Here is a 54,405-nt window from a genome sequence, read left to right on the forward strand (position 1 = left end):
GGCCGCGCTCGCCGCGCTGGCCGGGGCGCTCGACGCCCCGGTGGTGCAGACCACCAATGCCCGCGGCCTGATGCACGGCGCGCCGCTCGCGGTGCCGGCGAGCCCGAGCCTCGCCGCGGTGCGCGCGCTGATCGACGCCGCCGATGCCGTGCTCGCCATCGGCACCGAGCTCGGGCCGACCGACTACGACATGTATGCGCGCGGCGGGCCGGCGCTGCCGGAGGCGCTGGTGCGGGTCGATATCTGCCCCGACCAGATCGCCCGCCATCCCTGCCGGATCGGCATCGCGGCGGAGGCCGGCGCGGCGCTGGCGGCGCTGGCGGCGGCGCTCCCGGCCGGTGCCGCCCGCAGCCGCGATGGCGCCGCCCGCGCCGGCGCCGCCCGCAGCGCCGCCCGGGCCGAGCTGGAGCCCGAGATGGCGGCCCAGCTCGCCGTGCTCGAGGCGATCCGCGACGCGGTGCCCGGCGCCATCTGCGTCGGCGACAGCACCCAGCCGATCTATGCCGGCAACCTCTTCCACGACCACGACCGCCCCGGCGGCTGGTTCAACGCGGCCACCGGCTTCGGCGCGCTCGGCTACGGCATCCCGGCCGCCATCGGCGCGCAGATCGCCTGCCCCGAGGCGCCGGTGATCTGCATCGCCGGCGATGGCGGCGCGCAGTTCACCCTGCCCGAGCTGATGGCGGCGGTGCAGGAGCGGCTGCCGATCGTCTTCGTGATCTGGAACAACCGCGGCTATCGCGAGATCGAGATGTTCATGCGCGCCGACGGGATCGCGCCGGTCGGCTGCGACCCGCTGCCCCCGGGCTTTGCCGGGATCGCCGGGGCCTGCGGGATCGCGCACCGCGCCTGCGCCGCGACGCCGGCTGCCGTGGCCGCCGCGGTCGGCGCCGCGATGGCCGAGGCACGGGTCGCTGGCGGGCCGCGGATGGTCGAAATCGAGGTGGCCTGAGCGGCGCCTGCCGCGGCAGCCTGCCGCAGGCCCCCGGCGGGCTTGCGCCGGCGTGGGGTTTTGCTCCAAGGCTGGCGCGAGGGGCCGCCGCGCCCGCAGGATGTCCGGAGGTCGAGATGAGCCAGCAGGGTGATGCAGGGGCCGCGGAGGCGCCGGGCCTGTCCTTCGGGCTGTCGCCCGAGCAGACGATGATCGTCGACACCGTGCGGTCCTTCGTCGAGAACGAGATCTACCCCCACGAGGCCGAGGTGGAGCGCACCGGCACGGTGCCGCCGGCGCTGGCCGAGGCGATCCGGCAGAAGACGCTGGAGCTCGGCTTCTATGCCTGCAACTTCCCCGAGGAGGTCGGCGGCGCCGGGCTCGGCCATCTCGATTTCGCGCTGGTCGAGCGCGAGCTCGGCCGCGGCTCGATGGCGCTGACGCATTTCTTCGGCCGGCCGCAGAACATCCTGATGGCCTGCACCGGCGAGCAGCGCGAGCGCTACCTGCTGCCGGCGGTGCGCGGCGAGCGGATGGACGCGCTGGCGATGACCGAGCCCGATGCCGGCTCCGACGTGCGCGGCATGAAGTGCAGCGCGGTGCGCGACGGCGGCGACTGGGTGGTCAACGGCACCAAGCATTTCATCTCCGGCGCCGAGCACGCGGATTTCTTCATCGTCTTCGTCGCCACCGGGGTCGACGAGACGCCGAAGGGACCGAAGAAGCGCATCACCTGCTTCCTGGTGGATCGCGGCCATCCCGGCTTCGCGGTGCGCGAGGGCTACCGCTCGGTCTCGCACCGGGGCTACAAGAACTGCATCCTCAGCTTCGACGACTGCCGCCTGCCCGATGCGCAGGTGCTCGGCGCGGTCGATGGCGGCTTCGCGGTGATGAACGAATGGCTCTATGCCACCCGCATCACCGTGGCGGCGATGGCGGTGGGCCGGGCGCGGCGCTGCTTCGACTATGCGGTCTCCTATGCCGCCGAGCGGCGCCAGTTCGGCCAGCAGATCGCCAGGTTCCAGGGCGTGAGCTTCCAGGTCGCCGACATGATCACCGAGATCGACGCGGCCGACTGGCTGACCCTGGCCGCGGCCTGGCGGCTCGACCAGGGGCTGCCGGCGAACCGCGAGATCGCCTCGGCCAAGGTCTATGCCTCGGAGATGCTCGCCCGCGTCACCGATGCGACGCTGCAGATCCATGGCGGCATGGGGCTGATGGACGATTTCCCGATCGAGCGGTTCTGGCGCGACGCCCGCGTCGAGCGGATCTGGGACGGCACCTCCGAGATCCAGCGGCACATCATCGGGCGCGAGCTGTTCCGCCCGCTCGGCGCCTGAGGCGGGCGATGGCGGGGCCGGTCCTGACCATCGAGTACTGCACCGGGTGCAACTGGCTGCTGCGCGCCGCCTGGCTGGCGCAGGAGGCGCTCTCGACCTTCGGGCGCGATCTCGGCCAGGTCGCGCTGGTGCCGGGGGAGGGCGGGGTCTTCGAGATCCGGCTCGACGGCGAGACGCTGTGGGAGCGCAGGCGCGACGGCGGCTTTCCCGAGGCGAAGGCGCTCAAGCAGCGCATCCGCGACCGGATCGACCCGGCCCGCGATCTCGGCCATGTCGATGCCGGGCGCTGACGCGGGCGCCCCGCGCGCCGGGCTCGACCGGCTGCTGCGGCCGGCCTCGATCGCGGTGATCGGCGGCGGCGGCTGGTGCGCCAACGTGATCCGGGAATGCGCCCGGATCGGCTTTGCCGGCGCGATCTGGCCGGTGCATCCGAGCCGCCGCGAGATCGCCGGGCTCCCGGTCTACGCCTCCGTCGAGGCGCTGCCGGAGGCGCCGGACGCCGCCTTCATCGGCATCAACCGCGAGGCCACGGTGGCGGCGGTGCGGGCGCTCGGCCGGCGCGGCGCCGGCGGCGCGGTGTGCTTCGCCTCGGGCTTCCGCGAGGCGGCGGCGGAGCTTGCCGATGGCGGCGATCTCGAGGCGGCGCTGCTCGAGGCGGCCGGCGGCATGCGCCTGCTCGGGCCCAACTGCTACGGCTTCATCAACGCGCTCGACGGCGCCGCGCTCTGGCCCGACCAGCACGGCGCGGTGCGGGTGGAGCGCGGCGCGGCGCTGATCACCCAGTCCTCCAACATCGCGATCAACCTCACCATGCAGCGCCGCGGGCTGCCGCTGGCCTATGTGGTGACCGCCGGCAACCAGGCCGATACCGACCTCTCGGAGATCGCCCGCGGGCTGCTCGCCGATCCGCGGGTGACGGCACTCGGGCTGCATATCGAGGGGATCCGCGATCTCGCCGGCTTCGAGGCGATGGCGGCGGAGGCGCGGGCGCGCGGCAAGCCGGTGGTGGCGCTGAAGATTGGCCGCTCCGCCGCGGCGCAGGCCGCCACGGTCTCGCACACCGCCTCGCTGGCCGGCAGCGATGCCGGGGCGCGGGCGCTGCTGGCGCGGCTCGGCATCGGCCAGGTGGAGAGCCTTTCGGCGCTGCTCGAGGCGCTGAAGCTGCTGCATCTCGCCGGGCCGCTCGGCTCGGGGCGGATCGCCTCGATGTCGTGCTCCGGCGGCGAGGCCAGCCTGATGGCCGACAGCGCGCTCGGCACCGGGCTCGAGTTCCCGCCGCTCGGCGCGGCGCAGCGGGCCGACCTGCGCGCCGTGCTCGGGCCGAAGGTGGCGCTGGCGAACCCGCTCGACTACCACACCTATATCTGGGGAGACCGTGAAAAACTCGCCGCCTGTTTCACGGCAATGATGGAGCCGGCGCTCGCCATGGGCTGCCTGGTGCTGGATTTCCCGCGCGAGGACCGCTGCGACGCCGCCGACTGGGCGCAGGTGATCGACGCCGTGGCCGAGGCGCGGGCGGCGCGCGGGGTGCCGATGGCGATCCTGGCGAGCCTGCCCGAGACGATGCCGGAGGCGACCGCCGAGGCGATCGCGGCGCGCGGCATCGTGCCGTTCTGCGGCCTCGCCGAGGGGCTCGCGGCGATGGCGGCGGGGGCGCGGATCGGCGCCGCCTGGGCCGCGCCGGAGGCCGCGCCGCTCTGGCTGCCGGGGCCGGCGGCGGCGGCCTCGCGCACGCTCTCGGAGGCCGAGGCGAAGGCGGCGCTCGCGGCGCATGGGCTCGCGGTGCCGCGGGCGCAGCGCGCCGACAGCCCGGCCGCGGCGGCCGCGGCGGCGGCGGAGATCGGCTTTCCGGTGGTGCTCAAGGGCGAGGGGATCGCGCACAAGACCGAGGCCGGCGCGGTGGCGCTGGGCCTTGCCGATGCGGCGGCGGTGGCGGCCGCGGCGGCGCGGATGCCGGCCACCCGCTTCCTGGTGGAGGAGATGGTCGCCGGCACCGCGGCGGAGCTGCTGATCGGCGTGGTGCGCGACCCGGCGCATGGCTTCGTGATGACCCTCGGCGCCGGCGGCGTGCTGACCGAGCTGCTGCGCGACAGCGTCTCGCTGCTGCTGCCGGCGGGCGCGGCGGAGATCCGCGCGGCGCTGTCGGGGCTGCGCATCGCGCCGCTGCTCGCGGGCTATCGCGGCAAGCCGGGGGCGGATCTCGATGCGGTGGTGGCGGCGGCGCTGGCGGTGCAGGCCTATGTCGGGGCCAACCGGGAGCGGCTGCAGGAGGTCGAGGTCAACCCGCTGCTCTGCGGGCCGCGCGGGGCGATGGCGGCGGATGCGCTGGTCCGGCTCGCCGCGGCGGGCTGAGCCGGGCTCAGGCGGACTGGATGAGCTCGGGCAGCGTGTCGATGTAATGCGCCACCGCCGCGGGATCGGCATGGGGGCGGAACACCGTGCAATGCGCGCATGCCCCGGTGCCGATGGCGGCGCAGATCTGGTCCTTGACGCCGCCGAGCACGATCACCCGCGCCCCGGGCTGGCGCCGGGCGGCGGCGCGCGCCACCGCCTCGCCGGTGCCGTCGCTGAGCCGGCTCGCGGTCAGCACCACGTCGAAGCGCACCCGGTCGAGCAGGCTCCGGGCCTCGGCGGCGCTGGCGGCGATCTCGGTCTCGATGTCGCGCTCGGCGCAGGCGGCCCGGCACTTCTCGGCGAGGGCCATGTTGCTCTTGACGATCAGGCACCGCATGATTCGCTCCTTTCGCTGACGCCGGTCCAGCTTGTCCGATTGCGGTGAATGAGTGGCTGATCGGTATCGCTAACGGTTCGTTGCTTTCGTGCCGCCGCGGGCTCAGCCGCCGGCGGGGCGGCGCAGGCGCAGGCGCAGCACCGCGCGCCGCGGCCGCGCCGGACGCGCCGGGCGGGGCGGCCGGGCCGGGCCGGGCTGCGGCCCCGGCGCCGCCGGAAACAGCTTTGCATAGCGGGCGCGGGCGTCGATGCGGGTGTTCTCGAAGGCGATCAGCGCGCGCACCGCCGGGCCGATCTCGCGCTGCGCCAGCACCGCCGCCACCAGCGCGCCGAGGCTCAGCTCGCCCATCGCCGCGAGCAGCCCGCCGGCGCCGATCAGGATCAGCGGCGTCGCGCCGACCATCAGGTTGGCGAGCAGCTTGAGCAGGAACTTGATCCGGCCGTGGCGCAGCCGGAGCCGCTCGAGGGCGGCGCAGTCGCGCAGCACGCCGGCGATCGGCGCGAGGTCGATGAGCTGGCCGTTGAGCTGGCGCACCAGGCCGATCCGCTCGCGGGCGATCTCCGAGGCGCGCTGCTGCAGCGGGCGCAGCGCGACGATGTTGGCCGCCACGATAAGCCCGGAAATCGCCGCCAGCGCGACATGCTCGCGGCCGAGGAACAGCAGCACCACGGCGAGGGTGCCGATCTGCAGCAGCGGCGTCGCCACCAGCTCCGAGGCGAGCCCGCCGATGATCTCGAGCTCCTGGGTGAGCACCGGGCCGAGCTGGCGCCGCGCGCCGCCGCTGCCGGCGCCGCGCAGCACCCGCAGCCGCAGCCGGCGGCGCATCCGCTCGGCGGCCCGGATGCGCAGGATGTTGAGCAGGTATTTCGCCGCTCCGTGCAGCGCCAGCACCGCGAGGCCGAGCGCCACGCCCTGCAGCAGCCGGGTCTGCAGCATGCAGGCCCCGGCCGGGCCGTCGCCCATGCGCAGCAGGTCGATCAGGTGCTTGGGCAGGCTCACCGCGGCATAGGCGATCGGCATGATCCCGAGCGCCAGGGCGCAGATCGCGAGCTGGCCGAAGGCGCCGGCGCGCAGGATCTCGCGCTCCAGCCCGCCGGGGGCGGCGGGGCCGGCGGGGGCGCGCCGCACCCGGCGGGGCGCGGCGATGCGCCGGCGGCTGCGGCGCGGGTCGGCCGGGCGCTGGCCGCGCGGGGTCCGGCTGTCGGAGCTGGTCCAGCCCATCTCGCATCTCCTCTCCGGGGTCCGGGCAGGGGCCCGATGCCGCCTGCCGTCTGGTCCGGACGGCGCCGATCTAGGGAGCGCGGGTTGCAGGCAGGTGTCGCCGGCAGAGGCAACAGGGTTTCGATTGTATCAGGGCGGGCGCCGGCGCCCCCGCTCGGCCACGGGCCGGCCGTGCACCGCCAGTCCGCGCGGGCCGTTCCGCGGCGGCAGCGCATTTCGGGCCGCCCGCCAGTCGGGAAGGCCGGGTGGGCCGGTCGGGGAGGTGCAGGGCCAGGTAGGGAGGGTGTCGGCACGCTTCGTGGCGTCGCCTGGCCGGGAATGCGCCGAGATCCATGCGGCCGGGGTCGGGGATCGGGACCGCCGGATTGCACGCCTCGCCGGAGCCGCGGTGGGTCGGCGCGATCCGGCGGGGCGCTTCGCCGAGGACGGTCGGACCCCTCTCAAGCCAATGGAAGGCATGGGAAGGCGGCGGCGTGTCGGCGGGCAGGCCGGTGCCCGGACCGGCCTCCACAGGCGGCAACGGAGCGAGGGGACGGAACCGCCGGTCCATCCGTCCGGTTCGCGGCTACCTAGGCGCCTCGGCTACACAGGGCGGGCGCTGGTGCGGGCGGCGGGACTCGAACCCGCACGGCCAGGGCCTCCGGATTTTAAGTCCGGTATGTCTACCAGTTCCATCACGCCCGCATGCCGGCTCCGGCTTCTGCGGTCTGCCACGGCGGCGCCGGTCCGGGCAAGCGGGGAGGCGGCCGGGGCGGCGGCCGGGCAGGGGGCTTGCGCGCCCCGGCGGCCATCGGCTCTATGGGCGGGCCGCAACCCGAGGGAGTTTTCCATGGCCGCCGATACCAGCCAGAGCCGGGCGCCGTCGCCCTTCGACCCGGCCGCGGTGGAGCCCGAGACCGCCGCCTTCAACGCCGCGCTCGAGGCGCAGCTCGCCGAGCTGCCGCGGCCGATGGACCTGCCGGTCGCGCTGACCCGGCGGGCGCGCGCCGAGGGGCGCGGGGTGTTCCCGCTGCAGGGCCCGCGCGACACCGCGCACTGGGTCGAGGACGGGCCGGCGGGGCTGCGCCTCACGCCGGGGCCGGGCGCGCCGCGCGGCACCTATCTGCACATCCATGGCGGCGGCTGGACCTTCAACGCCCCCGAGCAGTACGACGCGACCAACCGGATGCTGGCCGAGGCCGCGGGCTGCGACGTCGTCTCGGTGCGCTACCGCCTCGGGCCGGAGCACCGCTGGCCGGCCTGCGCCGAGGACTGCCTGGCCGCGGCGCAATGGGTGCTGGAGACCCGGCCCGGCCCGGTGGTGATCGGCGGCGAGAGCGCCGGCGCGCATCTCGCGCTGGTGACGCTGCTGGCGCTGCGCGATGCCGGGCGGATCGGCCGGGTCGCCGGCGCCGCGCTGTCCTACGGCATGTACGACCTGCGCGGCACGCCCTCGCTGCGCAACTGGGGCGAGCGGTATCTGATCCTCTCGACGCCGGTGGTGGACTGGTTCGTCGGCAACCTGATGGGCGGGCGGGAGCGCGGCGATCCGGCGGCCTCGCCGCTGCTGGCCGATCTCGCGGGCCTGCCGCCGGCGCTGCTCCAGGTCGGCACGGCGGACCCGCTGCTGGACGATTCGCTGTTCCTCGCGGCGCGGCTCGAGGCGGCCGGCGGCGCGGCGGAGCTGCAGGTGGCGCCGGGCGGTGTGCATGCCTTCGACCAGTTCGATCTCGGCATCGCGCGCAAGGCGCTGGCGGCGCGGGCGGGCTTCCTGAAGGCGCGGCTGGCGGCGGGCTGAGCCGGCGCCCGGACCGGTCAGTCGCCGGCGGCCAGCCCCTCGCGGCGCGGGTCGGCGCCGCCCTCGAGCCCGTCGGCGCCGATCCGCAGGATGTGCAGCCCGGAGGTCATCTCGGCGGTCTCGACCCTGTGGCCGAGGGCGCCGAGGGCGGCATCGAGCCGCGGCGGCATGGCGCCGGCCTCGAGCGTGACCGCGCCGCGGTTGCGCTGCGACACGTGGAACAGCGCCGCCGCCTCGGCCGGGTCCATCCCGAGATCCAGCATGCCGATCAGCGCGCCGGCGACATATTCCGGGATGCGGCTGCCGCCGGGGCTGCCGATCAGGATGTGCGGCGCGGTCTCGCCGGCGCGGTAGACGATGCTCGGCGCCATCGAGGAGCGCGGACGCTTGCCGGGCCCCGGGGCGTTGGCCACCGGCCGGCCGTCTTCGGTGAGCGGGCGGAACGAGAAATCCGTGAGCTGGTTGTTGAGCAGCATCCCCGCGGCGATGCGGCCGGAGCCGAAGGCGGTCTCGATCGAGGCGGTGAGGCTGATCGCGAGGCCCTCGGCGTCGATCACCGAGAGATGCGTGGTGCCCGGGCTGGTGCGCCCGTCGCCCGGTGCCGGCAGCGTGGCGCCCGGCGGCATGCCGGCCTCGGCCTCGCCCTCGGCGGCGCGGAACGGGTGGACCAGCCGCGCGCGCCGCGCGATGTAGCCCGGATCGAGCAGGCCGGCCACCGGCACCGGCACCTGGTCGGGATCGGCCAGCCAGGCGGCGCGGTCGGCATAGGCGAGGCGCGAGGCCTCGGCGAAGAGATGCCAGAGATAGGGGCTCTCGCGGTCGAAGTCGGCGGGCTTGCGCCGGCCCATCAGCGCGAGGATCTGCCCGACCGTGGTGGCGCCGGAGGAGGGCGGGCCCATGCCGCAGACCCGGTGCCGCCCGCGATAGCTCATGCAGACCGGCGCGCGCTCCACCACCCGGTAGGCCGCGAGATCGGCGAGGCCGAGCGCGCCGGGGCGCGGGGCGCGGGCGGCGGCGGCCACGATGGCTTCCGCGATCGGGCCGCCATAGATCGCCGCGGCGCCCTCGCGCGCGACCGTCCGCAGGGTCTCGGCCAGCGCCGGCTGCACCAGGCGGCTGCCCTCGGCCAGCGGCGCGCCGCCGTCGAGGAACACCGCGCCGGCCTCGGTGCGCGCGAGCCGGGCCTGGCCGCTCTCGATCATCCCGGCGAGGCGGTGGCTCACCGCGAAGCCCTCCGCCGCGAGCCGGATCGCCGGGGCGAAGAGATCGGCCCAGGGCAGGCGCCCGTGGCGGGCATGCAGCGTCTCGAGCAGCCGCGGCAGCCCCGGCACGCCGATGGCGCGGCCGCTCTCGGAGGCCTCGATCCAGGGCAGCGGCGCGCCGTCTTCCAGGAACCAGTCCGGCCCCGCGGCCATCGGCGCGGTCTCGCGCGCATCGAGGCTCACCAGCCCGTCCGGCCCGTGCACCAGCGCGAAGGCCCCGCCGCCGAGCCCGGAGGACTGCGGCTCCACGACGTTCAGCACCAGCAGCGCGGCGATGCTGGCATCGGCCGCCGAGCCGCCGGCGCGCAGCATCGCGAGGCCGGCATCGGTGGCATGCGGGTTGGCGGTGACGATCATCTGCCGCCCGGCCCGCACCAGCGGCTTCGCGGCAAGCCCGGTGGCGGCCTCCGGATCGGCCCGGCTCGGCAGCGCCTGGGCGCCGGCGAGGACCGGCAGGGCGGCCAGCGCGAGGCCGGCCAGGAGGCGGGTGAGATGCATCATCAGAGGGCTCCGATCACCAGGCCCTGGATCAGGAGCACCCCGAGCCAGTGGCCGCAATCCACGGCGGTGAGCGCCCAGGGCGCGCCCTGGAAGCGGTGGTTGACGATCTGCGTGGTCAGCACGAAGCCGGCCCAGATCATGCCGGCGGAGATCAGCCCCGCCCTGACCGTCGGCCCCTCGGCGCCGGGGCTGACATGATAGACCACGCCGGCCAGCACGAAGGCCATCAGCAGCTGGCAGAGGAAGGCGACCGCAAAGACCTTCGGGTCGGGCCTGGTGTCGGCCTCGGTGAGCCCGGCGGCGCGCATCCAGACCCGGCCGAGCGCGGCATACCAGCCGGCGCCGAAGACGAAGGAGGCCGCCGCCGCCGCCAGCACCGCCAGCAGATCGATCCCGTCGAACATCATCGCGCCGTCCTCCCCGCTTCGCGTCGCGGCGGACTATAGCCCCGGCCTCCGGCGCTGTCTCGCCCGCAGCGGTTCGGGCACGCGCGCGGGATCTGGAAACCCCCGGCGCGGCGGTGCTAGGGTCGCACCATGGAGACGCTTCCGGCGCTGATCGAGGCCCTGCCACGTCTGTTCTCCCGGGGCGACCTCGTGGCGCTCGCGGTCTTCCTGCTGTGCTCGGCGCTGACGACCCAGCTGATCGAGCATCCGCCCCGGCGCCGGCCCAGCGTGAGCAGCCTGATGGGCGACCATCGCCGGCGCTGGATGGAGGAGGTCGGCCGCCGCGAGGTGCGGATCATGGATGCCCAGCTGCTCAGCACCCTGCGCCAGGGGTCGGCCTTCTTCGGCTCGACCAGCCTGATCGCCATCGGCGGCGTCGCGGCGCTGATCGGGCAGACCGACCAGCTGGTCAGCCTCGGGCGGGATTTCGGCGCCGGGCTCGCGCAGAACGCCGAGGTGGTCTGGGAGGCCAAGCTGCTGATCGTGCTGCTGGTGCTGGTCAATGCCTTCCTGAAATTCGTCTGGGCGCACCGGCTGTTCGGCTATGTCGCGGTGCTGCTCGGGGCGCTGCCGCGATCCGACGCGGAGGGCCTGGCCTCCGCGGTGGCGCGCGTCGACGCGATTCACCAGGCCGCCGCGCGCAACTTCAACCGCGGGCTGCGCACGGTGTATTTCGCGATCGCCGCGCTCGGCTGGTTCCTCGGCCCGGCGGTGCTGGCGCTGACCGCGGTGCTGACCACGCTGATGCTGATCCGGCGCGAGTTCTTCTCGCGCTCGTGGCGGGCGCTCGACGAGAGCGGGCGGCGGTGATCCTGCTTGATCGTCGCGCGGTTTCGGTGTGATATCAACAAATGTACAGATTTGCGAATGGTGCGGCCTGGATCGGCGGCGAGCTGGTCCCGGTCGCGGAAGCCCGGATTCCGGTGACCGATTGGGCGCTCACGCATTCCGACGTGGTCTACGACGTCGTGCCGGTCTGGGACGGCGCCTTCTTCCGGCTCGACGACCATCTCGCCCGGTTCCGCGCCTCGATGGAGGCCTGGCGGCTCGCGCCGCCGGAGGGGCCGGAGGTGATCCGCGCGGCGCTGCATGCCGTCGTCGCGGCCTCGGGGCTGCGGGCGGCCTATGTCGCGATGGTGGCGGCGCGCGGCCAGCCGCTGGTGCCGGGGGAGCGCGACCCGCGCCGCTGCGCCAACCACTTCTATGCCTGGTGCGTGCCCTATGTGCATGTCTTCGGCGCCGATGCCGCGGCGCGCGGGGTGCGGCTGCACATCGCCGAGGGGGTGCGCCGGATCCCGCCGGACAGCGTCGATCCGCGCGCCAAGAACTACCACTGGGGCGATTTCACCCGCGGGCTGTTCGAGGCGAAGGATGCCGGCGCCGATTCGGTGGTGCTGCTCGACCATGCCGGCAACCTCACCGAGGGGCCGGGCTTCAACGTCTTCGCGGTGATCGGCGGGCGGCTGGTGACGCCGGCCGAGGGCTGCCTCGAGGGCATCACCCGCGCCACCCTGCTGGAGCTCGCCGCGGCCGAGGGGATCGACACCGAGACCCGCGCGCTGCCGCGCTCCGAGCTCGCCGAAGCGCAGGAAATGCTCGCCTGCACCTCGGGCGGCGGGCCGGTGCCGGTGACGCATCTCGACGGCCATGTCTTCGCCAATGGCGCGGAGGGGCCGGTGACGGCACGGTTGCGCGCGGCCTACTGGGCCCGTATGGCGGAGGCAGACTGGCGCACGCCGGTCGCCTATCCCTCCGCCGCGCCGGCCTCCTGACCGCGCCGGACCGATGCCTTCCGAGCCGTCCCGCGAGCCGCGCCGCGCCATGGAGCCCCGAGCATGAGCGATGCCGAGAGCCAGCGCTTCTACCGAAAGGCTGTGCTGCGCCATGGCGCCACGCCGCGCGGCGTCGGCTGGGCGAGCCGGACCACGCAGTACCGCCGCTTCGAGGTGATGGACCGGATGTTCGACCTGCGCGGCGCGCGGGTGCTCGATGTCGGCTGCGGCGCCGGGGCGCTCTACGGCTTCCTCGCCGGCCGCGACCGCGGGGTGGACTATGTCGGCATCGACCCGGTGCCGGAGATGGTCGAGCAGGCGCGCGGCGAACATCCGGGCGGGGTCTTCCTCGAGACCAGCCTCGAGACCGCCAGCCACAACCGGCGGTTCGCGCCGCATTCCTTCGACTACGTCTTCGCCAGCGGCATCTTCTCGCGGCGCGCGGAATGCGATGTCGGCTTCGTCGCGCATGTCGCCGGGCTGATGTTCGGGCTGAGCCGGCAGGCGGTGCTGTTCAACTCGCTGAGCGCCAGCGTCGACTGGACCGCGACGCGCGGCTGGAGCCTCGACCCGGCCGAGGCGGTGGCGCCGCTGCTGGCGATCTCGCCGCATCTCAGCATGGTGCACATGCCCGAGCTCGGCGATGTCGCCTTCGTGCTGCGCCATGGCGAGCCGCCTGTTGCGGCGCAGCAGTAGCCGCTCGGCGCCGATTGACCGCCGCCGCCGGCCTGCCTATGGTCCGCGCGCGACAGACCCTGCATCCGAGCCTGCGAGCGAACCCATGAGCGCCATCGAGACCGCCGACCGCAAGCCGCGGTCCTTCCAGGAGATCCTGCTCCGTCTCTCCGGCTACTGGGCGGCGCGCGGCTGCGCCGTGCTGCAGCCCTACGACATGGAGGTCGGCGCCGGCACCTTCCACCCGGCGACCACGCTGCGCGCGCTCGGGCCGCGGGCCTGGGCGGCGGCCTATGTGCAGCCCTCGCGCCGGCCGACCGACGGGCGCTATGGCGAGAACCCGAACCGGCTGCAGCACTATTACCAGTATCAGGTGCTCATCAAGCCGAGCCCGCCGGACCTGCAGGAGCTCTATCTCGGCTCGCTGGCGGCGATCGGCCTCGATGCGCGGCTGCACGACATCCGCTTCGTCGAGGACGACTGGGAGAGCCCGACGCTGGGCGCCTGGGGGCTCGGCTGGGAGGTCTGGTGCGACGGCATGGAGGTCAGCCAGTTCACCTATTTCCAGCAGGTCGGCGGGCATGACTGCCACCCGGTCTCGGGCGAGCTGACCTACGGGCTCGAGCGGCTGGCGATGTATGTGCTCGGCGTCGACCATGTGATGGACATGCCGTTCAACGCGCCGGATGCGCCGATCCCGCTGACCTATGGCGACGTGTTCCGCCAGACCGAGGAAGAATACAGCCGGCACAACTTCGATGCCGCGAGCACCGAGATGCTGTTCCGCCATTTCGAGGATGCCGAGGCCGAATGCGCCCGGCTGCTCGACCCGGAGGCCAACCCGGCCGCCGACCCCAAGACCGGCAAGCGCATCGTGATGGCGCACCCGGCCTATGACCAGTGCATCAAGGCCTCGCATCTCTTCAACCTGCTCGATGCCCGCGGGGTGATCTCGCCGACCGAGCGGCAGGCCTATATCGGCCGGGTGCGCGGGCTCGCCAAGCGCTGCGCCGATGCCTTCCTGGAGACCGCTGCCGGCGGGGCGGCCGAGGCGGCATGAGCGCCGCGGCCGGGCCCGGGCCTGCCGAGGCGCCGGCGGTCGCGGCGCTGAAGCGCGGCGCGCTCGGGCTGCTGCGCCACATGCCGGGGCGGGTCGGGCGCGAGGCCGGCTACCGGCTGCACTGGCGCGGCCGCGCGGCGCGGGCGGCGGCGGCAAGGGCGCGCTTCGAGCGCGATCTCGCGGCGCTGGGGCCGGATGCGGTCTGCCTCGATCTCGGCGCCAATATCGGCGAGATGACGGCGCGGATGGCGGCACGGGCCGGCACCGTGCACGCCTTCGAGCCCGACCCCTGGGCCTTCGCGCGGCTCGAGGCGCGCTGCGCCGGCATGGCCAATGTGGTGCTGCACCGGCAGGCCGTCGGCGCCGCGCCCGGCCGGGTGACGCTCCGCCGCGCGCCGGGCTTTGCCGAGGACCCCGCGGCGCGCTCGCTCTGGAGCTCGGTCTGCGCCGAGCTGGCCGAGGCCGAGCAGGGCGAGGCGATCGCGGTGGAGCAGGTCGGCCTGGCGGATCTCCTGCGCGGGCTCGGGCAGCCGGTGGCGCTGGCCAAGATCGACATCGAGGGCGCCGAGGTGGCCCTGCTCGAGGCGCTGCTCGACGCGCCGGAGCGCGCGCGGATCGGCGCGATCTATGTCGAGACCCATGAGTGGCGCTTTCCCGGCCAGGCGCCGCGGGTGGCGGCGCTGCGGGCGCGGGCGGCGGCGCTCGGGCAGCCGCGGATCGATTTCGACTGGGTCTGACCCGGGCCGGCAAGGGAGCGCGCGCATGGCGGTGGAACTGCAATCCTCGATCCCGGTGCTGCGGGTGGCGGAGTATCCGCGGGCGCGGGAATTCTACACCGGCCGGCTCGGCTTCACCGTCACCGAGGAGGGCGGCGAGCCGCCGCGCTTCGGGATCTTCTGGCGCGGCCGGGCGCAGCTCTTCCTCGATGGCTGGCACGGCGCCCCGGCGCCCTCGGAGGGCTGGGCCGCCTATCTCCACGTGGCGGATGCCCGCGCCCTGGCGGCCGAGCTGGCCGCCGCCGGCGTCGCGATCCTCTCCGGCCCGCTCGACACCGAATACGGCCTGCGCGAGGTCGAGATCGCCGACAGCGAGGGCAACCGGCTCTGCTTCGGCCAGATCCTCGACGACGACAGCGGGAATTGAACCCCCAACCGGGCCGTGCGACAAGCCCGCGAAACCGGAGGATGACAGCGATGGCAGGCGAGCGGACGGCGCGGACGGCGACCCGGCCCCGGCAGGTGCCGGCGGACGGCCCGCTGCACCTCGCGAAGCTGCTCTCGCTGCGCGGGCTCCCGGCGCTGCCCGGCGCCTCCGGCGAGCGCTTCGCGCGGCGCTTTCACCGGCGCCGGCGCAACCCGCCGGTGCCCGGCGCCATCGCCGCGTTCGAGGCGGTGCTGGACGGGCTCGGGCCGGAGGCGGTCTGCGTCGATCTCGGGGCGAATACCGGCGAGGTGACGGCGCGGATGGCGGCCCGCGGCGTCGAGGTCCATGCCGTCGAGGCCGATCCCTGGGCCTTCGGCCGGCTCGCGGCGCGCTTCGCCGGGGCGGCGAATGTCCATCTCCGCCGCGCCGCGGTTGGCACCGGGGACGGCCTGGCGATGCTCAGCCGCGCGCCCGGTTTCGCGCGCGACCCGGCGCGCCTCCCGGTCGGCTCCAGCCTGATCGGCGGCCGGGAACGGCAGGGCGCGCATGACGCCGTCGCGGTGCCGCAGATCGACATCCGCAGGCTGCTCGGTGAGATCGGCCGGCCGGTGGCGATCCTGAAGATGGATATCGAGGGCGCCGGGGCGGCGGTGCTCGGCCGCCTGCTCGACGGGCCCGAGGCGGCAGCGGTGGCGCAGATCTTCGCCGGGACCCACGAGATGCAGATGCCGGCGCTCCGCCCGGCGCCCGGGGCGCTCCGCCGCCGCCGCGGCACCGCCGCGCCGCGGATCAATCCCGACTGGCAGCGAGGGCCGCGATGACCGGACGCACGCTGATGCTGGGCATGCTGATCTTCGCGGCGATCTTCGCCGCGGGGCTCTACTACATGCAGGTCTATGCCTTCTACGAGGAGATCGAGGCCGATGCCGTCGAGGTCGCCGGCACCCGCTATCCGGTGACCGGCTGGCAGGGCATCGACGCCTCGACCTCGCCGCTCAAGCTGCGCGCCTGCTTCCGCATGGCCGCGGCGCCCGAGGCCCCGGTGGCGGAGACCCCGGTGCCGCTGGTCGCGCCCGGCTGGTTCGACTGCTTCGACGCCGAGGCCATCGCCCGCGCGCTCGATGCGGGCGAGGCCACCGCCTATCTCGCCGCCGCCGAGGACCGCCCCGGCGCCGACCGCATCCTTGTCCGCTTTCCCGACGGGCGCGCCTTCATGTGGCGCCAGCTCACGCCCGAATTCGCCAACCAGTAAGGCTACCGAGAGGCTGCCATGCCCGATCTTCTTCTCGAGCTCCTCTCCGAGGAAATTCCCGCACGGATGCAGGCGCGCGCCGCCGAGGACCTGAAGCGCCTCGTCACCGGCAGCCTCGTCGAGGCCGGGCTCACCTATGCCCATGCCGGTGCCTTCGCCGGCCCGCGCCGGCTGACGCTCTCGCTCACCGGCGTGGCGGCGCGCACCCCGGACACCCGCGAGGAGCGCAAGGGCCCGCGCGCCGATGCGCCGGAGAAGGCGATCGAGGGCTTCCTGCGCTCCACCGGCCTCGGCCGCGACGCGCTCGAGGAGCGGCCCGACAAGAAGGGCACCGTGCTCTTCGCGGTGATCGACCGGCCGGGCCGCGCCGCGCCCGCGGTGGTGGCCGAGGCGGTGGAGGCCGCGGTGCGCGGCTTCCCCTGGCCGAAATCCATGCGCTGGGGCGCCGGTCGGCTGCGCTGGGTGCGGCCGCTGCGCTCGATCCTCTGCATCCTCTCCGACGAGGCCGGGGCCGAGATCGTGCCGCTGGAGATCGACGGCATCCGCGCCGGCGACACCACCGTGGGCCACCGGGTGCATGCGCCCGAGCCGTTCGCCGTCAGCGGCTTCGAGGACTATGCCGCGAAGCTCAAGGCCGCGCATGTGCTGCTCGACCCGGCGGAGCGGCGCGACCTGATCGAGCACGAGGCCGGCCAGCGCGCCTTTGCCGCCGGCATGGAGCTGGTGCCCGACCGGGCGCTGCTCGACGAGGTCGCCGGGCTGGTCGAATGGCCGGTGCCGCTGATGGGCGAGATCGCCCCGGATTTCCTCGACCTGCCGGCCGAGGTGCTACAGACCTCGATGCGCGAGCACCAGAAGTTCTTCTCGGTGCGCAACCCGGCCACGGGCCGCATCGAGCGCTTCGTCACGGTGGCCAACCTCGTCGCCCCCGATGGCGGCGCGGCGATCCTCGCGGGCAACCTGCGGGTGCTCGCGGCGCGGCTCTCGGATGCCAAGTTCTTCTGGGAGAACGACCTGCGCAAGGTGGCGGGCCGCGGCGAGCCCGGCATGGCCGAGATGTCGGCGCCGCTGGCCAATGTGGTGTTCCACGCCAAGCTCGGCACCCAGGCCGAGCGGATCGCGCGCGTCGCGCGGCTCGCCGCCGAGATCGCCCCGGCGGTCGGCGCCGATGCCGGGCAGGCGGCGCAGGCGGCGCGGGTCGCCAAGGCCGATCTCGCCTCGGAGATGGTCTACGAGTTCCCCGAGCTGCAGGGCGTGATGGGCCGCTACTATGCCGAGGCGGCGGGCCTTGCCGGGCCGGTGGCGCAGGCGGCGGAGGAGCATTACCGCCCGCTCGGCCCGTCCGACGCGGTGCCGACCGCGCCGGTCTCGCAGGCGGTGGCGCTGGCCGACAAGATCGACACGCTCACCGGCTTCTGGGCGATCGGCGAGAAGCCCACCGGGTCGAAGGACCCCTTCGCGCTGCGCCGCGCGGCGCTCGGCATCATCCGCATCCTGCTCGAGACCGGGCAGCGCCGGCCGCTGTTCCAGATCGCGATCCATGCCTTCAACCGGCATATCGAGGAGATCGCCCGGCGCGACCGCTCGCTGCTGATCAGCGAGACCGACCTCGCCGCGGCGCTGGCCGATGTCGAGGAGGACATCGTCGCCGCCGCCAGCCGCGTGCTGGCCGAGCGCGTCGAGGCGGCCGAGGAGGAGGCGCGGCACCACACCGGCATGTCGCTGGTGGCGATGCTCGACCTGATGCGCTTCTTCGAGGACCGGCTCAAGGTCTTCCTGCGCGACCGCGGCATCCGCCACGACGTGATCGACGCGGTCGCGGCGCGGCCGGACTGGGACGTGCTGGCGCTGCGCGTCGCCAAGGCCGAGGCGCTGCAGGGTTTCCTCGACACCGAGGACGGCGCCAACCTGCTGGCCGGCTATCGCCGCGCCTCCAACATCCTCGCCAAGGAGGAGGAGAAGGACGGGGTGGAGTATTCCGGCGCGCCGGAGATCCGCTTCGCCGAGCAGGCCGAGGAGCGCGCGCTGTTCGCCGCGCTCGATGCCGCCGAGCCGGCGATCGCCGCGGCGCTCGCGGCCGAGGACTTCGCCAGCGCGATGGGCGAGATGGCGCGGCTGCGCGCGCCGGTCGACGCCTTCTTCGAGGCGGTGCTGGTCAATGCCGAGAACCGGATCGTGCGGCGCAACCGCCTCTGCCTGCTGAGCCGGGTGCGCCAGGCGATGCGCCAGGTCGCGATCTGGGATGCCATCGAGGGCGGCGCGTGACCGGCGGGGGGCCGCGCTTCGCCCGCGATCCGGCGGAGCTCCTGACCCCGGCGCAGCTGGCCGAGCTCTCCGGGCGGGCGTTCCTCGAGGGGATCCGCGACGGCCGCCTGCCGGCGCCGCCGATCGCCGAGCCGATGGGGATGCGCCTCGTCGAGGTCGGCGACGGGCGGGTGGTGTTCGAGGGCAGGCCGGGCTTCAGCCACTACAACCCGCTCGGCAGCGTGCATGGCGGCTGGTTCGGCACGATCCTCGACAGCTGCATGGCCTGCGCCGTGCAGTCGCGCCTGCCGAAGGGGCAGGGCTACACCACGCTGGAATACCGGGTGAACATCCTGCGCGCGGTGACGGCGGAGACCGGGGTGCTGCGCGCGGTCGGCGAGGCGGTGCGGGTCGGCCGGCGCACCGGCGTCGCCGAGGGGCGGCTGCTCGACGAGGCGGGCAGGATCTGCGCCACCGGCTCGACGACCTGCCTCGTCTTCGCCATCGAGGAGGCATGAGCGAGGCGCCGCATATCTGCCTGCGCGCCCGGATCACCGGCCGGGTGCAGGGGGTCTGGTACCGTGCCTGGACGCGCGAGACCGCGCAGCGCCTCGGCCTCGGCGGCTGGGTGCAGAACCTGCCGGACGGCGCGGTGCTGGCGCAGTTCGTCGGCCCCGAGGCGGCGGTCGCGGCGATGATCGAGGCCTGCCGCACCGGCCCGCGGGATGCGCGGGTCGCCGCGGTCGAGACCGAGCCGGTCGAGCCGGTGCCGCCGCTCGCGGCGTTTCGCATCAACCGCTAGGCCGCGCCGCGCGCGCCGCTGCACCGGGCGCGCCCGCCCGCCCACCCCGCGCCCGGCGCAGCGGCGCGCGCGGCGCGGCGCGGGGTCAGAGCGTGAGCTCTTCCGCGCCGAGCGGGGCGAAGGCGGGGGCGACGTAGGCCTCGTCTGCCTCGGCCAGGGTGGCGGGGGACCAGGCCGGCCGTTCGCCCTTGTCGATGATCGTGGTGCGCACGCCCTCGTAGAAATCCGGCCGGGTCATGCAGAACCGGGCGAGGCGGTATTCGAGGGTCATGCAGGCCTCGAAATCGAGCGTCCTGCCCTCGCGGATCTGGCGGAAGGCGAGGCGGGTCGAGCCCGGCGACCTGGCGAGGATCGCCGCGCGCTGCGCCGCCGACCAGTCGTGCCCGTCGGCCGCCAGCGCCGCGAGGATCGCCTCGACGCTGTCGCCGGCGAAGAGCCGGTCGATGCGCGCGCCGTGCTCGGCGAGGATGCTCGGCCCCTCGGGCTCGCGGGCATGCGCCGCGATGGCCCGGTCGAGCGCCTGCGGGTCGGCCGGGTCGAGCGCCGCCAGCGCGCCGATCAGCGCGTCGAACCGGTCCGACGGCAGGTAGTGGTCGGCGACCCCGGCGCGCACCGCGTCGACCGGCCCGAGCCGGGCGCCGGTGAGGCCGATCCACATCCCCGTCTCGCCCGGCATCCGCGGCAGGAACCAGGTGCCGCCGACATCGGGAAAGAGGCCGATCCCGGTCTCCGGCATGGCGAAGCGGGTGCGGTCTCCGGCGATGCGGCGCGCGGCATGGATCGAGACGCCGACGCCGCCGCCCATCACGATGCCGTCGATCAGCGCGACATAGGGCTTGGGATAGCGCTTGATCCGCGTGTTCAGGCGGTATTCGTCGGCATAGAAGCCGAAGGTGGCGCGGCCCTGCTCGCCGCCCGGCCGCCCGGTCTCGTAGAGCCAGCGGATGTCGCCGCCGGCGCAGAAGGCGCGCTCGCCGGCGCCGCGGATCGCCACGAGGCCGATGCGGTCGTCCGCCGCCCAGTCGTCGAGCAGCGCCTGGAGCGTGCCGACCATGCCGTGGGTGAGCGCGTTGAGCGCCTCCGGCCGGTTCAGGGTGATCAGCCCCAGCCGCCCGCGTATCTCGGTCGCAACATCGGCCATCGCGCTTGCCTCCCTCGCCTCGCCATGCTTGTGTCGCCGGCAGATCGCGCCCCCCCATCGCCCCGGATCCGGGCAGGCGTGCCGTGCATGAGGACTTAAGAGGAAGCGTGCGGATGCTGCAACCCGCCCCGTTCCCGATGAGCCGGCCGCGCCGGCTGCGCCGGGCTCCCTGGATGCGTGCCCTGGTGGCCGAGACCCGCCTGGCGCCGTCGGACCTGATCTGGCCCTGCTTCGTGATCGAGGGACAGGATGCCGCAGAGCCCGTCGCCGCGATGCCCGGCGTCGAGCGGCTGAGCATCGACCGGCTGGTGCGCGCGGCGGAGCGGGCGGCGCGGCTCGGCATCCCGGCGATCGCGATCTTTCCCTATACCGACCCGGCGCGGAAGACCGCCGAATGCGAGGAGGCCTGGAACCCGGAGAACCTCGTCTGCCGCGCGACCCGGGCGGTGAAGGCGGCGGTGCCGGAGGTCGGCGTGATGCTCGACGTGGCGCTCGACCCCTACAACGCGCTCGGCCATGACGGCATCGTGCGCGGCGAGGAGATCCTCAACGACGAGACGCTGGCGGCGCTGGAGAAGCAGACGCTGGCGCAGGCCGAGGCCGGGGCCGACATCCTCGGGCCGTCGGACATGATGGACGGCCGGGTGGCACGGATGCGCATGGCGCTGGAGCGCGAGGGCCACAGCAATGTCGCGATCATGACCTATGCGGCGAAATATGCGAGCGCCTTCTACGGCCCGTTCCGCGAGGCGGTGGGCTCCGGCGGCGCGCTGGTCGGCGACAAGAAGACCTACCAGATGGACCCGGCGAATTCCGAGGAGGCGCTGCGCGAGGTGGCGGCCGACATCGCCGAGGGCGCCGACATGGTGATGGTCAAGCCGGGGATGCCCTATCTCGACATCTGCCGGCGGGTGGCGGAGACCGGCACGCCGACCTTCGCCTACCAGGTCTCCGGCGAGTATGCGATGCTGCGCGGCGCCATCGACAATGGCTGGCTCGCCGGCAGCTGCGTGCCCGAGAGCCTGATGGCCTTCAAGCGCGCCGGCTGCGCAGGGGTGCTGAGCTATTTCGCGCTCGAGGTCGCGGAGGCGCTGGCGGGCTGACCGCGGCGCCGGGACGGGGAGAGATCCTGATGCGCTGGATGGCGGCGGCACTGATGGCGCTGGCGGCGGCGGTGGCGGCGATGGCCATGGCGCTGAGCGACGGCCCGCCTGAGCGGGCGGATGCGCTGCCGAGCTCGGCCGGGCCGCTGGCGGTGCGCCGCGTCGCCGGGCCGTTCGAGCATCCCTGGGGCCTCGCCTTCCTGCCCGATGGCGCGATGCTGGTGACCGAGCGCCAGGGCCGGCTCTGGCGGGTCGGCGCGGATGGCGCGAAGACCGAGGTGGCCGGGCTGCCGCCGGTCGAGGAGGACGGCCAGGGCGGGCTGCTCGACGTGCTCGCCGCGCGCGACTTCGCCGCGACCCGCGAGATCTTCCTGACCTATGCCGCGCCGGACCCGGCGGGCTCGCGCACCACGCTGGCGGCGGCGCGGCTGGCCGCGGCCGGCGACCGGCTCGAGGATCTCAGGGTGCTGTTCGAACAGACGCCGCCGGTACGTTCGGGCCGGCATTTCGGCAGCCGTGTGGTGGAAGGTTCGGACGGAACCCTCTTCGTCACCGTGGGCGACCGGGGCGACCCGCCGAACGCGCAGGACCCGGCCCGCAGCATCGGCAAGGTGCTGCGCGTCGCGCGCGACGGCTCGGTGCCGGCGGACAACCCCTTCGCCGGCACCCCCGGCACGCGGCCGGAGATCTGGTCGCTCGGCCACCGCAACCCGCAGGGCATGGCGCTGGATGCCGAGGGCCGGCTCTGGACCGTGGAGCACGGCGCCCGCGGCGGCGACGAGATCAACCGCCCGGAAGCCGGGCGCAACTATGGCTGGCCGCGGATCTCCTACGGCACGCATTACTCCGGCGCGGCGTTCCCGGGCAGCGCGGCACCGGGGCTCGAGCAGCCGGTCTACTACTGGGACCCCTCGATCGCGCCCTCGGGGATGGTGGTCTATTCCGGGCGGCTCTGGCCGGAATGGGCCGGCGACATCTTCGTCGGCGCGCTGAAGTTCCGGCTGCTGGCGCGGCTCGACCGCGAGGGCGACCGGATCACCGGCGAGGAGCGGCTCTTCAAGGAGCTGTTCGGGCGCATCCGCGATGTCCGCGAGGGGCCGGACGGCGCGCTCTGGTTCCTCACCGACGAGGACGATGGCGGGCTCTACCGCGTCACCCCGGCGCGCTGACCCCCGCGATGTACGGCGCCATGCCGGAGCCGCGCGAACGGCCTGGCGCCACCGCGCGGCGGCGCCTTGCGCAGCCGCGCAGGGGCTCTGCGGCGCCACGCATGGGGCTTGGCGCAGCAGCGCGGGGACTTGGCGCAGCCGTGCGAGGGCCTTTGCGCCGCCGCGCGGGGCCTGGCGCAGCCGCGCGAGGGGCTTTGCACCGCCGCGAGGGGCTTTGCGCAGCCGCGGATCGGGCTTGGCGCAGCCGCGCGGGGGCATTGTGCAGCCGCGCGGGGTCTGTGCGTAGCCGCGCGAGGGGCTTTGCGCAGCCGTGCGGCGGGCGTTGCTCAGCCGCGCAGGGGCTCTGCCGCGCCATGCATGGGGCTTTGAGCAGCCGCGCGGGGGCTTTGCACAGCCGCGCGGGGGCCTGTGTGCAGCCACGCATGGGGCTATGCGCAGCCGCGCGGGGGCCTTGCGCAGCCACGCATGGGCCTTTGCGCAGCCGCGCATGGGGCATTGTGCAGCCGCGCGGTGGGGCTTGGCGCGGCCGCGGGGCGGGGATAGGTTGATCGGATGAGCAGACCTCCCTTTGCGCCCCTGGTGGCGGGCCTTCCGGCCACCGTCCCCTTCGTCGGGCCCGAACAGCAGGAGCGCGAGCGCGGCCGGCCCTTCGCCGCGCGCCTCGGCGCCAACGAGAGCGGCTTCGGCCCCTCGCCGCGCGCGGTCGCGGCGATGCAGGCGGCGGCCGCCGGCATGTGGCGCTATTGCGACCCGCAATCGGCCGATCTCAAGGCGGCGCTGGCGGCGCATCACGGGATCGACCCGGCGGCGATCCTGGTCGGCGAGGGGATCGACGGGCTGCTCGGCCTCACCGTGCGGCTCTTCGTGGCACCGGGCGATGCGGTGGTGACCTCCGCCGGCGCCTACCCGACCTTCAACTACCACGTCGCCGGCTATGGCGGGCGGCTGGTGACGCGGCCCTATCGCGCCGACCGCGAGGACGTGACCGCGCTCGCCGAGGCGGCCCGGTCCTCCGGCGCGCGGCTGGTCTATCTCGCCAACCCGGACAACCCGATGGGCAGCTGGCACGGGCAGGAGGCGATCGCGGCGCTGCTCGACGCGCTGCCGGAGGGCTGCCTGCTCTGCCTCGACGAGGCCTATGTCGAGCTCGCGCCCGAGGGCACCGCGCCGGACTGGAACATCGAGGACACCCGCCTGATCCGCTTCCGCACCTTCTCCAAGGCGCAGGGGCTGGCCGGGCTGCGCATCGGCTATGCCGTCGGGCACCCGGAGCTGATCGCCGGCTATGACCGGATCCGCAACCATTTCGGCGTCAACGCGATGGCCCAGGCGGCGGCGCTGGCGGCGCTGGAGGACCCGGGCCATCTCGCGGCGGTGCGCGCGGCGGTGGCCGACTGCCGGCTCCGCATCGGCGCCATCGCGGCGGCCAACGGGCTCGCCGCGCTGCCCTCGGCGACGAATTTCGTCGCCATCGACTGCGGCCATGACGGCGCCTTCGCGCGGGCGGTGCTGGCCGGGCTGCTGGCGCGCGACATCTTCGTGCGGATGCCGGGGGTGGCGCCGCTCGACCGCTGCATCCGGGTCAGCTGCGCGCCGGAGCGCGAGATCGACCTGTTCCAGGCGGCGCTGCCGGGGGCGCTGGAGGCGGCCCGGGCGACGGTCTGCACCGGCGGCTCGCTGGCCGACTGCGACTGAGCGAAGCGAACGGCGGGGAGAGAGCATGGCGCATCCGTTGAGCGGCGCCGATCCGGACACGCTCGCCCGCGTCTTCGCGGCCGGCGGGCGGCCGGACCGGTGGGGCCAGGCGCTCGGCATCTGGGGCGCGGCGCTGGCCCGTGCGCCGCTGTCCGGGCTCGAGGCGCTGCTGCTGGCCGGCCGGCTGCCGAAGGCGGACGAGATCGCGCCGCCGGTGTTCATCCTCGGGCACTGGCGCTCGGGCACCACGCATCTCTACAACACGCTGGTGCATGGCGGCTTCGGCTATGTGCCGCCGCTCGCCACCGGCCTGCCCTGGGACATGTTCGGCCTCGCCCGCGCGCTGCGCCCGCTGCTCGAGCGCCAGCTGCCCGAGACCCGCTACATCGACGCGATCCCGGTCACCCCGACCTCGCCGCAGGAGGACGAGATCGCGGTCGCCAACATGTCGCCGCTGTCGTTCTATCACGGCATCTACTTCCCCCGCGCCTTCGACCGGCTGATCGACCGCGGGCTGTTCTTCGACGGCTGCTCGGCGGAGGAGATCGCCGCCTGGGAGCGGCGCTTCACCTATCTGATGCGCAAGCTCGCGCTCGACCAGGGCGCGCGGCTGATGATCAAGAACCCGGTCTACACCGCCCGCCCGGCCCGGCTGGCGCGGATGTTCCCGGGGGCGAAGTTCGTGCATATCCACCGCAGCCCGTTCGACGTCTTCCTCTCGATGCGCAACTTCTACGACAGGCTGCTGGCCGAGTTCGCGCTGCAGGACGTGCCGGAGGGCATCGACATCGACGCCACGATCCTGCGCGTCTATGCCCGGATGATGGCGTCCTTCGACGCGGAGACCGCGGGCTGGGACCGGCCGGACTTCGTCGAGCTGCCCTACGACCTGCTCGACGAGCGCCCGATGGAGGCGCTGGCGCGGATCTACGAGGCGCTGGAGCTGCCGGGCTTCGCCGCGGCCGAGCCGCGCTTCGCCGCCTATCTCGAGAGCGTGCGGAGCTTTCGCAAGAACGCCTTCCGCGGCGACCGCGCGGCGGTCGAGAAGGTCTCCGCCGCCTGCGCGCCCTGGATCGAGCGCTGGGGCTACGGCGTGCCGGAGCCGGCCGCGTGAAGTGGCCGCGGCGGCTCCTCGGCGCGGCGCTGCTGCTGGCGCTCGCGGGGGTCGTGTGGCTCTACCTGCCGGGGCGGGCCAAGCCGGCGCGCTTCGGGCCGGAGGACTGCCGGCGCCTCGCGCTCACCGATGCCGGGACCGGGCGGCCGATCACCGGCATCGAGGATATCGCGCCCCATGGCGGCTGGCTGTTCCTCGCGGCGCAGGACCGGCTGGCGGCCGAGGCGGCAGGGCGCGCCGGGCGCCCGGCGCCGGAGGGGGCGATCTACCGCCTGCCGCTCGCGGCGCTGGCCGCGCCCGGCCCGCTGGCGCTGGCGCCGGCCACGCTGCCGGGCTTCGCCGGCCCGCTGCACCCGCATGGCATCGATGCCGGGCGCGGCAGGCTGGTGGCGATCAACCGCCGCTACGGGCCGGAGGGCGGGGCAGGGGTCGATCTCCGGGTCTATGCGATCCGCGCCGCCGGGCTCGAGCCGCTGCACCAGGCGCCCGCGCCCGGGCTCTGCGCCGCCAACGACGTGCTGCTCGGCGACCGCGCGGTGCGGTTCACCCTCGACCGCGCGCATTGCCCGGGGATCTCGGCATGGGAGGCGGTCTGGCCCGGCGCGGGCGGGGCGCTCGGCCGGATGGCGCTCGGCGGCGACGGTGATAGCGGCGACGGCAGCGGCGACGACGGTGGCGGCGACGAAGGCGACGGCGACGGCAGCGCCGAGAGCGACGGCGACGGCGATGGCAGTGGCGGCGACGGCAGCGGCGCGAGCGGTGGCGATGACAGCGGCGACGACGACGGCAGCGCCGAGAGCAACGGCGGCGCCGACGGCGGCGGCGGGGGCCTCGCGCGGATCGCCGAGGGGCTGGTCTATCCCAACGGGCTGGCGGAGTTCCCTTATGCCGGCGCGCCGCATCTCGCGGTGGCCGAGACCCGGGCGCGGCGGGTCACGCTGCTCCCCGCCGCGGGCCCGGGCGGCGCGGCCGACCGCCAGCACATCGACCTCCCCGGCGCGCCGGACAACCTGATGCCGGCGCCGGGCGGGCGCGTCCTTGCGGCGCTGCATCCCAGCCTGCTGCGGCTCGCGCTCTACCGGTTCGGCTGGCGCAGCCGGGCGCCGTCGCGGCTGGTGGCGATCCATCCCGCCGACGGGCGGGTCGAGATGCTCTATGACGACCCGTCCGGCCGGCGCTTCTCGGCGGCCACGGTCGGGCATCTGACCGGGGCGGGGATCCTGGTTGCGGGCTCCGTGCGCGATGCGGGGCTCCTGGTCTGCGGAGGGGCGGCATGAAGGTTCTGGTCACCGGCGCGGGGGGCTTTGTCGGGCGCCATCTGGTCGGGCAGCTCGTGGCCCGCGGCGACGAGGTGGTCGGCGTCGACCGCGATCTCGGCGCCGACTGGCCGGCGGCGCTGCGCGGCGTCACCGCCTCGGTGACCGATGCCGCGGCGATGCGCGCGGCGGCGGAGGGCTGCGACGCGGTGGTGCACGCCGCCGCCGTCACCGGGCTCTGGGCGCCCGATCCGCGGATCTTCGAGCGGGTCAATCTCGGCGGCACCGAGACCGTGCTGGCGGCGGCGGCCACGGCCGGGGCGACGCGGGCGGTGCTGGTCTCGAGCTACACCACGCTGATCGCCGGCGCGCGCAGCGACCCGGAGACCGAGGTCGACGAGACGCTGGAGCTGGCGCCGGAGGCGCTGCTCGGCGCCTATCCCGCCTCCAAGCGCCGGGCCGAGCTGGCCGCCGCCGGCGGGCCGCTGCCGGCGGCGATCGTGCTGCCCTCGGCCCCGGTCGGCCCCGGCGACCGCACCCCGACGCCGCCCGGCGCGCTGCTGCGCGATCTTGCGAACGGCGCGATCCCGGCGATGATCAGCTGCGGCTGGAACCTGATCGACGTGCGCGCGCTGGCGAGCGGGGTGCTGGCGGCGCTCGACCGCGGCATCGCCGGGCGGCGCTATCTGCTGGTCGGCGAGGACATGGACACCGGCGCCTTCCTCGCGGCCTTCGAGCGGGTGAGCGGCGTGCCCGGTCCGCGGGCGCGGGTGCCCTATCGCGTGGCGCTCACGGCGGCGCGGGTCGAGGCCGGCATGGCCGGGCTCACCGGGCGGCCGCCGCGGGCACCGCTCACCGGCGTGCGGCTGGCCGGGCCCTGGCGCCGCTTCTCCGGCGCGCGGGCGGCGGAGGAGCTCGATTTCCGCGCCCCGCCGGTCGAGGACGCGCTGCGCGCCGCGCTGCTCTGGATGCGCGAGCGGGGCATGCTGACGCGGGACCTGCCGGGCCTCGGCTGAGCGCCGGCGGCCCGGCTCAGCCGTGGGGATAGGTGCGCCCCTTCCAGGCGCCGCCGCGGCCCCGCCGGTGGCGCCGGGCGCTGTCCAGCGTCATCAGCGTGTAGAGCAGGGCGGCGAGCGGCAGCCAGAGCGCGTCGCGCGCCGGGCGGCCATAGAGCTTCAGCGTCGGCAGATAGGCCCGCGCCGCCAGCGCCCAGGCGGCGGCGCCGAGCCCGGCGGCGGCCCAGTCGCCATGCAGCGGCAGCCCCAGCACCAGCACCGGCCCGGCGAGATAGATCAGCGCCATCGACAGCACCGTGCCGGCCAGCAGCCAGCGCGAATGGCGCAGCTGCGCGAAGGCGGTGCGCGCGACCATCTTCCAGATCGTGCCGAGGCGGCGGTTGTCGCGCAGGCTGACCGCGGCGTCGCGGGTGAGGCCGAGCCAGATCCGGCGTCTCGGCGGCCCGCGCTTGATCTGCGCGGCGAGGCTGCAATCGTCGATCAGCGCACCGCGGATCGCGCCCATGCCGCCGATCTCGGCCAGCGCGTCGCGCGCCACCAGCATGCAGCCCCCGGCGGCGCCGGCGGTGCGGCGCTTGGGGTCGGCGATCCAGGCGAAGGGGTAGAGCTTCTGGAAGAAGAAGATGAAGGCGGGCACCAGCAGCCGCCCCCAGAAGCCGCTGTCGTCGAGCCGCGCCATCAGCGAGGCCAGCGCGATCCCGCGCTCCTCGGCGAAGATCACGAGCCGGCGCAGGGTGTCCGGCGCGTGCAGGATGTCGGCATCGGTCAGCAGCACCCAGCGCGCCTGCGGCGCCAGGTCGCCGATCCGGCGCAGCCCGGTCTCCACCGCCCAGAGCTTGCCGGTCCAGCCCTCGGGCAGCGGCGGCGCGGTCACCACATGGATCGGGCGCGGGCTCCGCGCCGCGACCTCGGCGGCGATGCGGCCGGTGCCGTCGGTCGAGCCGTCATCGACGAGGATCACGGTGAACGGCCCGCCATAGTCGCAGCCGGCATGGGCCTCGAGCACCGCCGCCACCGTTTCGGCCTCGTCGCGGGCCGGGATGATCGCCACCACCGCCGCGTCCTGCGGATGATCCGGCGCCGAGGACGGCAACGTGACATCGGCGCGCCAGAACCCGCCGCGAAAGGCGAGGAGAGAGACCCAGACCGCCAGGCTCGCAGCGCCAACGGCAAACAGCATGGATCGACCACCTCTCGTCTTGCCGGAATGATGTGAGGACGGTCCGGCCGCCGGCCTGCAGGCCGGGCGACACGGGCGGCGATTGTCTTCGCGCACGCAAAAGTCTACTGTGCCGGCCAATCCGGGACAAGGCACCGAGACGGTCGAGAACATGCAAGAACCCCTGGGGTCCGATCTGGCAATGCCGGCGATCGCTGCCGCGGCGCAGGCCGAGCCGGAGATCCTCGCGCCCTCGGGCAAGGATGCGGCGGGCGAGAACTTTCCCGTCGGCTCGCGGCTGATCGCGCCGGCGCTGCGCCCGCATGTGATGCGCTACTACGCCTTCGCCCGCGCCGCCGACGACATCGCCGATGCGCCGGAGCTTTCGCCGGACGAGAAGGTCCGCCGGCTCGACCTGATGGAGGCCGGGCTCGCCCCCGCCGCGCGCTGGCCGGCGGTGGCGGTGCGCCTCGGCGAGAGCCTGCGCGAGACCGGGGTGCCCGTGGCCCATGCCTCGGACCTGCTGGTCGCGTTCCGCCGCGATGCCGGCAAGGCGCGCTATGCCGACTGGGCCGAGCTGCTCGATTATTGCCGCTATTCCGCGCATCCGGTGGGGCGCTTCCTGCTCGACCTGCATAGCGAGGCGCCCGAGACCGGCGCGATGGGCGATGCGCTCTGCGCCGCGCTGCAGGTTCTCAACCACCTGCAGGACTGCGGCGAGGACCGCCGCGCGCTCGACCGGGTCTACCTGCCGCAGGACTGGATGGCCGAGGAGGGCATGGCGCTCGGGGATCTCGACGCGGCCGCCGCCTCGCCGGCGCTGCGCCGGGTGATCGGGCGCTGCCTCGATGCCTCCGACGCGCTGCTCGACCGGGCCGCGCCGCTCTCGCGCGCGATCCGCTCGCGCCGGCTCGGGGCCGAGGTCGCGGCGATCCAGCGGCTCGCCCGGCGGCTCTCGGCGCGGCTGCGGCGCGAGGACCCGCTGGCGCTGCGCGTCAAGCATTCGCGGCGCGATCTGGCGCATGGCGCGCTGGCCGGGCTGCTGCGCGCGGCCGGGCTCTCGGCGCTGGCGGGGCCGGCATGAGCGCCCGCTCCGGCATCGAGGCGCTGGCGCCGAGCCCGATCGAGCCGGGCACCGACCCGGCCGCCATCGCCGCGGCGATCACCGCCGGCGCCCGCACCTCCTTCGCGCAGGGCATGCGCATCCTGCCGCGGCCGCGGCGCGAGGCGATGTGGGCGCTCTATGCCTTCGCGCGGGTGATCGACGACATCGCCGACGAGGACTGGCCGCTGGCCGAGAAGCACCGGCTGCTCGACGACTGGCGCTGCGAGATCGGCGCGCTCTACGAGGGCCGCCCGGTCTCGGCGATCGGCCATGCGCTGGCCGGCCCGGTGGCGCGCCACGAGCTGCCGGAGGCGGAGTTCCTGGCGCTGATCGAGGGCATGCAGATGGATGCCGACGGGCCGGTAATCGCGCCCTCGATGGCGGAGCTGCGCCGCTATACCCGCCGGGTGGCGGGCGCCGTGGGGATGCTCTCGATGCGGATCTTCGGGGCCTGGCGCGGCGAGGTCTCCGAGCGCTTCGCGCTGGCGCTGGCGGATGCCTTCCAGCTCACCAACATCCTGCGCGACATCGAGGACGATGCCGCGATGGGCCGGCTCTATCTGCCGGCCGAGCTGCTGGCGGCGCATGGCGTGCCGGCGGATCCGAAGGCCGCGGCGGTGCATCCGCGGCTGCCCGAGGTCGCGCAGGAGATCGGCCGGCTGGCGCGGGCCGAGTTCGCCGCCGCGCGCAGCCTCGTGGGCGCGCATTCGCGGCTGCGGCTGGCGCCGGCGCTGCTGATGATGGGGGTCTATTCGGGCTATCTCGCGCGGATGGAGGCGGCCGGCTTCCGGCGCGGCACGCGGGTGCGCCTCAGCGGGCGGGAGAAGGCCTGGCGCGGGCTCCTTTGCGTGCTGGCGCCGGGGGGCGCGGCGCGGCCAGCCGCGGGGGCCGCCCATGGCTGAGTCGCGGGCCGGGCGGGTGCATGTGGTGGGCGCCGGGCTCGCCGGGCTCTCGACGGCGCTGCGGCTGGCCGAACGCGGCGCGGCGGTGACACTGCACGAGGCGCAGCGCCAGGCCGGCGGGCGCTGCCGCAGCTTCGACGACCCGCGCCTCGGCCGGCGCATCGACAACGGCAACCACCTGGTGCTGAGCGGCAATGCCTCGGTGCGGGCCTATCTGCGCGCGATCGGCGCCGAGGACCGGCTGGTGGCGGAGCCCGAGGCGGGCTTCGCCTTCGTCGATCTCGCCACCGGCCGGCGCTGGCGGGTGCGGCTCAACGACGGGCCGGTGCCCTGGTGGGTCGGCACCGCCTCGCGGCGCATCCCGGAGACCACCGTGGCGGACTATCTCTCCGGCGCCTGGCTGGCGCTGGCCGGGCGGGGCGCCACGGTGGCCGAGGCGATCCGCGCGCGCGGGCCGATCTGGGCGCGCTTCTGGGAGCCGCTGACCCTGGCCGCGATCAACACGACGCCGGAGCGGGCCTCGGCGCGGCTGCTCTGGCGGGTGCTGGCCGAGACCTTCCTCAGGGGCGGCGCCCATGCCCGGCCGATGCTGGCGCCCGGCGGGCTCGGCGATGCGCTGGTCGGCCCGGCGGAGGCGGCGCTGGCGGCCCGCGGCGTCGAGATCCGCTTCGGCCGGATCCTGCGCGCGGTGGAGCGGGAGGGGGGCCGCGCCGCGACCCTGCGCTTCTCCGACGGCGCCGAGGCGCTCGGCCCGGCGGACCGGGTGGTGCTGGCGCTGCCGCCCTCGCGGCTCGCCCCGCTGATGCCGGAGCTCGCGCTGCCGGATGACGACTGCGCGATCCTCAACGCCTTCTTCGTGGTGCCCGAGGCGGCGCGCGCGGCGCTCGACCGCGCGGCGCCGATCACCGGCGTGCTCTCGGCGCGCACCCACTGGATCTTCCGCCGCGGCGACGTGGTGAGCCTCACCGTCTCGGCCTCCGACCGGCTCGGGCTCGACCGCGCCGACCCGGCGGAGCTGACAGCCATGCTCTGGGCGGAAACCCGGGCTGCACTTGGCCTTGGCGCGGAAATGAGTTACGCGAACGCACGGATCAACAAGGAACGCCGCGCGACCTTCGACCAGTCGCCAGCCGGCGTCGCGCGGCGCCCGGCGGCGCGCACCGGGCTCGGCAATCTCTGGCTGGCGGGAGACGCGACGGATACCGGCCTGCCCGCGACCATCGAGGGCGCGATCCGGTCGGGCGAGACCGCGGCTCGGCTGGCCGCCTGAGCCGCCCGGACGGCGGATAGACGACCATAAAAGACGACCCGATCGAGGGACAAAGGTGAGCAGATGAAGGACCAAAGCCTCAGCGGCGCGGCCACGGAGCCCGACTGGGAGACCGCGGCGCGTCCGGATCGCGGCCGGCTCCGCCGCCTTATCGAGGAGCGCACCGACAAGCTCTGGGGCCTGCAGAAGCCGGACGGGCACATCGTCTTCGAGCTCGAGGCCGATTGCACGATCCCCGCCGAATACGTGCTGCTGCGCCATTTTCTCGGCGAGATCGACGCCCCCCGCGAGGCGCGGCTGGCCCGCTACATGCGCCGCATCCAGAACCCGGACGGCTCCTGGCCGCTGTTCCACGAGGGCGCGGGCAACATCTCGGCCACGGTCAAGGGCTACTGGGCGCTGAAGCTGATCGGCGACGACCCGGAGGCGCCGCACATGGCGCGGGCGCGCTCCTGGCTGCTGGGGCAGGGCGGCGCGGCGCGGGCCAACGTGTTCACCCGGATCATGATGGCACTGTTCCGCCACATCCCCTGGAAGGGGATGCCCTGCATGCCGGTGGAGGCGATGCTGCTGCCGCGCTGGTTCCCCTTCCACATGAGCAAGATCGCCTACTGGTCGCGCACCGTGCTGACGCCGCTGCTGATCCTCTATGCGCGCCGGGCGCGGGCGGTGAACCCGACCGGGCTCGGCATCGAGGAGCTGTTCCTGCGCCCGCCGGCGGAGGAGCCGCAATGGCAGGTCAACCCGGCCGGCTCGCGGCTCGGCGATGTCTTCCTGGTGCTCGACCGGGTGCTGCACAAGGTCGAGCCGCTGGCGCCGCGCTGGCCGCGCGAGCGCGCGGTGAAGGCGGCCGAGGAGTTCATGCTCGCGCATCTCAACGGCGATGACGGGCTCGGCGCGATCTATCCGGCGATGGCCAATGCGGTGATGGCGCTGCGGGTGCTCGGCTATGCCGACGACCACCCGGCGATGCGCACCGCCCGCGACGCGGTGGAGAAGCTCGTCGTCGAGCGCGGCGAGGGCGACGAGGCGGAGACCTATCTGCAGCCCTGCCTCTCGCCGGTCTGGGACACCTGCCTCGCCGCGCAGGCCTTCCTCGAGGCCGGCTGCCGCGACGATGCCCGGCTGACCCATGCGCTCGACTGGCTGGCCGACAAGCAGATCCTCGAGCATGTCGGCGACTGGGCGGTGCGCCGGCCCGGGGTGCGGCCGGGCGGCTGGGCGTTCCAGTACGAGAACCCGGATTATCCCGATGTCGACGACACCGCGGTGGTGGCGATGGCGATGCACCGGGCCGATCCCGAGCGCTACGCGATGAATGTCGACCGGGCCTGCGAATGGATTGCGGGGATGCAGTCCTCGAGCGGCGGCTGGGGCGCCTTCGACCCGGAGAACGAGCACTATTATCTCAACGCCATCCCCTTCGCCGATCATGGCGCGCTGCTCGACCCGCCGACGGTGGATGTCACCGCGCGCTGCGTCGGCTGCCTCGCGCAGGTCGATCGCGCGCGGTTCGCCGGCGAGATCGCCCGCGGCATCGCCTTCATCAAGCGCGAGCAGGAGGCCGATGGCAGCTGGTTCGGCCGCTGGGGGGCGAACTACATCTACGGCACCTGGTCGGCGCTGGTGGCGCTGAACGGCGCCGGCGAGGACATGGACCAGCCCTATATCCGCAGGGCGGTGGACTGGCTGAAGGCGCGCCAGCGCGCCGATGGCGGCTGGGGCGAGGGGCTCGAGACCTACGAGCCCTGGGGCGCCGGACATGCCGTCGCCTCGACCCCGTCGCAGACCGCCTGGGCGCTGCTGGCGCTGATCTCCGCCGGCGAGGTGGAGAGCCGCGAGGTGGTGAAGGGGGTGCGCTGGCTCGAGACCGCGCCGCGCGAGGCCGACGGCCCGCGCTGGAAGGAGGCGCACTGGACCGGCACCGGCTTCCCGCGGGTGTTCTATCTCAAGTATCACGGCTATGCGGCGTTCTTCCCGCTCTGGGCGATGGCGCGCTACGAGCAGGTTTCGGCGGCCAACGACCGCAAGGTGCGATGGGGGATCTGAGGGCCGGCGCCCGGGCGATGGGGGGTGGCGGACGGCCCACCCGCCCACCCCCGCCCGCCACCCCCCATCGCCCTCCGGCAAAGCGCGCGCGGGAGGGCGGGCCATGGCGATGATCACCCCGGTCAACCTGCCGCTGCAGGAGCCGAAGCTCGGCATCCTCTGCGGCCTCGAGGACGAGCTGAAGACGCTCGGGGGCTGGCGCCGGCACAAATGGGTGGTGGCGGCGGCCACCGGGGCCAATCCGCGGCGCACCAGCCGCGCCGTGCTCGGCATGTGGCGCGAGGGCTGCCGGATGCTGCTGTCCTGGGGCGTCGCCGGCGGGCTGGCGGCGGAGCTCGAGCCGGGCGACCTGATCCTGCCCGACGGGGTGGTGCTGCCGGACGGCACGGTGCTGCCGCTGGCCTCGAACCTGCTGCCCGAGGCCGGCGCCGGGCCGGACGAGCCGGCGATGCTGATGGCGGGTTCCGACCGGATGGTGCTGCGCGCGGCCGACAAGGCGGCGCTGCTGGCCGCGACCGGTGCCGTGGCGGTGGACATGGAGACCCATCTCGTGGCCAGGGCCGCCGAGGAGGCCGCCTATCCGGCGATCGCGATCCGCGCCATCGCCGATCCGGCGGGGCTCGACCTGCCGGCGTTCCTCGAGGGCGCGGTGGGCAGCGACGGCACCCCTCGGATCGGCGCGGTGCTGGCCGGGCTCGCCGGCAGGCCGGCGGCGCTGCCGACGCTGCTGAAGCTGCGGCGGGCCTACCGGAGCGGGCTCGATGCGCTCGACGAGGCGGCGCGCAGCGACACCATCGGCCGGCTGCTGGAGGCGGTGCCGCGGATCTGAGGCGCGGCGCCGGGCGCCGGCGGCGCGCCGGGGCCGCCGCCCGGAAATTGTCATCCGAAACCGTGTCAACCGCCTTGCCCCCGGCGGGCAGGTGAATAGGATCGGGAGCATGAAGATCCGGACCCCTTCTCCCGATGCCATCAGCCATCTGCACGCCCTGATCGGCGAGGCCGGCCCGCCGGCCGACGGCGTCGCGCCGCGCTATCTCGCCGAGCCGCGCGACCGCTATCACGGCCGGGCGGCCACGGTGCTGCGCCCGCGCGACACCGGCGAGGTGGCGGCGATCGTCGGCTATTGCCAGGGCGCCGGGATCGGGGTCATCCCCTACAGCGGCGGCACCGGGCTGGTCGGCGGCCAGCTGGTGGAGGACGGCCCGCTGCCGGTGATCCTCTCGCTCGAGCGCATGGACCGGATCCGCAGCGTCAGCGCCGAGGACAACGCGATGGTCGTCGAGGCCGGCGCGATCCTCGCCGATGTGCAGGCGGCGGCGGCCGAGGCGAACCGGCTGTTTCCGCTCTCGCTGGCGGCGGAGGGCTCGGCCCGCATCGGCGGCAACCTCGCGACCAATGCCGGCGGCGTGCAGGTGCTGCGCTATGGCACCGCGCGCGAGCTCTGCCTCGGCATCGAGGCGGTGCTGCCGGACGGCTCGGTCCATCACGGGCTGAAGCTGCTGCGCAAGGACAACACCGGCTATGACCTGCGCCACCTGCTGATCGGCGCCGAGGGTACGCTCGGGGTGATCACCGCGGCGGCGCTCAAGCTGTTCCCGCGGCCGGCGGAGACGCTGACGGCGATGATCGCGGTGCCCGATCCGGCGGCGGCGGTGGCGCTGCTCGGGCGGCTGCGCGACCGGCTCGGCGACGGCATCTCGGGCTTCGAGCTGATCGGGCGCCTCGGGCTCCGCTTCCTGGCCGAGCATTTCCCCGAGCGGCGCGATCCGCTGGAGAGCGACCCGGAATGGCGCGTGCTGATGGAGATCGGCGCGCCGCCGGAGACCGGGCTGGCGGCGCGGGCGGAGGCGGCGCTGGCCGAGGCCTTCGAGGCCGGGCTCGCCACCGATGGGGTGCTGGCGAGCTCGCAGGCGCAGGCGCAGGCGATGTGGGCGATTCGCGAGACCATCCCGGAGGCCAACCGCCTCGTCGGCGCCATCGCCAGCCACGACATCGCGGTGCCGATCGGCAGCATCGCGGAGTTCATCGAGCGCGGGCGCGCGGCGATCGCCGCCGTCGATCCGGCGCTGCGGATCAACTGCTTCGGCCATATCGGCGACGGCAACCTGCACTACAACCTGTTCCCGCCGGAGGGCGCGACCAAGGCCGATTTCGTCCACCGGCGCGAGGCCGGCACGGCGGCGCTGCACGAGCTGGCGGTGTCGCTCGGCGGCACCTATTCGGCGGAGCACGGCATCGGGCGCGCCAAGCTGGCGGATCTGCAGCGCTTCGGCGATCCGGCGAAGCTGGCGGCGATGCGCGCGATCAAGCAGGCGCTCGACCCGGCCGGCGTGATGAACCCCGGCGCGGTGCTGCCTGCGGCGGTTCCGGACGCGCCGGCCGAGGCCGGCGGCGCGGCGGCCGGGTGAGCCGCCGCGACGGGCATTCCGGAGCATGTGTCACGCTCCCCGCCGGGCCGTCGCGGCAGGGGCCGCTGCGGCACGGGGCGGAAGGCGCGGCAGGGCAGGGGTCACCCGTCATGGCCGCCGGGGGCCGGCGGCGTGCGGGGCGGCCTGCGCTGGCGGGGGGTCAGATCGCGCGGATGTCGTCCGCCATCGGCCGGCCGTCTCGGCCGGAGCGGATCTCGAAGGCGACCTTCTGGTTGTCCTTCAACCCCTCGAGGCCGGCGGCACGGACGGCAGTGATGTGCACGAAGACGTCCTTGCCTCCCTCGTCGGGCGCGATGAAGCCGTAGCCTTTCTCGGAGTTGAACCACTTGACGGTTCCGGTGGCCATGTCGTCAGTCCTTTGTCACTACGGGCGGTGCGCCCAGTCTCTGTATAGACGCGCCCTCACGGCGGACGGAATTTTCAGGCACCACCCCGGCCCTCGGCGGGCCCGGAGACGTAGACTTGAAGGCCAATCCTTGCGAGCGAACGCAGCCCTTAAATACGCGATTCCCCCTTTCAAAGCAACGAAAGTGGTGCCAGGCGCGGCGCATCTTCCCCGGCGGCAGTCTGCCCGATGTCCCTGAGAAATAGAGCAGACGCGAGCGATCCGCCGATCCGGCCGGTGCTGGTCGCGGGGCCGACCGCCTCGGGCAAGTCGGCGCTCGCGCTGGCGCTGGCCGAGCGCTGCGGCGGCGTGGTGGTGAATGCCGACAGCCAGCAGATCTACGATGCCTGGCGGGTGCTCTCGGCCCGGCCGACGCCGGCGGAGGAGGCCCGCGCGCCGCACCGGCTCTATGGCCATGTCGGGCTCGAGACGAGCTTTTCGGTCGGCGCCTGGCTGCGCGATCTGGCGCCGGTGCTGGCGGCGGCGCGGGCGGCCGGGCAGCGCCCGGTGATCGTCGGCGGCACCGGGCTCTACTTCAAGGCGCTGACCGAGGGCATCGCGCCGATCCCGGAGGTGCCGCCGGAGGTCCGCGCCGCGGCCGAGGCGCGGCTGGAGCGGCTCGGCCTCGCGGGCTTCGCCGCCGAGCTTGCGGCGCGCGATCCGGAGACCGCCGCGACCCTCGATCGGGAGAACCCGATGCGGGTGCTGCGCGCCTCGGAGGTGCTGGACCACACCGGCACCGGGCTCGCCGAATGGCGCCGCCGCACCGCGCCGCCGCTGCTGCCGCTGGCGGCCTGTACGGCGGCGGCGCTGGCCCCGCCGCGGGACTGGCTCTATGCCCGCTGCGAGGCGCGCTTCGAGGCGATGCTGGCGGCCGGCGCGCTCGAGGAGGTGCGCCGGGTGCAGGCGCTCGGCCTGCCCGCCGCGGCGCCGGGGCTGAAGGCGGTGGGGGCGCCGGAGCTGATGGCGCATCTCTCCGGCGCGCTGACGCTGGAGGAGGCCGCCGGTGCCGCCAAGACCGCAACGCGCCGCTATGCCAAGCGCCAGCTCACCTGGGTGCGCAACCAGATGGCCGCCTGGCGCCGCATCGAGGCGTCGCTGACCGGGGCGCGGATCGAGGCGCTGGCGGCGGAACTCGCCGGCTGACTGGCGGAACCGGGCCTCCGCGCCATATCGCAGGCTGGGTTCGCCCCAAGCTGCCGAGGTGCCGAGATGACCGATCCGACGCTCCAACCCCGCCACCTGCCCTGGGAGGGCCTGCGCGGCTTCGCCGCCTTCGCCGGCCTCGCGGTGCTGCTGCTGCTGCGCCTCTGACCGGCGCCCGCCGCCCCGCATCCGGCCCGCCCCGCACTTGACCGCCGGCCGTGCGCGCCCGATGCTGGGCAGCACGCATCAGCGACAGGGAGGCGGCGCCATGACCGGACGGACCGGCGGGATCGCGACCCGCGCCCGCTTGCTCCCAATGATGCTCCCCGCGCTGGCCCTCGCCGGCTGCATGGCGGGCACCGACCCGGATGCGCCGGAACAGCCGCCGCTGGAGACCGTCTCGCTCGACTGGCAGGTGACGCCCTATGGCGCCTGCGTGGCGACGCCGCCGCCGGTGGCCTATCGCCCGGCGCCGGCCTGCGACCCGGTGGCGACGCTGCCGGGCTACATCTTCCTCGGCATCCCCTATCTCGGCGCGGCGCTCAGCGTCGGGCAGGCGGCGGCGGTGGCCGATGCCTCGGCCTGCCAGGGCGAGGCCGCCTCGGCCGCGATCCACAACCGCCGGGTGGCGACGCTGCTGGCCCAGCAATGCATGGAGCCCGGCGATGTCAGCGCGATGCAGGCGGTGCTGGCGCGGCTCGGCCTGCTCAGGGGCTCCGCCACCGGGGTGCTCGACGACCGCACCTATCGCGCCATGCAGGGCTGGTCCGCCGGCGGCGACGGCAGCGTCGAGCTCGCCCCCACCAAGGAATTCGCAGCCCGGGTGATCGCCTCGGCCGAGCCCGGCCCGCCGGCCCGCGTGCTGCGCTGAGGGCCGTCCGGCCCGCCATTGCAAACCACAACGACAGGAGACGACCATGGCGCGCTTCGAGCGATTGCTGATCACGGGGGCTGCCGGCGCGCTCGGCTCGGTGCTGCGGGAGGGGCTGGCACCGCTGGCCACCACGCTGCGGCTGACCGACCGGGCGGACCTGGCCGCGGCCGGCCCGCACGAGGAGGTGATGCCGGCCGAGCTCGGCGATTTCGACCGGATCATGGAGGTGGTCGCGGGCTGCGACGCGGTGGTGCATTTCGGCGCCGCGCCGGTGGAGCGGCCCTGGGAGGAGATCCTCGAGAGCTCGATCAAGGGCGGCTACAACGTCTACGAGGCGGCCCGGCGCCACGGCGTGAAGCGCATCGTCTATGCCAGCTCGATCCACGCCGTCGGCTATGTCCGCCGCGAGGAGGGCGCCGACACCGACACGCCGCACCGGCCGGACACGCTCTACGGCGTCTCGAAATGCTTCGTCGAGGATCTGGCGAAGATGTACTGGCACAAGTTCGGCATCGAATCGGCGCTGCTCAGGATCAACTCCTGCTTCCCCGAGCCCGTGGACCGGCGCCACCTCGCGACCTGGATGAGCCACCGCGACCTCGTGCAGCTGGTGACCCGCTGCCTGACGGCGGAAAGCATCGGGCACACGGTGGTCTACGGCATCTCCGACAATCGCGAGCGCTTCTTCTCCAACGAGAAGGTGCGCCATCTCGGCTATGTGCCGCAGGACAGCGCCGAGGTGCACCGGGCGCGGGTCGAGGCGGCCTGCGCGCCGGGCGACCCGGCCGATCCGGCGGTGGCCTTCGCCGGCGGCGTCTTCTGCACCATGGGCCATCCGGACGACTGAGCGCCGGGCCGGCCAGCCGGCAGGGCGGGGTGCCAGCCGGCCGGGCGGGGCGCCGGGCGGGGGCCGCGGGCCGCCCGCCCGGCGCCGTCGCGATGCCGAACCGATGCCGGATCGATACCGAATCCCCATGCCCCGGCCCGGCTTCGGCGGAGGATCTTGCGCGCACCCGGCCCCGGGCCTCAGAAAATGTCGCCGGGCACCGGATTGTCGCAGCGCAGCGGGTTGACCGGCGGCGCCGCTGGGGCTATCGAGATGCTGCACACGGAAGGGCGAACGATGGCACTCCTTATTATCGTAGGACAGGCGCGCGGGCACCGGGAGGGCTGAACCCTCCACGGAATGTGCGCGCGCGAGGGGCCCCGTCGGCCCCTTTTTTGTTGCGCGGCTCCCGGATGGGCCGCGCCAGTCCCCGGAGACCCGGCCCCCTCCCGAGACCACGAACCGGCCAGCCGAACGGAGAGAGACCATGGCGGACGAGATGGCAGAGCAGACCGAAGACCTGACCGGCGCGGAGATCGTTGTCCGCGCGCTCAAGGATCAGGGGGTCGAGGTGGTATTCGGCTATCCGGGCGGCGCCGTGCTTCCGATCTACGACGCGATCTTCAAGCAGAACGACATCCGCCACATCCTGGTCCGCCACGAGCAGGGCGCGACGCACATGGCCGAGGGCTATGCCCGCTCCACCGGCAAGCCGGGGGTCGTCCTGGTCACCTCCGGGCCCGGCGCGACCAATGCCGTCACCGGCATGACCGATGCGCTGATGGACAGCATCCCGATGATCGTCCTGACCGGGCAGGTGCCGACCTTCATGATCGGCAACGACGCCTTCCAGGAGGCCGACACGGTGGGCATCACGCGCCCCTGCACCAAGCACAACTGGCTGGTGAAGGACACCAACGAGCTGGCCGACACGATCCACCAGGCCTTCCATGTCGCCACCCATGGCCGGCCCGGACCGGTGCTGATCGACATCCCCAAGGACGTGCAGTTTGCCAATGGCAGCTACTGCCCGCCCGAGGGCGCGCGCACCAGGCGCTACAGCCCGCAGACCGTGGGCGACCCGGCGGCGATCGCCGAGGCGGTGCGGCTGATCGAGGCGGCCGAGCGCCCGGTGCTCTATACCGGCGGCGGGGTCATCAACTCCGGCCCCGCGGCGAGCCGGCTGCTGCGCGAGCTGGCGGCGGCCACCGGCTTTCCGGTCACCTCGACGCTGATGGGGCTCGGCGCCTATCCGGCCTCCGGCCCGCTCTGGCTGGGGATGCTGGGGATGCACGGCACCTACGAGGCCAACATGGTGATGCATGACTGCGACCTGATGGTCTGCATCGGCGCGCGCTTCGACGACCGCATCACCGGCCGGCTCGACGCCTTCAGCCCGGGCTCGAAGAAGATCCACATCGACATCGACCCGTCCTCGATCAACAAGAACGTCCGGGTCGACGTGCCGATCGTCGGCGATGTCGCGACCGTGCTCGAGGCGCTGATCGCCGAGTGGCGCGGCCGCGGCGCGAAGCACGAGACCGAGGCGGTGCGCAAGTGGTGGGCGCAGATCTCCGAGTGGAAGGCGGTGGACTGCCTGCGCTATGCCCGCTCGGAGAAGAGCATCAAGCCGCAGCACGCGCTGGAGCGGCTCGAGGCGCTGACCAAGGGGCATGACCGCTACATCACCACCGAGGTCGGCCAGCACCAGATGTGGGCGGCGCAGTTCCTCGGCTTCGACGAGCCCAACCGCTGGATGACCTCCGGCGGGCTCGGCACCATGGGCTATGGCCTGCCGGCCTCGGTCGGCGTGCAGATCGCCCATCCCGAGAGCCTGGTGATCAACGTCGCCGGCGAGGCGAGCTGGCTGATGGTGATGCAGGAGATGTGCACCGCGGTGCAGTATCGCCTGCCGGTCAAGCAGTTCATCCTCAACAACGAGCGGCTCGGCATGGTCCGCCAGTGGCAGGAGCTGCTGCATGGCGAGCGCTATTCCCACAGCTATTCCGAGGCGCTGCCGGACTTCGTGAAGCTCGCCGAGGCGTTCGGCTGCAAGGGCATCAAGGTCGACGATCCGGCGGATCTCGACACCGCCATCGCCGAGATGCTGGCCTATGACGGGCCGGTGATCATGGATGTGCTGGTCGAGAAGCACGAGAACTGCTTCCCGATGATCCCCTCGGGCAAGGCGCACAACGAAATGCTGCTGGGCGAGGCCTCCACCGAGGATGCCATCGACGCCGGCGGCGCGATCCTGGTCTGAGGCGGGGGCCGTGGGCGCGCCTCTGCCAGCTTCGGGCGGGTGCGCCGCGGCCTGTCACCGGACCGGCGGCCATGAGCGCTGAACAGGCGCATGGCGCGCTCGCCGCCGCGGCCGGGGATGCCCGGCTGGCGGCGCTGGCGACGCCGGGGGTGAAGCGGCTGGCGCGGATCGTCCCAATGGCGGTGGGCGCGGTGCTGCTCGGCTATGCGGTGCTGGTGCTGCGGGCGCTGGCCGATCCCGAGGCGCCGGGGCTCGCCTTCGACTTCGCGGTGTTCTGGGCGGCGGGCGGCTTCGCCGCCGAGGGCCGGCCGCTGCTCGCCTTCGATCAGGCGGCGCTGGTGGCGCGGATCGGCGCCGACCCGACGGGCTGGCTGCCCTGGACCTCGCCGCCGGGCTTCCTCGCGCTGCTGACGCCGCTCGGCCTGCTGCCGCTCGGCCCGGCCTGGCTGGCCTTCCTGGCGGCCTCGCTCGGGGCGCTGGCGCTGGCGCTGCGGCCGCTGATGCGCGGGGCGCCGGGGCTGCTGCCGGCCTGCCTGCTGGCGCCGGCCTGCCTGCCGGCGCTGATGATGGGGCAGGCGAGCCTGCTCTGGCTGGCCGGGCTGCTGGCGGGTCTCGCGGCGCTGCTGCGCGGGCGGGCGGTGCTGGCCGGCGTGCTGATCGGCTGCCTTACGCTGAAGCCGCAGCTCGGGCTGCTGATCCCGGTGGCGCTGCTCGCCGCCGGGGCCTGGACGACGATCCTCGCCGCCACGGTCACCGCGCTGCTGCTCGCCGGGCTGCCGTTGCTGGGCTTCGGCGCCGGCTACTGGCCGCTGCTGGCCGAGCGCCTCGCCGAGCACTACGCGGCGATCACCGATGCCGCCCCGCGGCTGACCCGGATGGCCAGCCCCTACGTGCTGATGCGGGCGGGCGGGCTGGCACACCTGCCGGCGATCGCGGCGCAATGGGGGCTGACGGCGCTGGCGGCGCTCGCGGTCTGGAGCGCCTGGCGCCGGCCCGGCCTCGCGCCCGACCTGCGGGCGGCGCTGCTCTGCGCCGCGATCCCGGTGGCGACGCCGTATCTCTGGCACTACGACGCGGCGCTGGCGCTCGGCACCGCGCTCTTCCTGGCCCGCGCCGGGTTCGCCGCCGAGGGGCTCTGGGCGCGCGCCGCGCTGCTGCTGCTCTGGGCCGGGCCGGGGCTTGCGGTGGCGCTGGCCCTGCTGACCCCGGCGGGGCCCTGGATCACCCGCGCGGTGACCGGGCCGGTGCTGCTGCTCGGCTTCGCGCTGGCCGCCCGGGCCGCGCTGGCCCGCGGCCCCGCGCCCGCCGGGCCGCCGCCCTGACCGCCCCGACCACTGCCCCGACGGCGCCCTGACTGCCGCCCCCACCGCCCCACCGCCCGGCCCCGCCGGGACTTGCCAAGCCCTCCCGATCCCCGATACCACCGACGCGAAACCGAAGGACAGCACCATGTCTCCACTCGCCATCAAGCCCGGCACCTCGCGGATGAGCGCCTACAACCTGCGCTCCACGCTCCCCGACCGCGAGGAGCGCCACACCCTCACCGTGCTGGTCGACAACGAGCCGGGCGTGCTGGCGCGCGTGATCGGCCTGTTCTCGGGCCGCGGCTACAACATCGAGAGCCTCACGGTGGCCGAGACCGACCACAAGGGCCACCGCTCGCGGATCACCATCGTCACCACCGGCACGCCCGCGGTGATCGACCAGATCCATGCCCAGCTCGAGCGCATGGTGCCGGTGCACGGGGTCTCCGACCTTACCGTCGAGGCGCCGCATATCGAGCGCGAGCTGGCGCTGATCAAGGTCGCCTCGCAGGGCGAGTCCCGCGTCGAGGCGCTGCGCATGGCCGATCTGGTCGGCGCGCGCGTGGTCGACGTGACGCTCGAGAGCTTCGTCTTCGAGATCGCCGCCACCCAGGCCGACATCGACGATTTCGCGGAGCTGATGCGCCCGCTCGGCCTCGTGGAGATCGCGCGCACCGGCGTTGCCGCGATGCGCCGGGGGCCGGCCGGGGAAGGCGAGGACTGAGATGCGCGCAGCCGTTGCGCTCCTCTGCGGATCGCTGGCCGCCTGCGCCATGCCCGGGGACGGCGATCCCGCCCCCGGCGGCGCCGGGCAGGGCGCGCCCGCGGCCGGCGGCGGCGCCGCCGCGGCGCTGCCCGAGCCGTCGCTGCCGGCGCCGGTTCCCGGCGGGCAGGTTGCGCCGACCCGCCGGCCGCTCGAGCGCCCGCCCGAGCAGGTCGCGCCCGACATCTACATGGCCCTGCAGCAGGACAGCGCCGGCACCGTCTCGGTGATCTTCGCCATCGACCGCGCGAAGGACAACACGCCCTCCGACGACCCGGCGATCCGGCTCACCCCGGAGAACGGGCTGTGCAACCCGCAGCAGCTGCGCAATTTCGACTTCCCCGCCGTCTACGGCGCGCGCCCGGTCTATTCCGCGCTCGACGCGCGCGAGAACATCGGCGCGCGCGAGCTGCCGAGCTTCCTCGCCACCGCCGTGACGGTGGAGATGGTGCGCCTCGGCATGGCCCGCGAGCCCGACGACACCCGCCCGCAGAACCTCTGCTCCTTCGAGCTCTGGCGCCGCCTCGTCAGCGCCGAGTTCAAGGACCAGCTCGCCACCCGGCCGGCCGCCCCGGCCCCGCAAACTGGACAATGACCGGGCGCTCCGCTAACAGCGCTCAACCCCGCCAGAACCCGCCAACATCACCGTAGAGAGGGACCCCAATGCGCGTCTATTACGATCGCGACTGCGACATCAACCTGATCAAGGACAAGAACGTGGCCATCGTCGGCTACGGCTCGCAGGGCCATGCCCATGCGCTCAACCTGCGCGACAGCGGCGCCCGCAACCTCTGCGTCGCGCTGCGCCCGGGCTCGGCCTCGGCGAAGAAGGCGGAGGCCGAGGGGCTGAAGGTCATGGCCATCGACGAGGCGGCGAAATGGGCCGACCTCATCATGATGTGCATGCCCGACGAGCTGCAGGCCGACACCTACTACGCCCATATCCACGACAACCTGAAGGAGGGCGCCGCGATCGCCTTCGCGCACGGCCTCAACGTGCACTTCAAGCTGATCGAGCCGAAGCCGACCACCGACGTGCTGATGATGGCGCCGAAGGGCCCGGGCCACACCGTGCGCGGCGAGTTCGTCAAGGGCGGCGGCGTGCCCTGCCTGGTGGCGGTCGACAACGACGCCTCGGGCCGCGCGCTCGAGCTCGGCCTGAGCTACTGCTCGGCGATCGGCGGCGGCCGCTCGGGCATCATCGAGACCAACTTCAAGGAAGAGTGCGAGACCGATCTGTTCGGCGAGCAGGCGGTGCTCTGCGGCGGCCTGGTGGAGCTCATCCGCATGGGCTTCGAGACCCTGGTCGAGGCCGGCTATGCCCCCGAGATGGCCTATTTCGAGTGCCTGCACGAGGTGAAGCTGATCGTCGACCTGATCTACGAGGGTGGCATCGCCAACATGAACTACTCGATCTCCAACACCGCGGAGTATGGCGAGTATGTCTCCGGCCCGCGCATCCTGCCCTACGAGGAGACCAAGGCGCGCATGAAGGCGGTGCTCGACGACATCCAGCAGGGCCGCTTCGTGCGCGACTGGATGCTCGAGTGCAAGGCCGGCCAGCCCAGCTTCAAGGCGATCCGCCGCAACAACGACGCCCACCAGATCGAGGCCGTCGGCGAAACCCTGCGCGGCATGATGCCCTGGATCAAGGCCAACCAGCTCGTCGACAAGTCGAAGAACTGAACGCCGGGTCCTTCTGCGGGGCGGCCGGATGGATGGTCCGGCCGCCCTGTGCTATTCGTTGGGGTTCCGAACACCCGCGGAGCCGGACCATGAACATCGACGTCAAACAGGCCATCGCGATTGCGAAAGAATATGCCAAGGAGATCTTCGAAGATGAGGGGCTGGGTGCCCCTAGCCTCGAAGAGATCTGGTTTGATGATGAAAAGAACGAGTGGTGCGTAACGGTCGGCCTCCGCGTGGGGCCGATGGTCCGGATGGCGGAAGTCGCCGCGCAAATGGGAATGGCTGGTCGAGACAACATTGTCTACAAGACAGTGAGGGTTTCGGCGATTGATGGCACGCCGGTTTCCGTGACCATACGTGAGGTGGCTGCCTGAGTATGCGCAGAATTGCGTTGGATACCAATCTTCTTGTCCTTTACGTTGTTGGATCGGTAGCCCCACACTTGCTGAAATTTCCCCGGCGACATAAGCGGCTGGCGGAATATGATCCCGAGGCCTTTTTGCTCCTCTTGGAACAACTGGAAGGCGCCGATCTCGTCACCACGCCGAATGCCATGACAGAGGCGTCCAATCTCGTCGTCCAGGGGCTGCGCGGTTCGCTCCGGGCCGAAGTGCTGGCCGCCCTCGCGCGTTTCTCCGAACTGGCGCGAGAACACTATGAGCCCAGCCGTGGCGTCACGGAGGCTCCGGAATACCTGCGCCTTGGCCTCGCAGACACCGCATGGCTCGCGGTGCTTGACCGGGAAACGGAGTTGCTCACCGTCGATCTCGGGCTCTATCTCGCGGCGCTGGACCGGGGGCTCCCGGCCAGGAACTTCAACCACCTGCGTGATCCCGATGCCCGCCAGTAGGGGATCGACCACATGACCGACACATCGGGGCTGTTCCTTGCCTGTCCGCCGGGGCTGGAGCCGTGGCTGGCGGCGGAGGCGGCGGCGCTCGGGCTGGCGGGGGTGCGCGCGGTTCCGGGCGGTGTCGAGGCCGCGGGCGGGCTGGCCGAGGCGATGCGGGCCAATCTCTGGCTGCGGGGGGCGACGCGGGTGCTGCTGCGGATCGCCGAGTTCCGGGCGATGCACCTGGCGCAGCTCGACAAGCGCGCCCGGAAGATCCCCTGGGGCGAGATCCTGCGGCGCGACGTGCCGGTCTCGGTGGAGGCGGCCTGCCGCAAGTCCCGCATCTACCATGCCGGCGCCGCGGCGGAGCGCGTCGCCCGGGCGATCCAGGAGGGCACCGGCGCGCCGGCGAAGACCGGGCGCGGGCGCAACGGCATCGGCGTCTTCCTGCGCATCGACGACGATCTCGCGACGCTCAGCATCGACACCTCCGGCGAGCCGCTGCACAAGCGCGGGCACAAGCTGGCGGTGGCGCGGGCGCCGATGCGCGAGAGCATGGCGGCGTTGTTCCTCGCCGCCTGCGGCTACCGGCCGGGCGAGGCGCTGCTCGACCCGATGTGCGGCTCCGGCACCTTTCCGATCGAGGCGGCGGAGATCAGCGCCGGGCTGGCGCCGGGGCGGGGGCGGAGCTTTGCCTTCGAGCGGCTGGCAGCGGCGGACCCGGCGCTCTGGGCCGAGATGCGCGGCGCTGCCGGGGTGCCCGAAGGCCCGGCGCTGGCCTTCGGCTCCGACCGCGACGCCGGCGCGGTAAGCATGGCGCGGGAGAATGCCGGGCGGGCCGGGGTGGCCGCCCTCACCGCCTTCGCCGAGCGGCCGGTCAGCGAGATCGCGCCGCCGGAGGGCGCGGCGCCGGGGCTGGTGATGGTGAACCCGCCCTATGGCGCGCGGGTCGGCGCGGTGAAGGCGCTCGGGCCGCTCCATGCCGCGCTCGGCCGGGTGCTGACGGAGCGTTTCGCCGGCTGGCGGGTGGGGCTGGTGACCACCGAGGCCGGGCTGGCGCGGGCCACCGGGCTGCGCCTTGCCGAGCCCGGGCCGCCGGTGCCGCATGGCGGGCTCCGGGTGCGGCTCTGGCAGGCCGGGCCGCTCTGAGGCGCGGCCGGGGCCCGGCCCGCGCTCAGGGCTGCAGAAGGTAGAGCCCGCAGATCCCCTGGATGCGGTCGAGCTCGGCCTTGGTGTCGTGCTTCTTCGAGAGCCGGGAGATCTTCTCGCCATAATGCTGCGCGGTCCAGGGCAGGAGCTGCCGGACGACCTCGTCGGCGCGCTGCTGGCGGGCCTTGACCTTGCCGGCGGGCAGCGCCTCCTCGGCCGGCAGCAGGCGGGCGAACAGCATCTCGAGCTCGGACACGATCTTCGGCGCGAAGCGCTTCACGCCGGACTGCCAGATCTTCACATGCTCCAGCTCGTGCGCCTTGACCTCCTTGTAGCAGGTGGTGGCGGTGTCGATCGCCTTGTCGATCTTGATCTGGGTGGCGAAGGTGATGGTGGCGGCGATCGAGACCAGCCGCAGCGTGACCTCGGCGCCCTCGCCCTCGGTCTCCCAGACCAGCACCGGGTCGGTGATCTCCATCCGCGGGCTGGTGGAGCCGAGCACCTTGCGGCTCCGCTTCTTCTTCTCGTCCTTCTGGATCGTGCTGCCGGCGACCCGGCGCAGCTTCACCTTGCGGTCGAACTTCACCTCGATGGCATAATCGGTGGCGGCGGTCATCTCGCGCTCTCCCTGCGGCTTTCCGGTCGGTTCGCTCAAGGCCGGATATAGGGAGGGCGGCGGCCCGCGCCCGCGGTTTTACACGGGCGATACGCTTGTGCGCCGGCTGATACGCGGCGGATACCGGGGCCGGCTCAGGGCGCCACCAGCCGGCGGTAGAGATGCCAGCTGGCATGGCCGAGCAGCGGCAGCACCACCACGAGCCCGAGGAAGGCCGGCGCGCAGGCCGCCGCCAGCGCCGCCCCGAGGAAGGCCGCCCAGCCGAGCATCACCGCCGGGCTCGCGATCACCGCCCTGAAGGACAGCACCATCGCCGTGAAGAAGTCGCTGTCGCGGTCGAGCAGGAAGGGAAAGGCGATCACCGAGAGGCAATAGGCCACGCCGGCGAAGAAGGCGCCGAAGAGATGGCCGACGACCAGGAAGGTCAGCCCGTGCGAGGTGGTGAAGATCTGGTCCGCCACGTCCCAGAACCGGTCGACGCTGGCGGAGAAGTGGATCGCGAAGAGCATCACGCCGACCCGGCTCCAGACCGCCAGCCAGAACATCAGCACGAAGCCCTGATAGAGGATCTGCTTGCGCGCGGTGCGCCCGATCATCGCCGGCAGCTCGCCCCAGCCGAGGCGCTCGCCCTGCTCGCGGCGGCGTGAGATCTCGTAGAGGATCACCGCCACGAAGGGGCCGATCAGCGCGAAGCCGGTCACCACCGGGAAGGAGAGCCCGCGGTATTCCTTGAGCTCCAGCACCCAGAGCAGCAGCCAGCCGCCGGCGGCATAGAGCAGCCCGACGGTCATGCCCATCAGCGGCGCGGCCAGGAAATCGGCCCAGCCCGCGGCCAGCGCCGCGCGCAGGTCGGCCCATGTCGCCGCGCGCACCGCCGGCATGCCGCGGCTCTCGCGCCAGGGGCCCGTGTTCTCGGCCGGTCCGTCCGCCGGTGTCGTCGCCATCCTCGCCTCCCTGTCCTGCCCCCGGCCGGGGCGGCTCTGCCCGATTGTCGCATTGGCGCCGGCCCGGCCCGGTGGGGCAGGGGGACGCAGGGGCATCCTCGGCCATCGCGCCGCGCCCCGGCCTTGCGCTATATCAAGGCATGCGTGGCCTGGTGGCGACAGGCTCGCCGGAAAAACCGGAGCGGGAGGACCCATGCAGGCCGGAGAAAGCCTCGAAGAGACCGCCGCCGCCCAGGCGCGGGTCCGGGGCGTGAGCCCCATCGTCCCGGTGCGCCGGGTGGCGCGGTCCTGCGCCTTCTACACCGAGGTGCTGGGCTTCACCCTGCGCGAGCGCAACCCGGAGAACAGCTATGCCCTGCTCTCGCGCGGCGCGGCGAGCGTGATCCTGCTCGATCTCGACGATGCCCGCGCCCTGCGCGCCACGGCGGACTATTTCTCGGCCTATTTCTGGGTCGAGGATGTCGCCGCCTATCATGCCGAGATCGCGCCGCAGCTCGCCGGCCTCGGCGAGCGCCGGGTGCAGCCGCTCTTCACCAAGCCCGACGGGCGGCAGGAATTCCATGTCCGCGACCCGGACGGCTTCCTGCTGTTCTTCGGCGAGGCGCCGGCGGACTGACCGCTCCGCCCGGCTCACGGGACCGTCGATTGACAGCCGCGCGCGCCCGCGCCACTTCCGGGGAGACCAGAACAGGCCCCCGGGAGAGACCATGACCGCATCGCTCGAAACCGCCAGCCCGGCCGCGAAGTTCTCCGACCCCGAGCGCACCGCCAGCGGCGCGCCGCGCGCCCGCGTGGCGCTCGAGCGGCTCGAGACGCTCTGGTTCAACACCGGCACGCTCTGCAACATCGAATGCGCCAACTGCTACATCCTGTCGAGCCCGACCAACGATGCGCTGGTCTATCTCGGCGCCGCCGAAGTGGCGCGCTATCTCGACGAGATCGCGGCGCTGCGGCTCGGCACGCGCGAGATCGGCTTCACCGGCGGCGAGCCCTTCATGAACCCCGAGATGCCGGAGATGGCGGCGGATGCGCTGGCCCGCGGCTTCGAGGTGCTGATCCTCACCAACGCGATGCGGCCGATGATGCGCCCGCGGGTGCGCGCCGCGCTGGCGCCGCTGATCGCCGCGCATGGCGCGCGGCTGACCTTCCGGATCTCGCTCGATCATCACGAGCCGGCGCGGCACGACGCGGAGCGGGGCGAGGGCGCCTTCGCCGCCTCGCTCGAGGGGATGCGCTGGCTGAAGGCGCAGGGCGCGCGGATGGATGTCGCCGCCCGCACGATCTGGGGCGAGGCGGAGGCCGCCATGCGCGCCGGCTTCGCGCGGCTCTTCGCGGCCGAGGGCTTCGCCATCGACGCCGCCGACCCGGCCGCGCTGATGCTGTTCCCGGAGATGGACGAGCGCGCCGCGGTGCCGGAGATCACCACCGCCTGCTGGGACATCCTCGGCAAGTCGCCCTCCGAGGTGATGTGCGCGCATTCGCGGATGGTGGTGAAGCGCCGGGGCGCGGCGGCGCCGGTGGTGCTGGCCTGCACGCTGCTGGCCTATGACGAGGCCTTCGAGCTCGGCGAGCGGCTGGCCGAGGCGCAGGGCACGGTGCCGCTCAACCACCCCCATTGCGCCAAGTTCTGCGTGCTGGGCGGGGCGCGCTGCTCGGCCTGAGCCGCGCCGCGGAGCCTGGTCACGCGGCATCCTCCCGCCAGCACCGAGGCAAAAAAAGAGGCGGCTCGCGCCGCCTTTGGGTGGGTTTCGTCCTGTGTGTGGAGGTAGGACTGAAGAGTGGATGTGTCCGTACCGGTGCGGCCCTCTGGAGGATGGGCCTGAGCGACCGGACAAGGCCTTCTTATCTATTTCTGAAGCGCATTGCGCATATTCCTGTAGGCTCCCTTACGCATGCGAGCCGGGGGTGGAGCCCCGTTACCGGTCCGAAATCAAGCAGCGTTGAACCGGCCTGCCACGCATATTCCACTCACAGGGATTAGGTAGCCCGATTCCCGCCACATTTCAAACACAATCTTCGCCCCGATTGCCCAAATTGAGACGCGATGTTGGCCGCATTCCCCGTAAGCCCTTGATTTTCCTTGTGCCCAGATTTGGACACAATCGGGGAAATGTGGCGAGGGCGCCCAATTCGGCCGCCCGGCTCAGGAGCGCCGCTCGACCGTGAAGCGCGCCGCCGATTCGAGATGCCGCGCCTGCGGCCCGAGGAAGGCGAGCTCGGCCGCCGCCTCGCGCACCAGCTCCCCGGCGCGGGCGCGGGCGCCCTCGATGCCGAGGATGTCGACGAAGGTCGCCTTGCCGGCGCCGGCATCCTTGCCCACGGCCTTGCCGGTCTCGGCCTCGCTGCCGGTGACGTCGAGCAGGTCGTCGGCGATCTGGAACGCCTCGCCGAGCGCGCGGGCATAGGCCCGGATATGCGCCACCGTCGCCTCCGGCACCTCGCCGAGGATCGCCCCCATCTCCGCCGCGACCTCGATCAGCGCGCCGGTCTTGAGCAGCTGGAGCCGCTTGACCCCGGCGGCATCGAGCGGCACGGCCGCCGCCTCCGCGCCGAGATCGAGCGCCTGCCCGCCGACCATGCCGGCCGCGCCGGAGGCCTGGGCGAGCCGCAGGCAGAGCCGCGCGCGCACATCGCCGGAGGGATGCGTCGCCGGATCGGCCAGGATCTCGAAGGCCATCGCCTGCAGCCCGTCGCCGGCCAGCACCGCGGTCGCCTCGCTCCATTTCACGTGCACGGTGGGCTTGCCGCGGCGCAGCGCGTCGTCGTCCATGCAGGGCATGTCGTCATGCACCAGGCTGTAGGCGTGCAGGCATTCGACCGCCGCCCCGGCCCGCGCCGCCCGCGCCTCGGGCACGCCGCAGAGCCGGCCGACCTCCATGGCGAGGAAGGCGCGCAGCCGCTTGCCGCCGCCGAGCGTCGCATAGCGCATCGCGGCGCAGAGCTCGGCCTCGCCGGCGCCGCCGCCCTCGGCCGGCAGCAGGCGGGCGAGCTCGTCCTCGACCCGCGCGGCATGGGCGCTCAGCACCGCCGCGAACTCCATCGTGCCGATCGGCGCCCCGGCCGCCGCCGCGGCGCTCTCCCTCGTCTCGTCCATCGTGCCGCGCCTCAATTCACCGGTTCGTCGTCGAAGATGTCGGGCAGCGTGTCCTCGACCTGGTCGCCGAGGATCAGCGAGTCGCGCCGCTGCAGGTAGATCGTGCGCAGGCTGATATAGCTGTTCTCGGAATTGTAGAGCACGTCGTCGATCAGGTCGGCATTGCGCGCGCGGTCGTGCACGATCTCGGCGCCGTTGTAGACCGGCGAGAACACGTCGAGCGCGTTCGAGTTGAAGAAGCCGGTATAGGTCAGCGGGTTGAGCGCGATGTCGCCCATCGCGCCGCCGACATCGCGGGTGGTCGAGGGGCCGAGCAGCGGCAGCACCAGATAGGCGCCCTCGGCGACCCCGTACTTGCCGAGCGTCACGCCGAAATCGGTGTCCTCCTTGGGCAGGCCGAACTCGGTGGCCGGGTCGAGCAGCCCGCCGGCGCCGAGCACGGTGTTCATGGTCAGCCGGCCGAAGGCGGTGCCGGCGGCCTCGATATCGCCCTGCAGCAGGTAGTTGGCGAAATCGTTCACCGTGTCGAGGTGGTTGAAGGCGTTGGTGAGCAGGAACTGGATGATCTCCGGCGTCACCGTGTCATAGGCCTGGCTCACCGGGCGCAGCACGTAGCGGTCGGCCTCGATGTTGAAGTCGTGGATCGCCTCGTTGGTCGCGCGGTAGGGGTCGCGCTCGTCGAAGCTGGCGCCCGGACCGGGGCTCGCGCAGGCGGCGAGGGTCAGAACCGCGGCCATCGCGGTCACGGATCGGACGGTGTGGGAGAGGCGCATGGCGTGCTCCGGGCTGGCGGCTGTGCCGCAGATTGTGATCGCGCGCGGCGCCCGATCCGGGTAACGGGCTCTGGCGCCGATGGTTCGCGTGACACTAGACTGCGCGGCGAGGCGCCTCAAGCGCCGCGCCCGCATTGTGACCCGCGGGCAGGAAAGAAGGCGAGGGCAGTGCGTAGCGATTGGGCAACCGAGGCGGCCGGGCGGGCCTGCGCCGGCTGGATCGCGGCGGCAGCCGGCCGCCCGCGCGCCGTTCTGGCGGCGCTGGGGCTGCTGCTGGCGGCCGCGGTCTGGGCCGCGAGCGGGCTGAGGGTGGACACCGATTCGAGCCGGATGCTGGCGCCGGAGCTGCCCTTCCAGGCCCGGGCGCAGGCGCTGAACGCCGCGTTTCCGGAGCTGAAGAACACCATCGTCGTCGCGGTGCGGGGGCCGCGCGCCGATCCGGTGGAGGCGGCGCTGACGGCGCTGGCGGCGCGGCTCGAGGGCGATCCCTCGGTGGCCTCGGTCTTCGCGCCCTCGATCGACCCGTTCTTCCGCACCCACGGGCTGCTCTATCTCGACGAGGCGGCCTTCGAGGCGCAGCTCACCCGGCTCAGCAAGTCGGCCAACATGCTGGCGCGGCTGCGCGAGGACCAGAGCCTGCCCGGCTTCCTGCGCGCGGTGGACGAGGCGCGGGCGCTCGCCGCCGCCGCCGAGGGCTTCGATGCCGGCGCGCTCGACCGGCTCTATGCCGAGGCGGCGGCGGTGATCGCGGCGGCGGCGGAGGGCGAGGCGCGCAGCTTCGACTGGACCGGGCTGTTCGGCGATGCGGGGCCGGTGCTCCGGGTGCTGACGCTGACCCCGCGGCTCGACTATGCCGCGCTCAATCCGGCCAGGGCGGCGATGCAGGCGGCGGCGGCGGCGGTGGCGGCGCTGCCGCCCGAGATCACCGCGGAGGTCGAGATCGGGCTCACCGGCGACCCGGTGCTGCGGGCCGAGGAGCTGCGCAGCGTCACCGCCACCATCGGGCTCTCGCTGGCGATCTCGGTGCTGCTGGTGGCGCTGGTGCTCTGGCTGGCGCTCGGCAGCCTGGCGCGGATGGGGCTGGCGCTCGGCGCGCTGCTGGTGACGCTGGTGCTGACCACCGGGGCGGCGGCGCTGGCGGTCGGCGCGCTCAACCTCGTCTCGGTGGCCTTCATCGTGCTG

53 protein-coding genes and 1 tRNA gene (1 of these 54 only partly in view) are annotated in these 54,405 nt (G+C 73.7%); 42 read left to right on the forward strand and 12 right to left on the reverse strand.

Annotated elements, in window-relative coordinates:
• The 4 genes from QSJ97_RS02240 to QSJ97_RS02255 all read left to right on the forward strand — a co-directional run.
• The coding region (locus tag QSJ97_RS02240; protein ID WP_285669909.1) for a thiamine pyrophosphate-dependent enzyme at positions 1-952 on the forward strand (952 nt) is incomplete at its 5' end.
• A 158-nt stretch (positions 953-1,110) separates the two neighbouring features.
• Complete coding sequence (locus QSJ97_RS02245) at positions 1,111-2,271, forward strand: acyl-CoA dehydrogenase family protein (protein ID WP_285670109.1); 1,161 nt, start codon at positions 1,111-1,113, stop codon at positions 2,269-2,271.
• A gap of 8 nt (positions 2,272-2,279) precedes the next feature.
• Positions 2,280-2,561, forward strand: coding sequence for an Rdx family protein (locus tag QSJ97_RS02250; protein ID WP_285669910.1), 282 nt, complete (start codon positions 2,280-2,282; stop codon positions 2,559-2,561).
• Entirely contained in the window at positions 2,542-4,623 is a 2,082-nt protein-coding gene (locus QSJ97_RS02255; RefSeq protein WP_285669911.1) for an acetate--CoA ligase family protein, read from the forward strand. The genes QSJ97_RS02250 and QSJ97_RS02255 overlap by 20 nt, the downstream gene beginning before the upstream one ends.
• Before the next feature lie 7 nt (positions 4,624-4,630).
• Here QSJ97_RS02255 and QSJ97_RS02260 read toward each other — a convergent pair whose 3' ends face one another.
• From QSJ97_RS02260 to QSJ97_RS02270, 3 genes are all read right to left on the reverse strand, one after another.
• A complete protein-coding gene (locus QSJ97_RS02260; RefSeq protein WP_285669912.1) occupies positions 4,631-5,002 on the reverse strand; it encodes a hypothetical protein in 372 nt (123 codons plus the stop codon).
• A gap of 102 nt (positions 5,003-5,104) precedes the next feature.
• A complete protein-coding gene (locus QSJ97_RS02265) occupies positions 5,105-6,223 on the reverse strand; it encodes an ABC transporter ATP-binding protein (protein ID WP_285669913.1) in 1,119 nt (372 codons plus the stop codon).
• A gap of 599 nt (positions 6,224-6,822) precedes the next feature.
• Positions 6,823-6,907: transfer RNA gene (locus tag QSJ97_RS02270), tRNA-Leu, on the reverse strand.
• A gap of 145 nt (positions 6,908-7,052) precedes the next feature.
• Here QSJ97_RS02270 and QSJ97_RS02275 point away from each other — a divergent pair.
• Positions 7,053-8,000, forward strand: a complete 948-nt coding sequence (locus tag QSJ97_RS02275) for an alpha/beta hydrolase (RefSeq protein WP_285669914.1) — start codon at positions 7,053-7,055, stop codon at positions 7,998-8,000.
• Between the two features lie 17 nt (positions 8,001-8,017).
• Here QSJ97_RS02275 and QSJ97_RS02280 read toward each other — a convergent pair whose 3' ends face one another.
• The gene (locus tag QSJ97_RS02280; protein ID WP_285669915.1) at positions 8,018-9,763 is read right to left on the reverse strand and encodes a gamma-glutamyltransferase family protein; all 1,746 of its coding nucleotides are present in this window, start codon (positions 9,761-9,763) and stop codon (positions 8,018-8,020) included.
• Positions 9,763-10,170, reverse strand: a complete 408-nt coding sequence (locus tag QSJ97_RS02285) for a DUF1761 domain-containing protein (RefSeq protein WP_285669916.1) — start codon at positions 10,168-10,170, stop codon at positions 9,763-9,765. Before QSJ97_RS02285 ends, QSJ97_RS02280 begins: the two co-directional genes overlap by 1 nt.
• A gap of 129 nt (positions 10,171-10,299) precedes the next feature.
• Here QSJ97_RS02285 and QSJ97_RS02290 point away from each other — a divergent pair, with 129 nt between their 5' ends.
• The 11 genes from QSJ97_RS02290 (at position 10,300) to QSJ97_RS02340 (ending at position 19,157) form a co-directional block, all read left to right on the forward strand.
• Complete coding sequence (locus QSJ97_RS02290) at positions 10,300-11,019, forward strand: DUF599 domain-containing protein (RefSeq protein ID WP_285669917.1); 720 nt, start codon at positions 10,300-10,302, stop codon at positions 11,017-11,019.
• Positions 11,020-11,060: 41 nt separating this feature from the next.
• Positions 11,061-11,981 (forward strand): aminotransferase class IV, encoded by a 921-nt coding sequence (locus QSJ97_RS02295; RefSeq protein ID WP_285669918.1) that lies wholly within the window; start codon positions 11,061-11,063, stop codon positions 11,979-11,981.
• A gap of 63 nt (positions 11,982-12,044) precedes the next feature.
• On the forward strand, positions 12,045-12,677 hold the full coding sequence (locus QSJ97_RS02300) for a class I SAM-dependent methyltransferase (RefSeq protein ID WP_285669920.1): 633 nt from the start codon (positions 12,045-12,047) through the stop codon (positions 12,675-12,677).
• Between the two features lie 85 nt (positions 12,678-12,762).
• Complete coding sequence (locus tag QSJ97_RS02305) at positions 12,763-13,716, forward strand: glycine--tRNA ligase subunit alpha (protein WP_285669921.1); 954 nt, start codon at positions 12,763-12,765, stop codon at positions 13,714-13,716.
• Positions 13,713-14,453 (forward strand): FkbM family methyltransferase, encoded by a 741-nt coding sequence (locus QSJ97_RS02310; RefSeq protein WP_285669922.1) that lies wholly within the window; start codon positions 13,713-13,715, stop codon positions 14,451-14,453. The genes QSJ97_RS02305 and QSJ97_RS02310 overlap by 4 nt, the downstream gene beginning before the upstream one ends.
• Positions 14,454-14,478: 25 nt before the next feature.
• Complete coding sequence (locus tag QSJ97_RS02315) at positions 14,479-14,859, forward strand: glyoxalase superfamily protein (RefSeq protein ID WP_285669923.1); 381 nt, start codon at positions 14,479-14,481, stop codon at positions 14,857-14,859.
• A 50-nt stretch (positions 14,860-14,909) separates the two neighbouring features.
• Positions 14,910-15,680, forward strand: coding sequence for an FkbM family methyltransferase (locus QSJ97_RS02320; RefSeq protein WP_285669924.1), 771 nt, complete (start codon positions 14,910-14,912; stop codon positions 15,678-15,680).
• Positions 15,677-16,111, forward strand: coding sequence for a DUF6446 family protein (locus QSJ97_RS02325; protein WP_285669925.1), 435 nt, complete (start codon positions 15,677-15,679; stop codon positions 16,109-16,111). Before QSJ97_RS02320 ends, QSJ97_RS02325 begins: the two co-directional genes overlap by 4 nt.
• 18 nt (positions 16,112-16,129) lie before the next feature.
• Positions 16,130-18,376, forward strand: coding sequence for a glycine--tRNA ligase subunit beta (gene glyS / locus QSJ97_RS02330; RefSeq protein WP_285669926.1), 2,247 nt, complete (start codon positions 16,130-16,132; stop codon positions 18,374-18,376).
• On the forward strand, positions 18,373-18,873 hold the full coding sequence (locus tag QSJ97_RS02335; RefSeq protein WP_285669927.1) for a PaaI family thioesterase: 501 nt from the start codon (positions 18,373-18,375) through the stop codon (positions 18,871-18,873). Before glyS ends, QSJ97_RS02335 begins: the two co-directional genes overlap by 4 nt.
• The gene (locus tag QSJ97_RS02340; protein ID WP_285669928.1) at positions 18,870-19,157 is read left to right on the forward strand and encodes an acylphosphatase; all 288 of its coding nucleotides are present in this window, start codon (positions 18,870-18,872) and stop codon (positions 19,155-19,157) included. The genes QSJ97_RS02335 and QSJ97_RS02340 overlap by 4 nt, the downstream gene beginning before the upstream one ends.
• An 85-nt stretch (positions 19,158-19,242) precedes the next feature.
• Here QSJ97_RS02340 and QSJ97_RS02345 read toward each other — a convergent pair whose 3' ends face one another.
• Complete coding sequence (locus QSJ97_RS02345) at positions 19,243-20,298, reverse strand: enoyl-CoA hydratase/isomerase family protein (protein ID WP_285669929.1); 1,056 nt, start codon at positions 20,296-20,298, stop codon at positions 19,243-19,245.
• A 113-nt stretch (positions 20,299-20,411) separates the two neighbouring features.
• Here QSJ97_RS02345 and hemB point away from each other — a divergent pair, with 113 nt between their 5' ends.
• From hemB to QSJ97_RS02375, 6 genes are all read left to right on the forward strand, one after another.
• Positions 20,412-21,401, forward strand: coding sequence for a porphobilinogen synthase (gene hemB, locus QSJ97_RS02350; RefSeq protein WP_285669930.1), 990 nt, complete (start codon positions 20,412-20,414; stop codon positions 21,399-21,401).
• A 29-nt stretch (positions 21,402-21,430) separates the two neighbouring features.
• Entirely contained in the window at positions 21,431-22,570 is a 1,140-nt protein-coding gene (locus tag QSJ97_RS02355) for a PQQ-dependent sugar dehydrogenase (RefSeq protein ID WP_285669931.1), read from the forward strand.
• A gap of 552 nt (positions 22,571-23,122) precedes the next feature.
• Positions 23,123-24,265: a pyridoxal phosphate-dependent aminotransferase gene (locus QSJ97_RS02360; protein ID WP_285669932.1), complete on the forward strand. Its 1,143-nt coding sequence runs from the start codon at positions 23,123-23,125 to the stop codon at positions 24,263-24,265.
• 25 nt (positions 24,266-24,290) lie between these two features.
• Entirely contained in the window at positions 24,291-25,379 is a 1,089-nt protein-coding gene (locus tag QSJ97_RS02365; protein ID WP_285669933.1) for a sulfotransferase family protein, read from the forward strand.
• Positions 25,376-26,656, forward strand: coding sequence for a hypothetical protein (locus QSJ97_RS02370; protein WP_285669934.1), 1,281 nt, complete (start codon positions 25,376-25,378; stop codon positions 26,654-26,656). Before QSJ97_RS02365 ends, QSJ97_RS02370 begins: the two co-directional genes overlap by 4 nt.
• Positions 26,653-27,651: an NAD-dependent epimerase/dehydratase family protein gene (locus tag QSJ97_RS02375; protein WP_285669935.1), complete on the forward strand. Its 999-nt coding sequence runs from the start codon at positions 26,653-26,655 to the stop codon at positions 27,649-27,651. Before QSJ97_RS02370 ends, QSJ97_RS02375 begins: the two co-directional genes overlap by 4 nt.
• A 16-nt stretch (positions 27,652-27,667) precedes the next feature.
• Here QSJ97_RS02375 and QSJ97_RS02380 read toward each other — a convergent pair whose 3' ends face one another.
• Positions 27,668-28,831, reverse strand: coding sequence for a glycosyltransferase (locus tag QSJ97_RS02380; RefSeq protein WP_285669936.1), 1,164 nt, complete (start codon positions 28,829-28,831; stop codon positions 27,668-27,670).
• A 181-nt stretch (positions 28,832-29,012) separates the two neighbouring features.
• Here QSJ97_RS02380 and hpnC point away from each other — a divergent pair, with 181 nt between their 5' ends.
• The 6 genes from hpnC to QSJ97_RS02410 all read left to right on the forward strand — a co-directional run bounded on the left by hpnC (position 29,013) and on the right by QSJ97_RS02410 (position 36,544).
• Positions 29,013-29,894 (forward strand): squalene synthase HpnC, encoded by an 882-nt coding sequence (hpnC, locus tag QSJ97_RS02385; protein WP_285669938.1) that lies wholly within the window; start codon positions 29,013-29,015, stop codon positions 29,892-29,894.
• Positions 29,891-30,817 carry a squalene/phytoene synthase family protein gene (locus QSJ97_RS02390; protein WP_285669939.1) on the forward strand — a complete coding sequence of 309 codons (927 nt, stop codon included), beginning with the start codon at positions 29,891-29,893 and terminating at the stop codon, positions 30,815-30,817. Before hpnC ends, QSJ97_RS02390 begins: the two co-directional genes overlap by 4 nt.
• Entirely contained in the window at positions 30,810-32,087 is a 1,278-nt protein-coding gene (hpnE, locus tag QSJ97_RS02395) for a hydroxysqualene dehydroxylase HpnE (RefSeq protein ID WP_285669940.1), read from the forward strand. The genes QSJ97_RS02390 and hpnE overlap by 8 nt, the downstream gene beginning before the upstream one ends.
• 63 nt (positions 32,088-32,150) lie before the next feature.
• Positions 32,151-34,136 (forward strand): squalene--hopene cyclase, encoded by a 1,986-nt coding sequence (gene shc, locus QSJ97_RS02400; protein ID WP_285669942.1) that lies wholly within the window; start codon positions 32,151-32,153, stop codon positions 34,134-34,136.
• A 103-nt stretch (positions 34,137-34,239) separates the two neighbouring features.
• Positions 34,240-34,965 carry a phosphorylase family protein gene (locus QSJ97_RS02405; protein ID WP_285669944.1) on the forward strand — a complete coding sequence of 242 codons (726 nt, stop codon included), beginning with the start codon at positions 34,240-34,242 and terminating at the stop codon, positions 34,963-34,965.
• 109 nt (positions 34,966-35,074) lie between these two features.
• A complete protein-coding gene (locus QSJ97_RS02410; RefSeq protein ID WP_285669945.1) occupies positions 35,075-36,544 on the forward strand; it encodes an FAD-binding oxidoreductase in 1,470 nt (489 codons plus the stop codon).
• 160 nt (positions 36,545-36,704) lie between these two features.
• Here QSJ97_RS02410 and QSJ97_RS02415 read toward each other — a convergent pair whose 3' ends face one another.
• On the reverse strand, positions 36,705-36,911 hold the full coding sequence (locus tag QSJ97_RS02415; RefSeq protein ID WP_285669946.1) for a cold-shock protein: 207 nt from the start codon (positions 36,909-36,911) through the stop codon (positions 36,705-36,707).
• A gap of 228 nt (positions 36,912-37,139) precedes the next feature.
• Here QSJ97_RS02415 and miaA point away from each other — a divergent pair, with 228 nt between their 5' ends.
• The 11 genes from miaA to QSJ97_RS02470 all read left to right on the forward strand — a co-directional run bounded on the left by miaA (position 37,140) and on the right by QSJ97_RS02470 (position 47,796).
• Positions 37,140-38,096, forward strand: coding sequence for a tRNA (adenosine(37)-N6)-dimethylallyltransferase MiaA (gene miaA / locus QSJ97_RS02420; RefSeq protein WP_285669947.1), 957 nt, complete (start codon positions 37,140-37,142; stop codon positions 38,094-38,096).
• A gap of 268 nt (positions 38,097-38,364) precedes the next feature.
• A complete protein-coding gene (locus QSJ97_RS02425; protein ID WP_285669948.1) occupies positions 38,365-38,967 on the forward strand; it encodes a hypothetical protein in 603 nt (200 codons plus the stop codon).
• Positions 38,968-39,013: 46 nt separating this feature from the next.
• Positions 39,014-39,817 carry an NAD-dependent epimerase/dehydratase family protein gene (locus QSJ97_RS02430; RefSeq protein WP_285669949.1) on the forward strand — a complete coding sequence of 268 codons (804 nt, stop codon included), beginning with the start codon at positions 39,014-39,016 and terminating at the stop codon, positions 39,815-39,817.
• A 466-nt stretch (positions 39,818-40,283) separates the two neighbouring features.
• Entirely contained in the window at positions 40,284-42,059 is a 1,776-nt protein-coding gene (locus QSJ97_RS02435; protein WP_285669950.1) for an acetolactate synthase 3 large subunit, read from the forward strand.
• Positions 42,060-42,130: 71 nt separating this feature from the next.
• The gene (locus QSJ97_RS02440; protein ID WP_285669951.1) at positions 42,131-43,381 is read left to right on the forward strand and encodes a glycosyltransferase family 87 protein; all 1,251 of its coding nucleotides are present in this window, start codon (positions 42,131-42,133) and stop codon (positions 43,379-43,381) included.
• A gap of 127 nt (positions 43,382-43,508) precedes the next feature.
• A complete protein-coding gene (gene ilvN / locus QSJ97_RS02445) occupies positions 43,509-44,087 on the forward strand; it encodes an acetolactate synthase small subunit (RefSeq protein ID WP_285669952.1) in 579 nt (192 codons plus the stop codon).
• A 1-nt stretch (position 44,088) separates the two neighbouring features.
• Positions 44,089-44,721 carry a hypothetical protein gene (locus tag QSJ97_RS02450; protein ID WP_285669953.1) on the forward strand — a complete coding sequence of 211 codons (633 nt, stop codon included), beginning with the start codon at positions 44,089-44,091 and terminating at the stop codon, positions 44,719-44,721.
• Positions 44,722-44,789: 68 nt separating this feature from the next.
• A complete protein-coding gene (gene ilvC, locus QSJ97_RS02455) occupies positions 44,790-45,812 on the forward strand; it encodes a ketol-acid reductoisomerase (RefSeq protein ID WP_285669954.1) in 1,023 nt (340 codons plus the stop codon).
• 89 nt (positions 45,813-45,901) lie between these two features.
• Positions 45,902-46,189, forward strand: coding sequence for a hypothetical protein (locus tag QSJ97_RS02460; RefSeq protein ID WP_285669955.1), 288 nt, complete (start codon positions 45,902-45,904; stop codon positions 46,187-46,189).
• A gap of 68 nt (positions 46,190-46,257) precedes the next feature.
• The gene (locus QSJ97_RS02465) at positions 46,258-46,665 is read left to right on the forward strand and encodes a PIN domain-containing protein (RefSeq protein WP_285669956.1); all 408 of its coding nucleotides are present in this window, start codon (positions 46,258-46,260) and stop codon (positions 46,663-46,665) included.
• Between the two features lie 12 nt (positions 46,666-46,677).
• Positions 46,678-47,796: a THUMP domain-containing class I SAM-dependent RNA methyltransferase gene (locus QSJ97_RS02470; RefSeq protein ID WP_285669957.1), complete on the forward strand. Its 1,119-nt coding sequence runs from the start codon at positions 46,678-46,680 to the stop codon at positions 47,794-47,796.
• Between the two features lie 25 nt (positions 47,797-47,821).
• Here the strand turns inward: QSJ97_RS02470 and QSJ97_RS02475 are convergent, their stop codons facing one another.
• Together QSJ97_RS02475 and QSJ97_RS02480 are read right to left on the reverse strand one after the other, a co-directional pair.
• The gene (locus QSJ97_RS02475) at positions 47,822-48,412 is read right to left on the reverse strand and encodes a hypothetical protein (protein ID WP_285669958.1); all 591 of its coding nucleotides are present in this window, start codon (positions 48,410-48,412) and stop codon (positions 47,822-47,824) included.
• A 134-nt stretch (positions 48,413-48,546) separates the two neighbouring features.
• A complete protein-coding gene (locus QSJ97_RS02480) occupies positions 48,547-49,356 on the reverse strand; it encodes a DUF2189 domain-containing protein (RefSeq protein ID WP_285669959.1) in 810 nt (269 codons plus the stop codon).
• A 193-nt stretch (positions 49,357-49,549) separates the two neighbouring features.
• On the opposite strand from QSJ97_RS02480, the gene QSJ97_RS02485 reads away from it, so the two are divergent.
• A complete protein-coding gene (locus tag QSJ97_RS02485; RefSeq protein WP_285669960.1) occupies positions 49,550-49,972 on the forward strand; it encodes a bleomycin resistance protein in 423 nt (140 codons plus the stop codon).
• A 91-nt stretch (positions 49,973-50,063) separates the two neighbouring features.
• Positions 50,064-51,017 carry a radical SAM protein gene (locus QSJ97_RS02490; protein ID WP_285669961.1) on the forward strand — a complete coding sequence of 318 codons (954 nt, stop codon included), beginning with the start codon at positions 50,064-50,066 and terminating at the stop codon, positions 51,015-51,017.
• Positions 51,018-51,499: 482 nt separating this feature from the next.
• Here QSJ97_RS02490 and QSJ97_RS02495 read toward each other — a convergent pair whose 3' ends face one another.
• Entirely contained in the window at positions 51,500-52,396 is an 897-nt protein-coding gene (locus tag QSJ97_RS02495; protein ID WP_285670110.1) for a polyprenyl synthetase family protein, read from the reverse strand.
• A 65-nt stretch (positions 52,397-52,461) separates the two neighbouring features.
• Entirely contained in the window at positions 52,462-53,223 is a 762-nt protein-coding gene (locus QSJ97_RS02500) for an MlaA family lipoprotein (protein ID WP_285669962.1), read from the reverse strand.
• A 168-nt stretch (positions 53,224-53,391) separates the two neighbouring features.
• On the opposite strand from QSJ97_RS02500, the gene QSJ97_RS02505 reads away from it, so the two are divergent.
• Positions 53,392-54,405 carry the start of an MMPL family transporter gene (locus tag QSJ97_RS02505; RefSeq protein WP_285669963.1) on the forward strand. The gene runs 1,602 nt beyond the window's last position, so the window shows 1,014 of its 2,616 coding nt (coding positions 1-1,014); the start codon lies at positions 53,392-53,394; its stop codon lies beyond the right edge, outside the window.

The sequence above is a fragment of the Paralimibaculum aggregatum genome, assembly GCF_030270585.1.
GTDB classification, from domain to species: domain Bacteria; phylum Pseudomonadota; class Alphaproteobacteria; order Rhodobacterales; family Rhodobacteraceae; genus Thermohalobaculum; species Thermohalobaculum aggregatum.

Excerpts from the sequence above, each read along its gene's own strand:
- QSJ97_RS02250 (WP_285669910.1), top strand. The coding sequence starts at position 2,280 with ATGGCGGGGCCGGTCCTGACCATCGAGTACTGCACCGGGTGCAACTGG.
- QSJ97_RS02255 (WP_285669911.1), top strand. The coding sequence starts at position 2,542 with ATGTCGATGCCGGGCGCTGACGCGGGCGCCCCGCGCGCCGGGCTCGAC.
- QSJ97_RS02260 (WP_285669912.1), bottom strand. The coding sequence starts at position 5,002 with ATGCGGTGCCTGATCGTCAAGAGCAACATGGCCCTCGCCGAGAAGTGC.
- QSJ97_RS02265 (WP_285669913.1), bottom strand. The coding sequence starts at position 6,223 with ATGGGCTGGACCAGCTCCGACAGCCGGACCCCGCGCGGCCAGCGCCCG.
- QSJ97_RS02275 (WP_285669914.1), top strand. The coding sequence starts at position 7,053 with ATGGCCGCCGATACCAGCCAGAGCCGGGCGCCGTCGCCCTTCGACCCG.
- QSJ97_RS02280 (WP_285669915.1), bottom strand. The coding sequence starts at position 9,763 with ATGATGCATCTCACCCGCCTCCTGGCCGGCCTCGCGCTGGCCGCCCTG.
- QSJ97_RS02285 (WP_285669916.1), bottom strand. The coding sequence starts at position 10,170 with ATGATGTTCGACGGGATCGATCTGCTGGCGGTGCTGGCGGCGGCGGCG.
- QSJ97_RS02290 (WP_285669917.1), top strand. The coding sequence starts at position 10,300 with ATGGAGACGCTTCCGGCGCTGATCGAGGCCCTGCCACGTCTGTTCTCC.
- QSJ97_RS02295 (WP_285669918.1), top strand. The coding sequence starts at position 11,061 with ATGTACAGATTTGCGAATGGTGCGGCCTGGATCGGCGGCGAGCTGGTC.
- QSJ97_RS02300 (WP_285669920.1), top strand. The coding sequence starts at position 12,045 with ATGAGCGATGCCGAGAGCCAGCGCTTCTACCGAAAGGCTGTGCTGCGC.
- QSJ97_RS02305 (WP_285669921.1), top strand. The coding sequence starts at position 12,763 with ATGAGCGCCATCGAGACCGCCGACCGCAAGCCGCGGTCCTTCCAGGAG.
- QSJ97_RS02310 (WP_285669922.1), top strand. The coding sequence starts at position 13,713 with ATGAGCGCCGCGGCCGGGCCCGGGCCTGCCGAGGCGCCGGCGGTCGCG.
- QSJ97_RS02315 (WP_285669923.1), top strand. The coding sequence starts at position 14,479 with ATGGCGGTGGAACTGCAATCCTCGATCCCGGTGCTGCGGGTGGCGGAG.
- QSJ97_RS02320 (WP_285669924.1), top strand. The coding sequence starts at position 14,910 with ATGGCAGGCGAGCGGACGGCGCGGACGGCGACCCGGCCCCGGCAGGTG.
- QSJ97_RS02325 (WP_285669925.1), top strand. The coding sequence starts at position 15,677 with ATGACCGGACGCACGCTGATGCTGGGCATGCTGATCTTCGCGGCGATC.
- glyS (WP_285669926.1), top strand. The coding sequence starts at position 16,130 with ATGCCCGATCTTCTTCTCGAGCTCCTCTCCGAGGAAATTCCCGCACGG.
- QSJ97_RS02340 (WP_285669928.1), top strand. The coding sequence starts at position 18,870 with ATGAGCGAGGCGCCGCATATCTGCCTGCGCGCCCGGATCACCGGCCGG.
- QSJ97_RS02345 (WP_285669929.1), bottom strand. The coding sequence starts at position 20,298 with ATGGCCGATGTTGCGACCGAGATACGCGGGCGGCTGGGGCTGATCACC.
- hemB (WP_285669930.1), top strand. The coding sequence starts at position 20,412 with ATGCTGCAACCCGCCCCGTTCCCGATGAGCCGGCCGCGCCGGCTGCGC.
- QSJ97_RS02355 (WP_285669931.1), top strand. The coding sequence starts at position 21,431 with ATGCGCTGGATGGCGGCGGCACTGATGGCGCTGGCGGCGGCGGTGGCG.
- QSJ97_RS02360 (WP_285669932.1), top strand. The coding sequence starts at position 23,123 with ATGAGCAGACCTCCCTTTGCGCCCCTGGTGGCGGGCCTTCCGGCCACC.
- QSJ97_RS02365 (WP_285669933.1), top strand. The coding sequence starts at position 24,291 with ATGGCGCATCCGTTGAGCGGCGCCGATCCGGACACGCTCGCCCGCGTC.
- QSJ97_RS02375 (WP_285669935.1), top strand. The coding sequence starts at position 26,653 with ATGAAGGTTCTGGTCACCGGCGCGGGGGGCTTTGTCGGGCGCCATCTG.
- QSJ97_RS02380 (WP_285669936.1), bottom strand. The coding sequence starts at position 28,831 with ATGCTGTTTGCCGTTGGCGCTGCGAGCCTGGCGGTCTGGGTCTCTCTC.
- hpnC (WP_285669938.1), top strand. The coding sequence starts at position 29,013 with ATGCCGGCGATCGCTGCCGCGGCGCAGGCCGAGCCGGAGATCCTCGCG.
- QSJ97_RS02390 (WP_285669939.1), top strand. The coding sequence starts at position 29,891 with ATGAGCGCCCGCTCCGGCATCGAGGCGCTGGCGCCGAGCCCGATCGAG.
- hpnE (WP_285669940.1), top strand. The coding sequence starts at position 30,810 with ATGGCTGAGTCGCGGGCCGGGCGGGTGCATGTGGTGGGCGCCGGGCTC.
- shc (WP_285669942.1), top strand. The coding sequence starts at position 32,151 with ATGAAGGACCAAAGCCTCAGCGGCGCGGCCACGGAGCCCGACTGGGAG.
- QSJ97_RS02405 (WP_285669944.1), top strand. The coding sequence starts at position 34,240 with ATGGCGATGATCACCCCGGTCAACCTGCCGCTGCAGGAGCCGAAGCTC.
- QSJ97_RS02410 (WP_285669945.1), top strand. The coding sequence starts at position 35,075 with ATGAAGATCCGGACCCCTTCTCCCGATGCCATCAGCCATCTGCACGCC.
- QSJ97_RS02415 (WP_285669946.1), bottom strand. The coding sequence starts at position 36,911 with ATGGCCACCGGAACCGTCAAGTGGTTCAACTCCGAGAAAGGCTACGGC.
- miaA (WP_285669947.1), top strand. The coding sequence starts at position 37,140 with ATGTCCCTGAGAAATAGAGCAGACGCGAGCGATCCGCCGATCCGGCCG.
- QSJ97_RS02425 (WP_285669948.1), top strand. The coding sequence starts at position 38,365 with ATGACCGGACGGACCGGCGGGATCGCGACCCGCGCCCGCTTGCTCCCA.
- QSJ97_RS02430 (WP_285669949.1), top strand. The coding sequence starts at position 39,014 with ATGGCGCGCTTCGAGCGATTGCTGATCACGGGGGCTGCCGGCGCGCTC.
- QSJ97_RS02435 (WP_285669950.1), top strand. The coding sequence starts at position 40,284 with ATGGCGGACGAGATGGCAGAGCAGACCGAAGACCTGACCGGCGCGGAG.
- QSJ97_RS02440 (WP_285669951.1), top strand. The coding sequence starts at position 42,131 with ATGAGCGCTGAACAGGCGCATGGCGCGCTCGCCGCCGCGGCCGGGGAT.
- ilvN (WP_285669952.1), top strand. The coding sequence starts at position 43,509 with ATGTCTCCACTCGCCATCAAGCCCGGCACCTCGCGGATGAGCGCCTAC.
- QSJ97_RS02450 (WP_285669953.1), top strand. The coding sequence starts at position 44,089 with ATGCGCGCAGCCGTTGCGCTCCTCTGCGGATCGCTGGCCGCCTGCGCC.
- ilvC (WP_285669954.1), top strand. The coding sequence starts at position 44,790 with ATGCGCGTCTATTACGATCGCGACTGCGACATCAACCTGATCAAGGAC.
- QSJ97_RS02460 (WP_285669955.1), top strand. The coding sequence starts at position 45,902 with ATGAACATCGACGTCAAACAGGCCATCGCGATTGCGAAAGAATATGCC.
- QSJ97_RS02470 (WP_285669957.1), top strand. The coding sequence starts at position 46,678 with ATGACCGACACATCGGGGCTGTTCCTTGCCTGTCCGCCGGGGCTGGAG.
- QSJ97_RS02475 (WP_285669958.1), bottom strand. The coding sequence starts at position 48,412 with ATGACCGCCGCCACCGATTATGCCATCGAGGTGAAGTTCGACCGCAAG.
- QSJ97_RS02480 (WP_285669959.1), bottom strand. The coding sequence starts at position 49,356 with ATGGCGACGACACCGGCGGACGGACCGGCCGAGAACACGGGCCCCTGG.
- QSJ97_RS02485 (WP_285669960.1), top strand. The coding sequence starts at position 49,550 with ATGCAGGCCGGAGAAAGCCTCGAAGAGACCGCCGCCGCCCAGGCGCGG.
- QSJ97_RS02490 (WP_285669961.1), top strand. The coding sequence starts at position 50,064 with ATGACCGCATCGCTCGAAACCGCCAGCCCGGCCGCGAAGTTCTCCGAC.
- QSJ97_RS02495 (WP_285670110.1), bottom strand. The coding sequence starts at position 52,396 with ATGGAGTTCGCGGCGGTGCTGAGCGCCCATGCCGCGCGGGTCGAGGAC.
- QSJ97_RS02500 (WP_285669962.1), bottom strand. The coding sequence starts at position 53,223 with ATGCGCCTCTCCCACACCGTCCGATCCGTGACCGCGATGGCCGCGGTT.